57 protein-coding genes and 1 pseudogene (1 of these 58 cut by a window edge) are annotated in these 56,695 nt (G+C 52.0%); 11 read left to right on the top strand and 47 right to left on the bottom strand.

Annotated features, from left to right (window positions below):
• The 24 genes from ACTVJH_RS04825 to ACTVJH_RS04710 all read right to left on the bottom strand — a co-directional run.
• A protein-coding gene (locus ACTVJH_RS04825; RefSeq protein WP_455988024.1) for a nucleotidyltransferase family protein crosses the window boundary here: on the bottom strand, positions 1–581 show its 5' portion. 484 nt of this gene lie to the left of the window's left edge; the window shows 581 of its 1,065 coding nt (coding positions 1–581); the start codon lies at positions 579–581; its stop codon lies beyond the left edge, outside the window.
• Positions 582–584: 3 nt separating this feature from the next.
• Positions 585–1,757, bottom strand: a complete 1,173-nt coding sequence (gene neuC, locus ACTVJH_RS04820) for a UDP-N-acetylglucosamine 2-epimerase (protein WP_455988022.1) — start codon at positions 1,755–1,757, stop codon at positions 585–587.
• 19 nt (positions 1,758–1,776) lie between these two features.
• Positions 1,777–2,799: an N-acetylneuraminate synthase gene (gene neuB / locus ACTVJH_RS04815; protein ID WP_455988020.1), complete on the bottom strand. Its 1,023-nt coding sequence runs from the start codon at positions 2,797–2,799 to the stop codon at positions 1,777–1,779.
• A complete protein-coding gene (locus tag ACTVJH_RS04810) occupies positions 2,778–3,395 on the bottom strand; it encodes a NeuD/PglB/VioB family sugar acetyltransferase (RefSeq protein WP_455988018.1) in 618 nt (205 codons plus the stop codon). Before ACTVJH_RS04810 ends, neuB begins: the two co-directional genes overlap by 22 nt.
• A complete protein-coding gene (locus tag ACTVJH_RS04805; RefSeq protein WP_455988016.1) occupies positions 3,388–4,551 on the bottom strand; it encodes a LegC family aminotransferase in 1,164 nt (387 codons plus the stop codon). Before ACTVJH_RS04805 ends, ACTVJH_RS04810 begins: the two co-directional genes overlap by 8 nt.
• Positions 4,544–5,521, bottom strand: a complete 978-nt coding sequence (locus ACTVJH_RS04800) for an NAD-dependent 4,6-dehydratase LegB (RefSeq protein WP_455988014.1) — start codon at positions 5,519–5,521, stop codon at positions 4,544–4,546. Before ACTVJH_RS04800 ends, ACTVJH_RS04805 begins: the two co-directional genes overlap by 8 nt.
• A gap of 586 nt (positions 5,522–6,107) precedes the next feature.
• On the bottom strand, positions 6,108–6,257 hold the full coding sequence (locus ACTVJH_RS04795; RefSeq protein WP_455988012.1) for an AlbA family DNA-binding domain-containing protein: 150 nt from the start codon (positions 6,255–6,257) through the stop codon (positions 6,108–6,110).
• 489 nt (positions 6,258–6,746) lie between these two features.
• Positions 6,747–7,133 carry a type II toxin-antitoxin system VapC family toxin gene (locus tag ACTVJH_RS04790; RefSeq protein WP_455988010.1) on the bottom strand — a complete coding sequence of 129 codons (387 nt, stop codon included), beginning with the start codon at positions 7,131–7,133 and terminating at the stop codon, positions 6,747–6,749.
• The gene (locus ACTVJH_RS04785; RefSeq protein ID WP_455988008.1) at positions 7,117–7,365 is read right to left on the bottom strand and encodes a hypothetical protein; all 249 of its coding nucleotides are present in this window, start codon (positions 7,363–7,365) and stop codon (positions 7,117–7,119) included. Before ACTVJH_RS04785 ends, ACTVJH_RS04790 begins: the two co-directional genes overlap by 17 nt.
• Positions 7,366–7,725: 360 nt before the next feature.
• Entirely contained in the window at positions 7,726–8,238 is a 513-nt protein-coding gene (locus tag ACTVJH_RS04780) for a GNAT family N-acetyltransferase (protein WP_455988141.1), read from the bottom strand.
• Positions 8,235–8,507 (bottom strand): type II toxin-antitoxin system TacA family antitoxin, encoded by a 273-nt coding sequence (locus ACTVJH_RS04775; RefSeq protein WP_455988006.1) that lies wholly within the window; start codon positions 8,505–8,507, stop codon positions 8,235–8,237. Before ACTVJH_RS04775 ends, ACTVJH_RS04780 begins: the two co-directional genes overlap by 4 nt.
• A 245-nt stretch (positions 8,508–8,752) precedes the next feature.
• The gene (locus tag ACTVJH_RS04770) at positions 8,753–10,048 is read right to left on the bottom strand and encodes an ATP-binding protein (RefSeq protein ID WP_455988004.1); all 1,296 of its coding nucleotides are present in this window, start codon (positions 10,046–10,048) and stop codon (positions 8,753–8,755) included.
• Between the two features lie 327 nt (positions 10,049–10,375).
• Positions 10,376–10,774, bottom strand: a complete 399-nt coding sequence (locus tag ACTVJH_RS04765; RefSeq protein WP_455988002.1) for a HEPN domain-containing protein — start codon at positions 10,772–10,774, stop codon at positions 10,376–10,378.
• Positions 10,771–11,103: a nucleotidyltransferase domain-containing protein gene (locus ACTVJH_RS04760; protein WP_455988000.1), complete on the bottom strand. Its 333-nt coding sequence runs from the start codon at positions 11,101–11,103 to the stop codon at positions 10,771–10,773. Before ACTVJH_RS04760 ends, ACTVJH_RS04765 begins: the two co-directional genes overlap by 4 nt.
• A gap of 448 nt (positions 11,104–11,551) precedes the next feature.
• Complete coding sequence (locus ACTVJH_RS04755) at positions 11,552–11,872, bottom strand: nucleotidyltransferase domain-containing protein (RefSeq protein WP_455987998.1); 321 nt, start codon at positions 11,870–11,872, stop codon at positions 11,552–11,554.
• Positions 11,848–12,243, bottom strand: coding sequence for a HEPN domain-containing protein (locus ACTVJH_RS04750; RefSeq protein WP_455987996.1), 396 nt, complete (start codon positions 12,241–12,243; stop codon positions 11,848–11,850). Before ACTVJH_RS04750 ends, ACTVJH_RS04755 begins: the two co-directional genes overlap by 25 nt.
• Before the next feature lie 676 nt (positions 12,244–12,919).
• Positions 12,920–13,849: a GDP-L-fucose synthase family protein gene (locus ACTVJH_RS04745; protein WP_455988139.1), complete on the bottom strand. Its 930-nt coding sequence runs from the start codon at positions 13,847–13,849 to the stop codon at positions 12,920–12,922.
• Positions 13,850–13,943: 94 nt separating this feature from the next.
• Complete coding sequence (gmd, locus tag ACTVJH_RS04740; RefSeq protein WP_455987994.1) at positions 13,944–15,029, bottom strand: GDP-mannose 4,6-dehydratase; 1,086 nt, start codon at positions 15,027–15,029, stop codon at positions 13,944–13,946.
• A gap of 262 nt (positions 15,030–15,291) precedes the next feature.
• Positions 15,292–16,092 (bottom strand): tetratricopeptide repeat protein, encoded by an 801-nt coding sequence (locus ACTVJH_RS04735; protein WP_455987992.1) that lies wholly within the window; start codon positions 16,090–16,092, stop codon positions 15,292–15,294.
• A gap of 72 nt (positions 16,093–16,164) precedes the next feature.
• Positions 16,165–17,280, bottom strand: coding sequence for a glutamine-hydrolyzing carbamoyl-phosphate synthase small subunit (gene carA, locus ACTVJH_RS04730; protein WP_455987990.1), 1,116 nt, complete (start codon positions 17,278–17,280; stop codon positions 16,165–16,167).
• 156 nt (positions 17,281–17,436) lie between these two features.
• The gene (kdsB, locus tag ACTVJH_RS04725; protein WP_455987988.1) at positions 17,437–18,168 is read right to left on the bottom strand and encodes a 3-deoxy-manno-octulosonate cytidylyltransferase; all 732 of its coding nucleotides are present in this window, start codon (positions 18,166–18,168) and stop codon (positions 17,437–17,439) included.
• Positions 18,169–18,184: 16 nt separating this feature from the next.
• Positions 18,185–19,474: a 3-deoxy-D-manno-octulosonic acid transferase gene (locus ACTVJH_RS04720; RefSeq protein WP_455987986.1), complete on the bottom strand. Its 1,290-nt coding sequence runs from the start codon at positions 19,472–19,474 to the stop codon at positions 18,185–18,187.
• Positions 19,471–20,382, bottom strand: a complete 912-nt coding sequence (locus ACTVJH_RS04715; RefSeq protein ID WP_455987984.1) for a D-alanine--D-alanine ligase family protein — start codon at positions 20,380–20,382, stop codon at positions 19,471–19,473. Before ACTVJH_RS04715 ends, ACTVJH_RS04720 begins: the two co-directional genes overlap by 4 nt.
• Positions 20,348–21,007, bottom strand: coding sequence for a phosphohydrolase (locus tag ACTVJH_RS04710; protein ID WP_455987982.1), 660 nt, complete (start codon positions 21,005–21,007; stop codon positions 20,348–20,350). Before ACTVJH_RS04710 ends, ACTVJH_RS04715 begins: the two co-directional genes overlap by 35 nt.
• Positions 21,008–21,421: 414 nt before the next feature.
• Between ACTVJH_RS04710 and ACTVJH_RS04705 the strand changes: the two genes are divergently transcribed.
• The 3 genes from ACTVJH_RS04705 (at position 21,422) to hypE (ending at position 23,866) form a co-directional block, all read left to right on the top strand.
• On the top strand, positions 21,422–21,649 hold the full coding sequence (locus ACTVJH_RS04705; RefSeq protein WP_455987980.1) for a HypC/HybG/HupF family hydrogenase formation chaperone: 228 nt from the start codon (positions 21,422–21,424) through the stop codon (positions 21,647–21,649).
• On the top strand, positions 21,636–22,724 hold the full coding sequence (gene hypD, locus ACTVJH_RS04700) for a hydrogenase formation protein HypD (protein ID WP_455987978.1): 1,089 nt from the start codon (positions 21,636–21,638) through the stop codon (positions 22,722–22,724). The genes ACTVJH_RS04705 and hypD overlap by 14 nt, the downstream gene beginning before the upstream one ends.
• A gap of 137 nt (positions 22,725–22,861) precedes the next feature.
• Complete coding sequence (gene hypE / locus ACTVJH_RS04695; RefSeq protein WP_455987976.1) at positions 22,862–23,866, top strand: hydrogenase expression/formation protein HypE; 1,005 nt, start codon at positions 22,862–22,864, stop codon at positions 23,864–23,866.
• 94 nt (positions 23,867–23,960) lie between these two features.
• Here the strand turns inward: hypE and ispH are convergent, their stop codons facing one another.
• The 15 genes from ispH to ACTVJH_RS04620 all read right to left on the bottom strand — a co-directional run bounded on the left by ispH (position 23,961) and on the right by ACTVJH_RS04620 (position 37,103).
• Positions 23,961–24,818 carry a 4-hydroxy-3-methylbut-2-enyl diphosphate reductase gene (gene ispH, locus ACTVJH_RS04690; protein ID WP_455987974.1) on the bottom strand — a complete coding sequence of 286 codons (858 nt, stop codon included), beginning with the start codon at positions 24,816–24,818 and terminating at the stop codon, positions 23,961–23,963.
• A gap of 218 nt (positions 24,819–25,036) precedes the next feature.
• Entirely contained in the window at positions 25,037–25,990 is a 954-nt protein-coding gene (locus ACTVJH_RS04685) for a tRNA dihydrouridine synthase (protein WP_455987972.1), read from the bottom strand.
• Between the two features lie 14 nt (positions 25,991–26,004).
• Positions 26,005–26,313, bottom strand: coding sequence for a hypothetical protein (locus ACTVJH_RS04680; protein WP_455987971.1), 309 nt, complete (start codon positions 26,311–26,313; stop codon positions 26,005–26,007).
• A 2-nt stretch (positions 26,314–26,315) separates the two neighbouring features.
• On the bottom strand, positions 26,316–26,732 hold the full coding sequence (locus tag ACTVJH_RS04675) for a hypothetical protein (RefSeq protein WP_455987969.1): 417 nt from the start codon (positions 26,730–26,732) through the stop codon (positions 26,316–26,318).
• Positions 26,733–26,972: 240 nt separating this feature from the next.
• Positions 26,973–27,287 (bottom strand): hypothetical protein, encoded by a 315-nt coding sequence (locus ACTVJH_RS04670; protein WP_455987967.1) that lies wholly within the window; start codon positions 27,285–27,287, stop codon positions 26,973–26,975.
• Position 27,288: 1 nt separating this feature from the next.
• Positions 27,289–28,002 (bottom strand): flagellar basal body-associated FliL family protein, encoded by a 714-nt coding sequence (locus tag ACTVJH_RS04665; RefSeq protein WP_455987965.1) that lies wholly within the window; start codon positions 28,000–28,002, stop codon positions 27,289–27,291.
• A 98-nt stretch (positions 28,003–28,100) separates the two neighbouring features.
• Complete coding sequence (locus ACTVJH_RS04660) at positions 28,101–28,481, bottom strand: chemotaxis response regulator CheY (RefSeq protein WP_455987963.1); 381 nt, start codon at positions 28,479–28,481, stop codon at positions 28,101–28,103.
• A gap of 52 nt (positions 28,482–28,533) precedes the next feature.
• Positions 28,534–29,289 (bottom strand): FliA/WhiG family RNA polymerase sigma factor, encoded by a 756-nt coding sequence (locus tag ACTVJH_RS04655; RefSeq protein WP_455987961.1) that lies wholly within the window; start codon positions 29,287–29,289, stop codon positions 28,534–28,536.
• Positions 29,282–30,097: a MinD/ParA family protein gene (locus ACTVJH_RS04650; protein WP_455987959.1), complete on the bottom strand. Its 816-nt coding sequence runs from the start codon at positions 30,095–30,097 to the stop codon at positions 29,282–29,284. The genes ACTVJH_RS04655 and ACTVJH_RS04650 overlap by 8 nt, the downstream gene beginning before the upstream one ends.
• A 108-nt stretch (positions 30,098–30,205) precedes the next feature.
• Positions 30,206–31,267 (bottom strand): flagellar biosynthesis protein FlhF, encoded by a 1,062-nt coding sequence (locus ACTVJH_RS04645; RefSeq protein ID WP_455987957.1) that lies wholly within the window; start codon positions 31,265–31,267, stop codon positions 30,206–30,208.
• Entirely contained in the window at positions 31,257–33,359 is a 2,103-nt protein-coding gene (gene flhA / locus ACTVJH_RS04640) for a flagellar biosynthesis protein FlhA (protein ID WP_455987955.1), read from the bottom strand. Before flhA ends, ACTVJH_RS04645 begins: the two co-directional genes overlap by 11 nt.
• 41 nt (positions 33,360–33,400) lie before the next feature.
• A complete protein-coding gene (gene flhB, locus ACTVJH_RS04635) occupies positions 33,401–34,465 on the bottom strand; it encodes a flagellar biosynthesis protein FlhB (RefSeq protein ID WP_455987953.1) in 1,065 nt (354 codons plus the stop codon).
• A gap of 66 nt (positions 34,466–34,531) precedes the next feature.
• On the bottom strand, positions 34,532–35,305 hold the full coding sequence (fliR, locus tag ACTVJH_RS04630) for a flagellar biosynthetic protein FliR (RefSeq protein WP_455987951.1): 774 nt from the start codon (positions 35,303–35,305) through the stop codon (positions 34,532–34,534).
• A 49-nt stretch (positions 35,306–35,354) separates the two neighbouring features.
• Positions 35,355–36,263, bottom strand: a complete 909-nt coding sequence (locus ACTVJH_RS04625) for a M23 family metallopeptidase (RefSeq protein ID WP_455987949.1) — start codon at positions 36,261–36,263, stop codon at positions 35,355–35,357.
• A gap of 90 nt (positions 36,264–36,353) precedes the next feature.
• A complete protein-coding gene (locus tag ACTVJH_RS04620) occupies positions 36,354–37,103 on the bottom strand; it encodes a tRNA lysidine(34) synthetase (protein ID WP_455987947.1) in 750 nt (249 codons plus the stop codon).
• Positions 37,104–37,375: 272 nt separating this feature from the next.
• Here ACTVJH_RS04620 and ACTVJH_RS04615 point away from each other — a divergent pair, with 272 nt between their 5' ends.
• From ACTVJH_RS04615 to coaE, 5 genes are all read left to right on the top strand, one after another.
• On the top strand, positions 37,376–37,690 hold the full coding sequence (locus ACTVJH_RS04615) for a 4Fe-4S binding protein (RefSeq protein WP_455987945.1): 315 nt from the start codon (positions 37,376–37,378) through the stop codon (positions 37,688–37,690).
• A gap of 188 nt (positions 37,691–37,878) precedes the next feature.
• The gene (gene rpoZ, locus ACTVJH_RS04610; RefSeq protein WP_455987943.1) at positions 37,879–38,085 is read left to right on the top strand and encodes a DNA-directed RNA polymerase subunit omega; all 207 of its coding nucleotides are present in this window, start codon (positions 37,879–37,881) and stop codon (positions 38,083–38,085) included.
• Positions 38,086–38,103: 18 nt separating this feature from the next.
• A complete protein-coding gene (gene dnaJ, locus ACTVJH_RS04605) occupies positions 38,104–39,225 on the top strand; it encodes a molecular chaperone DnaJ (protein WP_455987941.1) in 1,122 nt (373 codons plus the stop codon).
• A gap of 2 nt (positions 39,226–39,227) precedes the next feature.
• Complete coding sequence (moaC, locus tag ACTVJH_RS04600; protein WP_455987939.1) at positions 39,228–39,713, top strand: cyclic pyranopterin monophosphate synthase MoaC; 486 nt, start codon at positions 39,228–39,230, stop codon at positions 39,711–39,713.
• 239 nt (positions 39,714–39,952) lie between these two features.
• Complete coding sequence (gene coaE / locus ACTVJH_RS04595) at positions 39,953–41,566, top strand: dephospho-CoA kinase (protein ID WP_455987937.1); 1,614 nt, start codon at positions 39,953–39,955, stop codon at positions 41,564–41,566.
• Positions 41,567–41,813: 247 nt separating this feature from the next.
• Here the strand turns inward: coaE and ACTVJH_RS04590 are convergent, their stop codons facing one another.
• The 3 genes from ACTVJH_RS04590 to ACTVJH_RS04580 form a co-directional block, all read right to left on the bottom strand.
• Entirely contained in the window at positions 41,814–42,410 is a 597-nt protein-coding gene (locus ACTVJH_RS04590; RefSeq protein WP_455987935.1) for a hypothetical protein, read from the bottom strand.
• Between the two features lie 322 nt (positions 42,411–42,732).
• Positions 42,733–43,119: a hypothetical protein gene (locus ACTVJH_RS04585; RefSeq protein ID WP_455987933.1), complete on the bottom strand. Its 387-nt coding sequence runs from the start codon at positions 43,117–43,119 to the stop codon at positions 42,733–42,735.
• Between the two features lie 138 nt (positions 43,120–43,257).
• Positions 43,258–45,273, bottom strand: coding sequence for a cation:proton antiporter domain-containing protein (locus tag ACTVJH_RS04580; protein ID WP_455987931.1), 2,016 nt, complete (start codon positions 45,271–45,273; stop codon positions 43,258–43,260).
• A gap of 243 nt (positions 45,274–45,516) precedes the next feature.
• Here ACTVJH_RS04580 and ACTVJH_RS04575 point away from each other — a divergent pair, with 243 nt between their 5' ends.
• Positions 45,517–46,944 (top strand): MFS transporter, encoded by a 1,428-nt coding sequence (locus tag ACTVJH_RS04575; RefSeq protein ID WP_455987929.1) that lies wholly within the window; start codon positions 45,517–45,519, stop codon positions 46,942–46,944.
• Positions 46,945–47,035: 91 nt separating this feature from the next.
• On the opposite strand, the gene ACTVJH_RS04570 is transcribed toward ACTVJH_RS04575, so the two are convergent.
• The 5 genes from ACTVJH_RS04570 to ACTVJH_RS04550 form a co-directional block, all read right to left on the bottom strand.
• Complete coding sequence (locus tag ACTVJH_RS04570; RefSeq protein ID WP_455987927.1) at positions 47,036–49,072, bottom strand: methyl-accepting chemotaxis protein; 2,037 nt, start codon at positions 49,070–49,072, stop codon at positions 47,036–47,038.
• 208 nt (positions 49,073–49,280) lie between these two features.
• Entirely contained in the window at positions 49,281–51,539 is a 2,259-nt protein-coding gene (locus tag ACTVJH_RS04565; protein ID WP_455987925.1) for a glycosyltransferase, read from the bottom strand.
• Position 51,540: 1 nt separating this feature from the next.
• Positions 51,541–52,599, bottom strand: coding sequence for a lysylphosphatidylglycerol synthase transmembrane domain-containing protein (locus ACTVJH_RS04560; protein WP_455987923.1), 1,059 nt, complete (start codon positions 52,597–52,599; stop codon positions 51,541–51,543).
• A 10-nt stretch (positions 52,600–52,609) separates the two neighbouring features.
• Positions 52,610–53,578, bottom strand: a complete 969-nt coding sequence (locus ACTVJH_RS04555) for a calcium/sodium antiporter (RefSeq protein WP_455987921.1) — start codon at positions 53,576–53,578, stop codon at positions 52,610–52,612.
• A gap of 193 nt (positions 53,579–53,771) precedes the next feature.
• Entirely contained in the window at positions 53,772–54,833 is a 1,062-nt protein-coding gene (locus ACTVJH_RS04550; RefSeq protein WP_455987919.1) for a TOBE domain-containing protein, read from the bottom strand.
• 284 nt (positions 54,834–55,117) lie between these two features.
• Between ACTVJH_RS04550 and ACTVJH_RS04545 the strand changes: the two genes are divergently transcribed.
• Together ACTVJH_RS04545 and ACTVJH_RS04540 are read left to right on the top strand one after the other, a co-directional pair.
• A complete protein-coding gene (locus tag ACTVJH_RS04545) occupies positions 55,118–56,065 on the top strand; it encodes a sulfite exporter TauE/SafE family protein (protein ID WP_455987917.1) in 948 nt (315 codons plus the stop codon).
• A 408-nt stretch (positions 56,066–56,473) separates the two neighbouring features.
• Positions 56,474–56,695, top strand: a pseudogene (locus tag ACTVJH_RS04540) (ISL3 family transposase); the annotation flags it as partial.

Raw genomic sequence — 56,695 nt, 5'->3', positions numbered from 1 at the left:
TGGATACTGACATCCCACTTATCGCCATTCCCAAAGTACTCCTTGATCATTTCTGAGCAGTAATTGACTGAAAAATAAAATTTGTGAAACCCTTGAACGGTAAAGCTCTGCAAAATGGTTTCCAGGATAGGGCGATCCCCGACCTTGAGCAGGGGCTTGGGACATCTTTCAGTCAACGGCCGCAGCCGGGTTCCCATACCTCCGGCCATCAGAACCACAATATTATCTTTACGCTCAGCATTTAGCAGGTCAATGAGCACCCTGAGTCCGTGGATTACGCCATTTTCATCAAGAAGTGGAATATGCCGGATTTCTTCTTTCTGCATGGTGGCCAGAATCTGTTCCCGGGTATCCGTCACAGATGCTGACAAAAATGAGCTGAACATGACCTGCTGAATATTCTCATCCATGGATACGCCATGCAGGATGGCTCTTCGGATGGTTCCATCCGTGACCATCCCCAGAAGCCGCCTGTTCTCATCGACGACAAGACCGACTTGGAGGGCAGAATTGTCAATAACCTCTATGGCCTGACGAAAGGTGGCAGAAGAAGGAATAAGCGCTGATTGCCAGTTTTTCATGGGTCACCCGATATCGTAAAATTCTTTTTTAATAATACTGGAAAGATCAGTAGTCTTAAGAACATGCATTATTTGCTTTACCGTTCCCTTTTTTTCATACGGATTGTTCATATCACTGAGCGACTCCCGAAAAGTATCAGAACAGGCTTTTTGTATGGCCTCATAAACAGATAACCGGTTGGGTTCGCAATCGATCACGCTCCCAGCCCTGACCCTTCCTTTTTGGCGGTCACCAATATTGACGGTGGGCACTTTGAAGCTGGGGGCCTCGACAATTCCGCTTGAAGAATTACCCACAACAGCTGTCGCATACTGCATTGCGCTCAAATATCTCAATTGCCCCATGGAAGTGAACGCAATCGTCGGGGAAGAATGAGCAGCCACATATTTGTCAATATGCAGATTGATTATCCTTCCATCCGTATCCGCATTGGCCTTTGTGAAGATAATTCTGACCTCAGGGGCATCGCAAAGAACCTGATCCAGGGCACTCAGAAGATTTTTGAACTGTTCCTCGGCTGTGGAAGTTTCAAGAGTGACCGGATGGAAAGTAACCAAAAAATATTTTTCTCCCAGATCGAAATCAATGGACTTGTCGAGTTCTGTTTTGGGCAATAGAGGCAAGTTTTTGATGTTTTCAATCCCGATGGCCCCGACATTAAAAACACGATCCGGGTGTTCTCCAAGCTGAATGACCCGCTTGCGATACTCCTGCGTGCTGGTGAAATGCAGGTGGCTCATTTTGGTGATGGAGTGACGAAACGCTTCATCCACAGCACCCTGCGTGGTTTCACCGCCATGCAAATGAGCAACAGGTATCCGATGATTCATGCAGGCACAGGCCATGGTTATAGATTCGAAACGGTCTCCCAGAATGACCACGATATCAGGATGTAACCGCTGCAACGCCTCGCTGTATCCGATAAGTCCCAAGCCCATGGATTTACTGGTACCAACCGGGGAATCAGAACTGAGCAGCATTTCCACCTGCTCATCAATCACAAAACCATCCTGCTCGATCAAGGTCCTGGTCGTACCGAACTCAGGCGAGAGATGCATCCCTGTAGCCAGAATCTGAAGCTGCAGATCACTGTCCTGACGAATGCTGTCCATCAAAGGCTTCAAGAGCCCGTATTCGGCCCGTGTGCCGGTAAAAATGCAAATTTTTCGTTTCACTTTGCAGGCTCAGTTGGATTCAGGTCTCAATGAGTTCGTCTTGCTGATATTCACGAACAGCGGGTCTGCCGACTACCTCATCCCACCGCATGGGAGATATCCCTGTACCCGGGCGTTTGGCTGCCAGATTGTCCTCACAGAGAATCTCATCTTTCAGGATATTCCGCCCAGCCACAATGCTTTTCCTGGCAATGGGTTTGTTTTTTCGCTCCGAAGGCGAAGGGGCCTTGATTCCACTGCCCAAGGCCAATTCGATATTTCTGATTGACCGTACCATATCTTCAAGCTCCTGCGGCTCAAGGCTTGCCCGGTGATCCGGTCCAGGGAGATTGCGATCCAGAGTAAAGTGTTTCTCGATGACCGTAGCACCCAATGCTACAGCTGCGATAGGCACTTCAATCCCCAGAGTATGATCGGAATACCCGACCCGAATGCCAGGAAAAGCGGCCTCGATGGTTTCCATAGCTCGAAGGTTAACATCACGCATAGGGGTTGGGTATTCCGTATTGCAGTGCAGTACGGTGATCTTGTCTCGAGAAGTTCCTGCACCTTCCAAAACGGCAAGAGCATCTTCTATCTCCCCAAGGTCGGCCATTCCTGTGGACATGATTACCTTTTGACCCAGGGAGCCAATTTTTCGTAAGTAGGGCAGGTTCGTGATCTCGCCGGAAGCGATTTTCCATACAGTTTGGCCCAGCCCTTTTAAAAAATCTATAGCCTGCACATCAAAAGCAGTGGATAAAAATTGCACATCACATTTTTTGCAATATGCAACTAACTCCTTATGGTCAGCAGAAGAGAGCTCCAAGCGCTTGAGCATTTCGAATTGGGATTCTTCGCTATTTGTGGATTGCTTTTGGTAGTCAGCTTTTGGAGCCTTTTTGGCAACGATGTTTTTGGCTTTAAATGTCTGAAATTTGACCATGTCAGCCCCGGCATGAGCCGCAACTTCCACAAGCTTTTTAGCCTGTTCAAGTGAGCCGTTATGGTTCACTCCTGCTTCCGCGATGATCACAACACTCATTTCTTTTTCTCTGGGCATGAAAAATTTTCGGTAATCAGAGACAATGCCTTGGCAAAGCAATTCTCATCCACAACTGCTGATTGAACGACACAGGACTGAGATCCTATAAACGATCCCTTGCCAATAGAAGCTCCGCCATTGACAATTGCTCCCGTTGATACATGGCAATGATCGTCTATAAATGCATTGTGTTCAATCAGTGCCTTGGTGTTGAGTATCCCATTGCAACCGATGCGGGCACCGGCATTGACTATCGCCTGATGCATGACAATCGTTCCCTTTCCGACATGTGCATGCTTCGAGACATATGCAAGAGGAGATTGAATGACTGGAAGTTGAAATCCAAAGGAGATGAGCATGTCGTAAAGTTTTATCCTAACTGCAGCGGTTCGGATCTGGCCAACCGTCACCAATGCATGTTCAAACTGGTCGCGTAATTTGGTCAAATCATCATCTGTTCCTAAAACTGGATACCCCAAAATTTTATCATCGGTAACAACACCGGGTCGGTCCACTATCCCGGCTATGGAAAATTTTCCTTCCAATTCGATCACATCGATACAGGATCGACAGTGTCCACCTGCCCCGACGAGGATAATTTCAGGTTTATTCACTGCTTCGAACCCCACTCGGCAAATTCACTACCCTTTCTCGCAGCCACTTGGCATTCCCAATCGGTCCAGTCTGACAATGCTTATATATGGTTAACTCCGTCATCAGCTTCCAGACGGGCCTGACCATCACTCCTGCAGCATTCACTGTTTCAAGAAATGTATCTCTGAACGACTCATCGTTTAAAGCAATGGAGCACAGCCAGTAATTGCTGCGCGTACCTTCAGGTTCTTTCAAAAATTCTGCCCAATCCTTGTCTTTGAAAAACTCACTGTAGGCAAGAGCGAGTGAACGTTTTTCCGTGAGTATTTCAGGCAGTCGTTCCATTTGGGCGCAGGCCAAGGCTGCATTTAGATTGGGCATGCGGAAATTGTATCCGATTTCGTCGTGTTCGAACTCCCAAGGGTGCGGCACCTTGGCTGTTGTGGTCAGATGTTTGGCCCTGGCCCCGAGGGATGCATCATTGGTCAAAATGGCGCCACCACCACCGCATGTGATGGTCTTATTGCCATTGAAGCTCAAAATTCCGACATCACCGAACAGACCGCAATACGTGTTGCCAACATAGGAACCAATGGCTTCTGCTGCATCCTCGACAACCGGAATCGACCACTTGCGGGCAATCTGAACAATTCGTTCGATTCTGCAAGGGTGGCCAAAGGTGTGCATGGGAAGGATGGCACCAATGCGTCGAAAGTTGGAACGGTTAAATGCATGGGTATTGCCTTCCTCGCCTTCACGGATTTGGACGTTGGATTCGAGCCAGGCTTCCAGGGCTTCAGGGCTGAGTCCCATGGTGTCCCGATCCACATCAACAAACACGGGATGTGCGTTCAGGTGTGCCACGGCATTGGCCGTAGCCACAAAGGTCAACGGCTGGGTGATGACTTCATCCCCACAGCCTACACCCACAAGTTGAAGGGCAGTTTGCAGGGCAGTAGTGCCATTGACCGTGGCTATGGCACGAGCAGCACCCGTAAAAGCGGCCAGATCGCGTTCGAACCGGTTCACGTATTCGCCAATGCTTGAAACAAAGGTGGAATCAATCGCGTCGAGGACGTAGCTGCGATCTTTTTCCTTGAACGTGGGCGCATGCAGCGAGATGAATTCGTCCGTACGGTAATAATCCCGGATGAACTGGATCAGGTCGTCATACATTGTACAAATCGATTTTATAGCGTGAGAGATTTTCAGGCTTGCTCAGCCAATCAATAGTCAGGCGCAAGCCTTCTTGTATCGTATATTTCGGCTCAAACCCGGTGAGCTTGTGAATCTTGGTATTGTCACACCAGAGCCGAAAGACCTCTGAATTTTCCGGGCGAATGCGTGCCTGATCAGTGACAAATTCAACATCTGAATCCATAAGTTCCTTGATCAGATTGAGGGTATCACCGATAGAGATCTCAAAATTAGAACCGATATTTACCACTTCGCCAATAGTCTTGTCGGATTCGGCCAAAGCAATGAAACCACGACAGGTATCAAGTACATAGTTGAAATCCCGGGTCGGGGAGACATCTCCCAGCGTGATTTGCTTTTTCCCGGCAGCAATCTGCATTATAATGGTCGGGATGACAGCCCTGGCGCTCTGCCGGGGACCGTAGGTATTGAAAGGACGGGCGATGGTGACCGGCAGGGCGAAGGCATTGTAAAAACTCAAGGCCATGGAATCAGCCCCGACCTTGGTGGCCGAATATGGGGACTGAGGCTGGAGAGGATGCATCTCATCAATGGGCACGTATTGGGCAGTACCGTAAACTTCAGAAGTCGAAGTATGGATAAGCCTGGAACACCCGTTTTCCTTGGCAGCCTGGCAGATGTTCAGCGTACCTTTGACGTTGGTATCAACGTAACTGTCGGGGGCAATATAGGAATAGGGAATGGCGATAAGAGCGGCCAGGTGGAAAATAGTGTCGATGCCTTTGGTTATTTCCTTGCAGAAGTGCGGATCGCGGATATCGCCACATACAACCTCGAGGTTGTCGTTTTTGGGTACTTCTTCCAGCCAACCCCAGTCGTTGAACGAGTTGTAAAAACTGAGGGCTCGGACTTTGTAACCCTTGGAAAGGAGCGTTTCTGTGAGATGAGAACCTATGAACCCGTCTGCGCCGGTGATAAGCACATTCATTCTATTCTCCTTGGGGCATATGTGCCGTCAAGAAAGTGCCGTTTTGATGAAGATATGCTTAGTTAAGCAAATTAAGCGCCAATGAAAAATGTTGCTGGAATTCCGGAGTGATGGGCGGCCGGTAACGGCGCGAAAACTATTGTCGGCAGTATTCTGCTAGCAGCTATCTGCCAAGGATTCAATGACTTTCAGGGGGGAGGATTGTTTTTCTCGCGTAGGGGCGCGGAGAAATGCAGGTTTGGGAACGCGGTGCGTTCTGAGAGGGCAGGGGGGTGATGCGAGGTGTGCAAGGGGCAAGCATTTATTACGCATTGTGGCTTTGGTTTTATTCTGCGTTCCAGCGTCTTGGGTGCGATACTGGTTTTTCTTTTTCTCGCGCAGAGGCGCGGAGGCGCGGAGAACGGCAGGTTTGGGAACGCGTTGCGTTCTGAAGGATGGTGAGTCTTGGTCTAGATCAGCTCAATAAACCTCATCGTGTTTCCCAATATCAAGCAACACGATGAGATCATTTCCTGAATCAGGATCTTTTTCAAATGCAAAAACAATCCGGCAATCATATTCCCCCTGTGTCAGGAAAGATGTCGCCTCAGTTGATCACCCACAAAAGAACCCAGCCGCCCATGGTGTTGGCCAGAGCGGAAAGAGCGATGATGGCTTCCTTGCCAAAATTCTTTTTGAACTCCAGGATTTCAGATTCGCCGGAAGCGATGAGGGTTTCGATTGTTGTGGCAGTCATAATCCTTGTTCCTCAGGGTGACAGCGTTTCTGCGAGATACTATTTTTTTCTCGCGCAGAGGCGCAGAGGCGCGGAGAACGGCAGTTTGGGGAGCGCGTTGCAGTGAGTCGGGGTCGGGCTGGCAATGGGCACAGGCTTGTATGCTTTTGTTTTCAGCCCCCCCCACACCGTGCATGCCCACGATGTACCACCGGACTACCGAGAAAAGGGGCGATCCGGGTGAGATACAAATTTTTCTTCTGAATGCCGAATTTGTTATTTTCAGACATCTGTTTGATATGGGTGAAACTATTTTGAGAGTCAAGCGTTTCTTCTTATATGTCCAATAGAACTTGATATTTCTCTTTGTGTCACAGCATCTCTGCGCGATACTGGTTTTTCTTTTTTTCTCGCGCAGAGATGCAGAGAAAGGCACTTTGGGGAAACGCGGTGCGTTCTAGCGGATGGAGAGAATGTATTGGTTGAGCATTGGGTCTGAAATCTATATCCTTACCAAATTATTTTTACATTGTATTTACTTATAGTGGCATCTGCTGTGATAAATGGCATGTTTTCACATAATGATTGTGCAATTAAAAGTCTATCAAAAGGATCTTTGTGAATTTGTGGGAGGTTTGGTAAGGTCCAGACATGCTCTTCTTTTGCTGGAAGAAAGAGAATTTGCGATTTTGTTTGCTGATCATGCCACAGGTCTATGAGGTGAGTATCAATATCCAGTTTTCCAAGTTGAATTTTGATCTGCATTTCCCATAGACTGACAATGCTCAAAAACAGTGAGTTTTTAGTATTCAGGATAATCTGCTTCGCCCTGTCAGATAGTTTTTCTGGATAAGCAGCAAACCAGAGGAAGACATGCGTATCAAGCAGAAAGTTCATCGCTTTCTCCCAGCCAGAATTCCTCTCCGAGATCTTTGTCAAAATCCTCGGCAATCCTGATCTTTCCTCTATATGTGCCGAGAATTCTGGATGGTTCAGCAGGGCTTTCCTCCTGTTTCTGAAAAACTAAAACAACATCCATTTTTCCGGTCGAGATGTTATCTGGAATTTTCAAGTCGATGATCAGCCTTCGATCTTCTGAAATGTTTACTTGTGTCTTTAATGTTTCCATGGACGAGATCTCCTACTGGCGTAACATGCCTTTTGTACCAAATGTTGTCTTGATGAAAATAACTGGTTACAATAATTTGAGTATTTCTATTAAAGCTACGTCTTAAATTGCGGATAAATAGTGCGCTGAGAGACGGGTTGAAAGTATTGATGATAATATCCTGCTAGCAGCTATCTGCCAAGGATTCAATGAGCTTCAGGGAAAGATGTTTTTTTCTCGCGCAGAGGCGCAGAGGCGCGGAGAAAGGCATTTTGGGGGAACGCTTTGCTTTTTAAGGAATGATGAGTCTGGTCCTGAGGATGACAACGGGTACAGGCATGGATGCCCTGGTCTTTCAATCTGTTCTCTGTGTCCCGGCATCTACTGGGAGTCAGTTGTTTCATTGTGTCTCGCCGCAAAGTCGAGGCCGAGCATGAGTGTCATGGGATTCAGGGGGGATTCCTGGAAGCCGTGGCAAAGGTAGAAGGCTTTGGCTTGATTGGAAATGGCATGGACCAGCAGGGCTCTGATACCGATCTGCGTGGAGACGTTCAGTGTTCTGCGTACTGCATCCTTGAGCAGCCCGCGTCCGAGGCCTAGGTTCTGCCAGCGGCGATCCACGGCCAGTCTTCCCAGCACCATAACTGGAATGTGGTCCGGCATGTTCCGGCGAATGTGGCCCGGGGCATCCATCCTGAGGACGCCTCCGGCTGCAAGGGCGTAGTATCCCGCAATTTGGTGATGATTGCAGACAACAAAGGTTCGTGATGCCCCTGCAGTTTCATTACGTAGTGCCCTTTTTTGCAACCAATCGTCGAGTATAGGAACACTGGAATCGAATTCCAAACAGCAATGCGTCGGCTGAATGGGCCCGGGGCGGCTTAGAACCGTCATGATTCCCATGGAGCCTTGGTATTGAGAAGTTCTGTCAAAGAATTGCCGGGGGGTGTGTCCAACGCTTTTTCGAAACGCTCGAATTCGTTTTCAGTTACATAAAAAAGACGCTGGTCCAGGAGAACGTTTTCCGCTTCCCTGCACGCCGCCTCGAGCATGAATTCCGAACGACTCTTGTTGACCGCCTTGGCAGCTCTGTCGATGAGAGCTCTTTGCGTCGCCAATGCCCTGATGTTGATGGGGGTTTGGCGATTTTGTGTTTGTGTCATGACACTACCCCTATGTGTGTAGCAAAAATATATACAATTTTGGGTGGCCGTCAACCGTTTTCTTTTTTTCGCGCGGAGGCGCAGAGGCGCGGAGAAAGGCATGTTTGGGAACGCTTTGCGTTCTGGGGGAATGGGTGGTGGGCAATGGTTGGCTCATGCGTATAAGCCTGGAGCTAGGAAGTCCTTGTCTTTCAATCTTTCCTCTGCGTCCCGGCGCCTCTGCGCGAGAAAGGCTTTATCCTTTTTTACGCGGACAATGAGATGAATTTTTGATAAAAAGGAAGTATCTCTATGTGAGCGTTTCCGAGTTCGATTTTTTCTGCAGTCTCGCTGGTTATGATTGTGCCTGTGTCCAGGCCGAATCGGGTGCAGGCTTTGGTCAGGCCTTTGAGTTCTCTCTTTTTGGTCTGCGGATTGCTCAGGTCATAACAGACCTGTATAGCCTCGATGATTTTTCCCCGGTCTGCGATCAGGAAGTCGCACTCGCAGGAATCATCACGATAATAAAAAATGTCATGGCCTCTTTTTTTCAGCTCTAAAAAGACAGCGTTTTCCAAGGCCTTGCCAAGATTCTCGGAAAATTTATACTCCACGGCATTACAGAGCCCGATATCGATTGCATAAACCTTTTTTTCCCCAAGTTCCCTGGAAACCAAAGCCTGATCATATCGTGGCAGGATAAGGCCGAGATAGCTGTTTTGGGCATATTCCAGAAAGTCGTAAAGGGTATTTTTTCCTATTTTTATATTTCCCGACTTGAGATCATTGTAGATTTTATGCACTGATACTTGCTTGGTTGACGAAGCAAGCAGTTTTTTCATGAAATATTTCAATGCCGGTAAATTGCTGACATGATATCTCTCGGCGATATCCCGATAGAGCAGCACATTGAAATATTCCTGCAACATCCTGGGATGCAGCCGTTCATCCACAAACAGGGTTTCAGGAAACCCTCCCTGGTTGAGAAATGTTGCCTGGGCATTTCGTATAAAGGCAAGCTGTCGCGAGGAGTGGAGATCGGTTGTGATCCCTTTGAAATGCACATACTCGTGAAAAGAGAGAGGAAAGACCTCAAAGCAGAGAGTTCGTCCGCGCAGACTGGTGGCTATCTCCGAGCCGAGCAGTTTGGAATTGGAACCGGTGAGGAAGATATTACGGGTTACTGTGTCGTACACTCGGCGGACGAATTTTTCCCATCCGGTTATGTTCTGGATTTCATCAAAAAAGAAAGAGCATGTTTCCAGGCGTTGATCCGGATACAGCTCGCGGTAGGCCTGGAGGATCACATCCAGCTCTTCAAGCCCCAGATCCAGACGCTCGTCTTCGAAATTGATGAACAGGGTTTGGGTTTTGTTTGTCTCCTGGGTGATCCTGTTTATGGTATCATAGAGAATACACGTCTTGCCGCTGCGACGTGCGCCCACCAGCGAGATTATCTTCCCGCTGTTCACGGGAACTTCAATATCTCGGGGGAAGACAGTGAACCCGTCCTGGAGGTGGAAATCCCGGATGATCTGTTTGAGGTAATCTTTCTTTTCCATGAAGAAAATATCGCCATATATTTTCTTTCAGTCAAGACATTTTTCCCGGGGTCCTGGAGTGCGCGATACTGCTTTTTCTTTTTTTTCTCGCGCAGAGGCGCAGAGACGCGGAGAAAGGCAGGTTGGGGAACGCGGGGCGTTCTGAGAGGGAAAGGGGGGGGGTATTGGTAAGGACCGCTGCCTTAAACGCTCTTGTCTCTCAATTTTTTTTCTGCGTCCCTGCGCCTCTGCGCGATATTGTTTTTCTTTTTTTCTCGCGCAGAGGCGCAGAGGCGCGGAGAACGGCATTTAGGGAACGCGTTGCGTTATGGAGGATGAAAGTATAACTCAACTCGCCTTAATGTTTAACTGGTTGCATACCTTTTCAAACACAAATTCGGCAAGAATCTGAAATTTCTTGGTATCTGCAATGGTCGGATTACCTTCCGGAAGAAGGCCTAGTTCGCCCGGATAACGCGCATCAATGTACAAGTCATCGAGAATGATCAACAAATCATGATCGAATTCGAAATCAACATCGGCCAGCGCGAATAATGTTTGGAGTTTATGCGTTTTCGGTACCTTGATGTTTGTGGATTCGAGTAATCCCTTGATCGTCTTTTCTATGGCCTGCTGAGCATGGAATGCAACGATAGGAGTGAGGTGCTCCTTGTCGATAAGGTAATGGATACTGGCCAGGTCGAGTTGAGCCGATCTGAGCCATTCTGTGACGATCTCTTTGTTCATATCAGCCTAATACCTTTTTCGGTTATTTCCCTGGCGAACGAGCTGTTCAGGTTGATGAACTTGGTATGCATTTTTTGGGTGTGTGTAATGATATCGATCGGGATCGTTTTTTGAAGATCACTGAGCACTCGTGACACTTTCAGGCGAACCTGGGTTTTTTCTTGGAAGTTTTTTGGGATGAAATCATCTTTAGTGACCACATAAAGATCCAGGTCACTTTCGTCATTTGCGGTACCATCGGCATAACTTCCAAAAAGGATGACCTTTTCCGGATTGAGGCCTTGGAGACGTTCGATAATCTGTCGTTTCAGCAGTTCTATGTCTTTCATGATATTTTTCCTCGCGCAGAGGCGCTGAGGAAAGCATTTTTAGGAACGCGATGCGTTCTGAGTCATATGGCTAATATTGGTTAATCCATGCAGATAGGATATAAATGGTTTTGTTCTACAATCTTTTCTCTGCGTCCCTGCGTCTCTGCGCGATACTGTTTTGTTTTTTCCTCGCGCAGAGGCGCGGAGGCGCGGAGAACGGCAGGTTTGGGGAACGCGGTGTGTTCTGTAGGACGATTGGGGTAGAACTATCTGGAAGTATTTGTGGGCCGGGTCTCTGAGATAAGCAACAAGCTGTTTTTATTTATATTGATTTTTAAAAACAGTCGATTTGATCCCTTACAGCCAATTTTTGTCGCTTAAATTACTATATGGTTATCTAACTATTCAATATGATTCGATAAAACTTAATAGTTGCCAAAGTTAAGCTCACAGCTCGTAGCGGGTGTTACTCAGAGCAGATTTCAATGCCAGAAGCATCAATCTCGTTGACCAGGGGGTTGTCAAGATTAAAGTCTTCAGGTCGGAATGGACTTGGTTCGATCCGATCATCAAAGTTTAGAGCCAACTTCATCAAAAAAACCCTTTCCTCAAAAAGATCCTGAGAAAAGTCAGGACTGACAATCGCTATATCAATGTCACTCCATTTATTGGCTCTGCCTTTGGCGTAAGAGCCATATAAATAAGCTCTGTCAACCTGTTTGACCTGATTGACTTGAGCAATATATCTCCGCATAAGTTCTTTTAACTCAGTTGGGATTTCAGCCATTTGAAATACCTTTTTATTGTTTCCATCTGTTGTGTGGTAAATTGCAGTGTGCATTTTTTACGAAAAGAATTTTTAAAATCTGGATATCTGGATTCAATATTAAAGGCGGTTATAGTCACAAAATCATTCTCAGCTTGTTTGTCAAGTTTAATCCCAGCAATTTTAGCAAGTCTGATAAGATTGTGAATTGGAGGGGCATGTCCCCGTTGCTCCTTCACGCATAATGCTTTTAGCATTTTTTCCAAAGCCAGATGGCCAAAAAACAAAGCATAGGAGAAATCTCCTTTCTCCACAAGGTGATCGGCAACCTTTAAGGCTTCGACTGCTTCAGATATCCAGAAGCGTATCAATTTATCAATATTCGGTTCCATGGTTTTTTACAAAAACCTCTTCCTCTGCGTCCCCGCTTCTCTGCGCGATACTGTTTTTCTTTTTTTCTCGCGCAGAGGCGCAGAGGCGCGGAGAACGGCAGGTTTGGGGAACGCGTTGCGTTCTGGGGGATAGTGAGTCTGGATCGAGTGATGCTAAGGTAATGGTCACAGGCCTGTTGTATGTCTTGGTCTTTCAATCCTTTCTCTGCGTCCCTGCGCCTCTGCGCGATACTGTTTTTCTTTTTTTTCTCGCGCAGAGGCGCGGAGGCGCGGAGAAAGGCATTTTTGGGGAACGCGTTGCGTTCTGGGGGATAGTGAGTCTGGATCGAGTGATGCTAAGGTAATGGTCACAGGCCTGTTGTATGTCTTGGTCTTTCAATCCTTTCTCTGCGTCCCTGCGCCTCTGCGCGATACTGTTTTTCTTTTTTTTCTCGCGCAGAGGCGCGGAGGCGCGGAGAAAGGCATTTTTGGGGAACGCGTTGCGTTCTGGGGGATAGTGAGTCTGGATCGAGTGATGCTAAGGTAATGGTCACAGGCCTGTTGTATGTCTTGGTCTTTCAATCCTTTCTCTGCGTCCCTGCGCCTCTGCGGGATACTGTTTTTCTTTTTTTCTCGCGCAGAGGCGCAGAGGCGCGGAGAACGGCATTTTTTGGGAACGCGTTGCGTTTGGTCATTGTCATTTTTTTGCGGCATACTCCGCGTAGACCCTGGCGATGCCGTCTTGAAGGCTGATGGCTGGTTGCCAGCCGAGGGTGGTGATTCTGGAGATGTCCAGGAGTTTTTGGGGGGTGCCGTCGGGTTTGTCCGTGTCCCAGACGATTTCGCCTGTGTGGCCCACGCATTCCTGGACCATAAGGGCGAGTTCCTTGATGGTCAGATCCTGGCCGCAGCCGATGTTCACCAGTTGGGGCGGGGTGTTTTCCAGTTCCATGAGGTGGACGCATCCCCGGGCCAGATCGTCCACATGGAGAAATTCCCTTTTGGGTGAACCCGTGCCCCAGAGGGTCACCGGTTTGTTGCCGGCCAGTTTGGCCTCGTGGAATTTGCGGATCATGGCCGGGAGGACGTGGCTGGTCGCCAGATCGTAGTTGTCGCCCGGGCCGTAGAGATTGGTGGGCATGGCCGACCAGAAGGTGGTGCCGTATTCCTGATTGTAGAATTCGCACATCTTGAGCCCGGCGATCTTGGCGATGGCATAGGCCTCGTTGGTCGGCTCGAGGGCGGAGGTGAGCAGGTAGTCTTCCCTTATGGGCTGGGGGGCCAGTTTGGGGTAGATGCACGACGAGCCGAGAAAAAGCAGTTTTTTGACCCCGTTGCGATAGGCCGCGTCAATGACGTTGGTGGCGATGACCAGATTCTGAAAGATGAACCGGGCCGGGTAGGTGGCATTGGCATGAATCCCTCCGACCTTGGCCGCGGCCAGAAAGACGTGATCCGGGTGATGCTCGGCAAAGAACTCGTTGACCGCCTGCTGATTGCACAGATCGAGTTCCTTGTGTGTCCGGGTGAGGATATTCCTATACCCTTTACGGGCAAGCTCCCGGCACAATCCGGAGCCCACCAGGCCCCGGTGGCCGGCTACATAAATGGAATCGGTTGGTTGCATGGTCATGTGCCTGCTGAAAGGGTGAATTGGACGAAAAACGATATGAAGCACATGGTTGTACAGTGCTCATTCTTTTGTTGAGAACGACGAGTCCCTATTCATTGTGACTGGGCACGGCAAATCCGGCCTTCTGGCAGAGATTGTCCCGGTCGGCCTCTTTGAGGTCGGTCTGGATCATCTCCCGCACAAGGGTGTCGAAATCCGATTCCAGTTTCCAGCCGAGCTGTTCCCTGGCCTTGGTGGGATCGCCCAGAAGAAATTCCACCTCCGTGGGCCTGAAATACCGCGCATCGATACGCACCCGGACCGTGCCGGTCCTCTCGTCCTTGCCCACCTCGTCGAGTCCCTTGCCCTCCCAGATGATGGGCATGGCCAGTTCGGCAAAGCTTTTTTCCACGAATTCCCGCACCGAATGGGTTTCGCCCGTGGCAATGACAAAATCGTCGGGCTGATCCTGCTGGAGCATGAGCCACATGGCCCGGACATAATCTTTGGCATGCCCCCAGTCCCGTTTGGCATCGAGATTGCCGAGATAGAGACACTCCTGCAGGCCGAGTTTGATCCTGGCGGCTGCCCGGGTGATCTTGCGGGTCACAAAGGTCTCGCCGCGCAACGGAGATTCGTGATTGAAGAGAATGCCGTTGCAGGCGAACATGTTGTAGGCCTCCCGGTAATTGACCGTTATCCAATAGGCATAGACCTTGGCCGCGGCATAGGGGCTCCGGGGATAAAAGGGCGTTGTCTCCCGTTGCGGGGTCTCCTGGACCTTGCCGAACATCTCGCTGGTCGAGGCCTGGTAGAAGCGGGTGGTTTTTTCGAGTCCGAGGACCCGGATGGCCTCCAGAAGGCGCAGGGTGCCCAGGGCGTCGGAGTTGGCCGTGTATTCCGGGGTGTCAAAGGAGACCTGGACATGACTCTGGGCGCCCAGATTGTAGATCTCGTCGGGATGAACCTGCTGGATGATCCGGATCAGATTGGTGGAATCGGTCAGGTCGCCGTAATGCATGAAAAAACGGACGTTTTCCTCATGCGGGTCCCGGTAGAGATGATCCACCCGGGCCGTGTTGAACGAAGAGGATCTGCGTTTGATCCCGTGGACTTCATAGCCTTCTTGAAGAAGAAATTCTGCCAGGTAGGAGCCGTCCTGGCCTGTCAGACCGGTAATGAGCGCTTTTTTCATGTATGGTTCCGTAGGAGAAAAGGGAAGAGGGTTGATCTGTCAGGACGATACGAACATTCGGCTTACCTTTGGAAAGGTTTATTGTATGGGAATGCTTTTCAGCGATTGTCGCCATCCTCATGCCGGGATCCCAGGATGCATGACTCCGGTGATTGGCATTGATCCGGGCCCGGTGAAGATCCCGCAGATCATATCCGGGAAGTCGTGTCGTCCGGTTTCCTGTCTCCGGCCTCCTGTCTCCGAGAAATACACCGAGGGGATCTTACATATGTTTTCTGGCAAACCTCAGCATTTTTTGTGCCTCTACAAAATCGGGATTGATCTCAAGCGCCTTGAGAGCCGTTTTTTCAACATTTTTCCATTGTCGCCAATCGATATACACGCGGCCCAGATTGAACAGGATATATTCGTTATCCGGAGAAGTGACCAACGCTTCATGGTAAAACCGTTCGGCCTCTTCAAATTTCTTGCTCTGGCGCAGGGCTATACCCAGTTTGTTGAATATGTTCGTTGACTTGGGATTGCCTTCATATGCGGCCTTGAGATACTCAATGGCCTCATCATAGATTTCCACATTCAGAAACCGCTCACCCACATCCGCCTTTAATTCCAGATCATCACTAAAGTCCTGACAGAGTTTGGCAAAAAGATACCTGGCCTTGTCGTATTCTTTGTTGTCGAGTGCTGCCTGGGCTTTTTCAAGATCGCGCTGTTTCTTGTTCTTCCATTCCTCGAGTTGTTCCAGGGCCTGCTTGCTTTTTTCATCCTGAAGAGCGGACAGGAGTTCGTTGATGGTTGTATTCAGTTCTTTTTCTTTTCCCGGTGTGTAGGTGAGAAGCAACGGAAAGACCTTTTTGAGCTCTTGATCATGACTGAGCTGATAAACGGCCCATTCAATCTGCTGTTCGAATTCCTTTTTTTCATGCTTCAACAAATTGGTGCGCAGGAAAAAGGCCAGGGCTTCGTGCAGGGAATTGACTGCGGCAAAGAGTTTGCCCTGTTTGAGCCGCGTGTTGACTCCTGCAAGTTGTTGCTTGATCTTGATGAACGCAGTGTTGCTCATGATGTTCTCCCTGGTATGAGCGGGTTGAGAAATTGTCTGCCCGTGGCAAGGAACCTGTGACCGCAGGCACGATTACCGGGTGATCAGATCCTTGAACCTGGCAAAAAAATACCTGCTGTCGTGGGGTCCGGGTGCTGATTCCGGGTGATACTGCACGGCCATGATCGGTTTATCCTTGTGCCTGAATCCCTCGAGGGTCTGGTCGTTCAGGTTGACGTGGGTGGTTTCGAGAAAATCAAGTCCCTGGATGTCGACGCAGAACCCGTGGTTCTGGGAGGATATCTCGATTTTTCCCGTGGTCAGATCCTTGACCGGATGGTTGCAGCCGTGATGACCGAATTTGAGTTTGTAACTTGTTCCACCCAGGGCGAGTCCCAGAATCTGATGTCCCAGACAGATGCCGGCAATGGGATACCTGGAGGCGAGATCGGCAACCGTGGCTATGGTCTGGCCCAGGACTGCTGGGTCGCCGGGACCATTGGAAAGAAAGATTCCGTCAGGTGCGAGTTCGTCAACTTCCTGGGGCGTGAAGGTTGGTGGGACCACGATCATATCCAGTCCCTGGGCGGCCAGAAGGCGCAGGATATTCCATTTTATCCCGAAATCATAGACAATCACCCTGGGGCCGGTCTGCGCCCACGTTGTTTGGGCTGCAGGTGAATCCAGGGGGGCCGGTCGGTCGTTGATCCATTGATAGGGGGTTTGGGGGGCAACAACCTCGACCAGGTTTTGTCCTTCCATGCACGGGATCTTTTTGGCCCTGGCCACCAATTCCTCGGGATCGTTCACCCCTGTGGCAATGACCGCACGCATGGCTCCGTGAATGCGAATGTGTTTGGTCAACGCCCTGGTATCCAGATCATGGATACCCATGACCCCGTGTTCCTTGAGATAATCGGGCAGACTCTGCGTCGAACGCCAGTTGGAGGGCCTGGTACAGCATTCCTTGCAGATGAGCGCGGCTGCCTGAATTCTGTCGGATTCCACATCGTCGAGATTGACTCCGTAATTGCCGATGAGCGGATAGGTCATGCAGACTATCTGTCCACGGTAGGAGGGGTCGGTCAATATCTCCTGATATCCGGTCATCCCGGTATTGAAGATGACTTCACCCTGGGTTTCACCAGGGCCGGTAAAGGAGGAACACTCAAAGAACGTGCCGTCTTCAAGGGCGAGAATAGCTTGCATACATGTAACTCCGACATGGCCGGTGCCATTGTTGTGTGTGGATGAGAAAAATTTCGAGATTAAAGGCGGCATATCTTGCCGCCTGATACGTGCTGAAATCTTTTATAAACAGCGAGCAACCAAACAGACCTGAAGAGTTATAATCTTTGTAACCGATCAGGACGACGCAAGAAGTGCGCGTACTTTTTCAAGATCTTCACGGGTGTCCACCCCAATGGATGGATACTCGGTAAGAGCCACATGGATGGGGATGTTTGCTTCGAGAAGACGCAATTGTTCCAGTTTTTCCATGCGTTCAAGTGGGCTTTCGCCCAAACTCTGAAATTTTTCAAGCACGGGAAACCTGAACCCGTAGAGCCCTATGTGTCCGAGAAAGGAGAATGCCCCATCTCGGGAAAAGGGAACCAGGGCTCTGGAAAAATAAAGCCCCCGGCCATCTTCTGCCCGGACCACCTTGACCACATTGGGGTCACGTGCCTGTTCGGGGGTGATGGATTTGGCCAGGGTGGTCACCTTGACCCGAGGATCGTCAAAAGGTGCTGTGAGCTGATCGAGCATGGCCGGTTCAAGAACCGGTTCATCGCCCTGGATGTTGACGATGGTCGACTGGTGATCGGCTCCCAGCTTGATGGCTGCCTCGAGAACCCTGTCCGTGCCGCTGGTGTGATCCTCTCTGGTCATGATCACGGGAATATCGAGTTCTCTGGCCTTGTCGGCAATGATGGAACTGTCCGTTGCCAGAACAACGCTGGTCAAGGATCTCGAGCGCATGGCACGTTCATAAACATGCCAGAACATGGGTTTTCCCAGGATTTCAGCCATGGGCTTGCCGGGAAAACGGGACGATCCGTAGCGGGCGGGGATGATACCATAAATGGGTTGGGACATAGGAAGGTTTTTGGTTTTACGTTGTAGGTGGTAGGTGTGAGGACACACCCTTTGAAACCGATTCGATGATCCTTTGGGCAACCATGGCCGTGCCTCCTTGTTTGGAGGCTATATACTCGTCTGTTGCGGCCCGGACGTTTTCCCGGGACATGGGGGTTGAGGAGCCGAGCTCATTGGCCAGTTTGTCGGCTGTGGCAACTATGGTCACAAACCCCTGGGTGATGAGATCCTCTCCGACCCAATTAAAATTGCTCCAGAACGGGCCGATGACCGGGCGAACGCCCTGAGCCAGAGGCTCGAGAAAGTTCTGACCCCCCAGGGGCGCGAGACTGCCGCCCACAAAGGCGGTCTTGGCCAGGGCATACACGGCCGGAAGTTCTCCAAAAAGGTCCCAGAGAACAATGGTCCCGGGTTTGACCGGTTCTTCAGCAAGGCGTGAGCGAAGGATCCAGGGTATGGAACCGGATGCGAGAAATTCCTTCCAGGCCGAAATACGGTGAAGGTGGCGGGGGACCAGGGCAGCGATGGTTGTTGGATGATCGGTTATCAGGCGGGTCAGGGCGTTCTGGATGGCTGGTTCCTCTTCTTCCCTGATGGAACCAAACACCACGAATTTGCTGGAAGGTCTGAAAAATCGGGATAATGGATTGGCCACATAGGAAATGGCCGGGGTATCACCTATGCGATCGAATTTGATGTTCGGCATGGTCGTTACGCAGGCATTTTCAAAGATTGTGGCGAATCGGGATGCATCAGACGATGATATGGCCATGATCTGTTGTGGTCCAATGTCCTTGAGTACACGCTGAAAACGCAGATATCCGGCAAGGCTTTTGGGGCGCATGCGGCCGTTGGCAACGAGCACAGGACAGTTTCTTTTTTTGCATTGCACAAGGATACCCGGCCAGAGTTCGGTCTCGAGAAGGACCACGATCTTTGGAGATATCCGGCGCATGAACCAGCCGACAACAAGGGGATGGTCCACGGGGCAGATACGGATGTCGGGCCGGTTGGATTCGCTGTATTTTTGAAAGTGATCCGTGAGGATATCAAGACCTTGAGATGTATTGGTGGTTATGAGTATTGAAAGCTCAGGGTGGTTCTTTAACAGATAATCGGTCAGGGAAATGGCCAGAAACCCCTCGCCCACCGAGGCCGCCTGAATCCAGAGATCATGACTTTTTCGACCAATCCCCCATCCCAGCCGACCGGGCCAATGTTCCCGAAGCCGTTTGTTCACGAAGACAACGGGAAGTGCCAGGGTCCAGAAAAGGGTGTAAATTGCCGTAAAAAGCTTTGTTTTCATGTGATTTTCCTCATGCCCAGGGTGATCAGCCGCCCTATGAGATCCTCGAAGGACATGCCTGCGGCATGGGCCTCCTTGGGAAGAAGCGAGGCCCTGGTCATCCCCGGCAGGGTGTTGGTTTCAAGGGCATAAGGATGTCCCGTGTCATCAACAATGAAATCGGTTCGGCTGTAATCAACAATGCCAAGTATCTGGTGGGCTGTCAGAGCCATCTTTTGTATTTCAGCGGTCAGTTTTTCCCCGATGGGCGCGGGACAGAGCTCTTCGGCACCCTGATCTTCGTATTTGCTGGTGTAATCAAAAAAAGTCCCTTTTCGGGGGGTAATGAGAACGGGTGGAAGCGGGGCGTCATCAAGGACGGCACAGGTGATTTCCTGCCCCTTGATCCGCTCTTCAATAATGAGATCCCGGTCGACAAGATCGTTGTGGCCAAGTGCGGTTTCAAATTCTTTGCGGGAATCGGCAAAGAATATTCCCACGCTCGAACCCGCCGTGCATGGTTTGATGACCCGGGGAAAATTCAGGTGGATAGGAGTATCCATGGCTGAGAAATTTTTTGGAAAAAAAGTCCATTTCGGAGTGGTCAGCCCGTGTCGTTCATAGACCATTTTGGTGGCGGCCTTGTTCAGGGCCAATTGGGATGCTGCAGGCCCTGCTCCCTGATAGGCCAGGGGAATGGAATCGAGCAGAGACTGGATCAGCCCGTCTTCACCGGGTGATCCGTGGAGATTGATAAAGGCGAAATCACATGTTCGGGCCGCAGGGATCAGGTTGTGGAGATCATGGGCCGGATCATGCAAAATGACTTCATGGCCGAGCCGTTGAAGAGCCTTTTTGATTTCCTGCGCGCCAAGCAGGGCTACTTCCCGTTCATCAGACCAGCCGCCGGCTATCAAAAGAATGCGCATGGAGTGGGATTCCTGTGAGTTGTTCGAGTTGCTGTTCAATGGTCATCACCTGATCATAGGCCGCGTGGATGCGTTCCTTGCGATATGGGGTGGTTCCGTAGCGGTGCATGAGATCGTTCAGGCGGTCTTCAAGAGAAACTATGGCATCGTGTCTGACCCGTTTGTCACTGTAGGCAACGACCAGAGGGATGAAATGGTTTCGGACATCCACATTTCCCGGCCAGAAGACATGGTGAAGCACCGCATGACCAAGGGCTGGATTGCCGGTCAGACCGATGACCCAGGAGGCCCCAACCTGGGCATGATTGCCCCCGTGACGGATGCAATAGGTTTTTGCCAGGTCGTGCAGGAGTGCTCCGGCCCTGATGGTGGCTGTGGGATCACAGGCAAAGCTCTGGGGTGAATGGTTACGGGCCAGCCGGGTTATGGTCAGGGCCACGTGGGTGACGGCAAGGCTGTGATCGCGGATATTTTCAAGCATTTCGTAATCATCCCACCATGTCAGACACTCGTTGTGTGTGGGAATGGTCCAGGACGGATCAAGACGCAGCGGTGGCGGGGCGTCGGATTCATACAAAGAGCGCATGTCGTGTGTGGGCGGGCAAGAAGGCGATGTTTCATTCATAAGGATACTTCGGACACATAGAGATGGTATCGTTCTGCCGGGTGGCAACCGTGGCGGCATACAATTTCATGCCGGCATCGTGTCGGTCAGGGGCGATGGGCTTTCATGGCTGACTCGGTATTGGTCGGCTTGAAACCTCTCTGCCGGTCTCGTACCATCAAGGCGTTGTTCTGTACAAGCTGAAACTTTCGGCAAGAAGCCAGGCAATAATAATCTGATAAACGGTGCCTGGTTCGCTCTGACCGTCAGACAGTCATACGGTCAGGGCATTCAAAACGGGGCAAGCCAGCCATCATATTTCGGGTACCTGCATAAGAACAAATGTGTCCTGTCGCGTCGGCGCCCCTTGGTTGACACACAATATCGGTAGGCTTATCAACACCTATTCCAAAAAGCAAAGGAGGAAAACAGCCTATGTGCCTGGCAGTTCCCATGGAAATCAAGAGTATCAGCGACAATGTTGCCCAGGTTGAAGTTGGCGGAGTTGCCAACGAGGTCCGTCTTGAACTTATTGATGAACACCCTGCTGTCGGTGATTTTGTTATTGTCCACGCGGGGTTTGCCCTTCGTCGGCTCGATAGGGAGGAAGGCCTGGAAACGATAAAATTGTTCGAAGAGGGGTTGAATCTTGAACTCTCTTGAACAAAAACTCAAAGACCCGGATCTCTGCCGGTCCATTGTCAAGACGATCAGGCAGGAATTGAGGGAGGAACTTCGTTTTATGGAGGTTTGCGGGACCCATACCGTGTCCATTTTTCAAAGCGGCATTCGTTCCCTGCTCCCTGACGAGATAGTCCATCTTTCCGGGCCCGGCTGCCCTGTTTGTGTGACCCATGAACGGGAAGTGGCTGCTTTTTTGGAACTGGCCGAACGCAAGGATGTCATCGTGGCCACCTTCGGGGATCTCATGCGCGTCCCCGGTCCCAACAAACGTAACCTCAAGGCCGCCCAGGCCGAAGGGGCCAGGATCAAGGTCGTGTATTCCCCGTTTGACGCGGTCAAGCTGGCCCGGGAGAATCCTGACGACAAGGTTGTTTTTCTGGGTGTCGGATTCGAGACAACCGCTCCGACCATTGCCGCGACTATACAAATCGCCAAGGAACAGGGCGTACATAATTTTCTGGTCCTCTCCTTTCATAAACTGGTGCCTCCGGTGATGAAGGTTTTGGTGGAGGATCCGGAACTTACCGTCAATGCGTTCATGCTCCCCGGTCATGTGTGCATAGTCACCGGGATGGAACCGTATAGATTTCTGGCCGAGAAACATGGCATTCCTTCTGTTGTCACCGGGTTTGAGCCCGTGGACATCCTTCGGTCCATCCTGACCTTTGTCCGTCTGCGCAATGCGGGTGAGGCGGTTTTAAAGAACGGATACGGACGGGCCGTGGCCGACCTGGGCAATCCAAAGGCCCAGGAGATCATGAACGAGGTCTTTGAGCCCCAGGACGCATTGTTCCGGGGGATCGGCTCGATCCCGGCTGCGGGATTGGGTATCAGAGAGGGGTATGGGGAATTTGATGCCATGCGCGTACTCGGTCTGAGTCTGCCCGATGTCCCTCCGCTGGCCGGATGCAGGTGCGGAGATGTGCTCAGGGGCAAGATCCGTCCCGATGAATGCCCGCTCTTTAAAAAGGTCTGTACACCGGCCAATCCGGTCGGACCCTGCATGGTTTCCACCGAAGGGTCCTGCGCGGCCTATTACAAGTATCAGATCTGATTTTCCCCATTACCACAACCGGTATGGTGCATCACCAGTCATGGTTGCAAACATGATTTCTGTCCGGGGTTTGTCATGGTCTTTTCACACATTGCTCCGCACATGCACCACCTGATTGTTAAGGATACACACAACTCATGAGTCAGAAACTTCTTTTGGATTACGGGAGTGGCGGCAAGGCCTCCCAGCGTCTCATCTCTGAAATGTTCCTCAAACATCTTGGCAATGATCGCCTCAACCGACTCGACGATGCTGCATTGCTCGATCTTTCCGGGCCTGTATCCATGAGTACGGATACCTTTACGGTTGACCCCTTGTTTTTTCCTGGCGGGGATATCGGTTCCCTGGCCGTTCACGGAACGGTCAACGATGTGGCCATGATCGGTGCGCGGCCGCGATTCATCACCTGCGGACTCATCCTGGAAGAAGGGCTGGACATGGATATGCTCGAGAAGATCGTTGCATCGGTGGGACTGTCGGCTAAAAATGCGGGCGTGGAAGTGGTCACCGGCGATACCAAGGTGGTTCCCAGGGGCGCGGCTGACAAGATTTTTATCAATACCACGGGCATAGGAGAGGTTTTTGTCTCTCCCGGTCCGAGCGGACATAGTGCGCGACCGGGAGATGCCATCCTGATCAGCGGGACCATGGGCGATCATGGACTGACCATCATGTCCAAGCGGGAAGGGCTGTCTTTTGATGCTCCGGTACAAAGCGATTCCGCAGCCCTCAACCATCTCATTGTCCGGCTTCTCGAGGAGATTCCGGAAATTCATGTCCTCAGGGATCCGACGCGGGGAGGGCTGGCAACGACCTTAAGCGAGATCGCGCTCCAGTCGAACGTGGAATGTTATGTCCGTGAGAAAAATATTCCGGTGCGGGAGGCCGTGGCCGGGGGGTGTTCCTTTCTCGGTCTCGATCCCCTGTATCTGGCCAATGAAGGCAAGTTTATCTGCATTCTGCCGGGCAAGTACGCCGACAAGGCCCTTTCAATCATGCGAAGCGATCCCCTTGCCATTGACAGCCAGCAGATCGGTGAAGTCACAACCGATCATCCCGGCAAGGTCGTCCTCGAGACCCCTATCGGCGGCCACAGACTGCTGGATATGCTCGAGGGGGCTCAGCTGCCAAGGATTTGTTAGAAGAACAAGAACCTACGTATTCGACAAAAAAACGGCGGACCAGTTGGTCCGCCGTTTTTTTGTCTGCGTAGATGTCTTACCGCTTGATGCAGGATCATCCATCGAGTTCAAGCAGGTAAAGGAAGACATCGTTGATCACGTCTTCGGGCGTCGATGCCCCGGCGGTCAGGCCGATGGTTGTGCAGGCGGTGAGATCCTCAAGGGGGAGTTCCTCCTTGCGTTCCACATGGCAGCAGGGGGTTGTGGTTGCCGAAGCGACCTGGGCGAGTCGTCGGGTGTTGCCGCTGTTTTTTCCGCCGACCACGACCATAAGATCCACCTCTTTGGCTATAGCAATGGCTTCCTGCTGTCTTTCCTTGGTCGCGGTGCAGATGGTGTCCATGACCGGGATCTCACCTAATGTATTGACCAGACGGGCATGGATGTCCTGGAATTCCTCCCGGTCCTGGGTGGTCTGTGCGGCCAGAAAGCAGGGTGTGGTCAGGGTTGAAAGAAGGGTTTCCAGTTCCTGGATGCTTTCAAAAACCGTAAAGCCTGCCTGCGCGTAGCTGACCAGTCCCTTGACTTCAGGATGGTCCTTTTCTCCGAAAAGAAGCAGGTGGCGTCCCTGGACTGAATTTTTGGCTATGAGTGTCTGGGCCTTTTTGACCTTGGGGCAGGTGGCGTCGACAATGGTTGCCCCTGACTTTTCAATGGCCTGCTGCATGTCAAGGGGAATCCCATGGGCCCTGATGACCACAATGCAGTGGGGTCCGAGTTGTTTTGTTGACTGACACTCAAAAACGCCCTGACTCTGGTAATATTCAAGAACCTGGGGATTGTGGATGATCGGACCCTGGGTAAAGATCTCCTGACCATCCTTTTTATCGGCAATGGCCTGATCGAGTTTTTTAAGGGCAAGGGCCACGCCCATGCAGAATCCAGCGGTTTTGGCGAGATGGATCGTTTTCATAGGGGACGTTTTGGGTTGAGGTGGTATGAGAAAGGAGACGGGAGAAGGGAGACGGGAGGAGGGAGAAGGGAGACGGGAGACAGGAGTACACAGTGCACAGTGCGCAGTGCGCAGGAAAGACCAAAACAGTAACATTTTTTTCTCACAGAACCTGACGGAATGAATCAAACGTCGTTTCTCTGTCCTTCTCCCGTCTCCCGTCTCCTGTCTCCTTTGTTTTATCCCAATTCTTCGATTCCCTTGGCAAAATCCTCCCAGGTGCGGCAGCCGGCCAGGTAGCCTCTGGCGGATTTCGATCCTGGTAAATCGCGGACAAACCGGGGGGCCAGGGTGCGCATGCGCAAAAGAGCCCTGGCCTCGTTGCCGTAGGTGGTGCTGAGCTCCATGAACCGTTTGATGGTGGTCACGAGCTGTGTTGCGCTCTTCGGTTCCGGAAGGTGACCCGAAAAAAGGGCGTGAAAGCGGTTGAAGATGGCCGGATCGTTGAGGGCACCTCGGGCAAACATGATCGTATCCACCCCGGTTGATTCAATGCAGGCAAGGCCATCCTCGGCATGGAGCAGGTCTCCACTGGCAATGATTGGAACGGATACCCGCTGTTTGAGTCTGGCAAGACAGTTCCAATCGGCCCGACCTGAAAAGCCTTGTTTGGCAAAGCGAGGATGCAGGGTGATCCATGCGGCCCCGGCCTGTTCCAGTTTGGGTGCAACATCCAGGTAGACAGGCGTGTCTGCCTGCCATCCCAGACGGATCTTGACCCCGACCCGGTTTGTACCGGCCTTTTCAGCCATGATCCGGACAATTTCCGTGAGCAGATCAGGGGTCTTGAGCAAAGCGGCCCCGCTTCCTGTCTTGACCACTTTTTTGACCGAACATCCGCTGTTCAAGTCAAAATATCGAAATCCCTGTGCCAGAAGGATGTCCATGGCCTTGGCAATGTATTCCGGTTCCGAGCCAAAGAGCTGGACTACCAGTGGCGAATCCTGGGGACAGGTGGCCAGAAGATCCCTGGTTCCCTTGCTGTCAAATACCAACCCTTTGGCACTGATCATTTCCGTACAGGCAACCTGTGCCCCTTGCTCCCGGCACAAGAGCCGGAAGGGGAGATCGGAAAATCCGGCCAGGGGGGCAAGCCACGGGTTCTGAGGAGTAATGGGAAAAAGTGATGCCATGATGGGAAACGTGATCAGACGATGATGTGAAGCCCTGTGGCCCGGTTTTTGGCATCCTGATCAGCTTCCTGGAGAATGATCTCTGGATACATGGAGGTGACAATGAGGTAGATTTCAGAACCCAGGGGATATTTTTTGGTCAGCTCGGCAAGCACGCGAAGTTCGCCGATGGTCACCCAGGCCATGGTTTGGGTCAGGTATTCGACAACGGTTCCCAGGAGCAGATCGCCTATTTTATAGGCGGCTCGAAAGGCCTGTTGTCTGTTTGATCCAGGGTTGTTCTCTCCAGGAGTGAATGATCGTCCCTGATCGTGGATGCGCATGGTTAGCCTTCCTGGTCAACAATGACCTCCACTTCGTCGATGCTCAGCCCGGTGGATCTGGCCAAGGCCTCAATGGATTGTCCGCGTCTGTACCCTGCAAGGATGGTCTGTTTGAGAAAGACAGGGGAGTTGGCAAAGGCATCGGCCTGTTCGAGAAGACCCTGCAGGGTGTTGGCCCTGCGTTCCAGCCTGGCATCGAGCCGGCTCAAATGGTTCTGGCGTTCTTCAAAGTTTGAGACCAATTCCTGCTCGAGCTTGGCGTTGAAATCAATCCGGGAGAGAAATTCTTCCTGTTTGTTCTGCAGTTTCAGAATAAGGGATTGGGACCTGCGGAGCTTGAAGAAGATAAAGACAGTGATCGAAATGAGAATGATCTCGAAAATGCCCGAAAGAATGATGAGCCATTGAAAGGATGACATGTCCTATGCCTTGAGATGCTTGTTGATGAGATCGTGATACAAAATGATTGGAATCCTTGAGGGTCCGGACACGTGGGGTAGATGAGTCGTATGAAAGCGGAAGAACCTTGAGGGTATCCGGTTGACGAGATGGGCTGTTGGTACCTTACTCGTGAAAGTCTGCCATAAAAAACAAGAAAATTGTATAACCGCTTGAACTTAAAACTTAAAACCTAAAAGCTCAAATTGCGGCTTGGCGCATCAGACGGTCAGATTGATGATCCTGCCGCTGCCGGATGCATGTTCTGTATCATCCTCTTTGCTGTTTTGTTTTTCACGATCGCCATGTTCTGAAAAAGACTGCTTGTTATTTCCGTCTTTTTCTTTTTTGACGCTCAGGCCCCCTTCACTTTCAGCTGTTTTGGGAACCTGGTTCTGTTCGCGTTTGCTCTTTTCCACAGCCTCTTGCCCGGCAAATACCTGCTGGGTCGCGGGATGTGACTGCTCCGCATGCTGGAGTTTCTGGACGTGCGGTGCCTGATTGAGCATGACCGGCAAGTTGATGGAGGCTCCCATATCACTCTACCCTGTATTCCTGGATCAGAATTTCTTCAAGCTGTCCGTTGCCAAGATATTGATTGATGATTTCAAGGAGGTCGGTTTTCAGTCTGTCGCCATTGTCAGTGTTGCCCAGAAAGACAATGTCCTTGTTCTTGAAATAATAGTACACAGCATCGCGGATAATGATTCGTTTGGTATCCACTTCGGTTCTAAGAAGGTCACCTTCTACCGGAAAGGTAAACCGGCACGTCAGAAATCGATACGTTCCGTTGACCTCGAATTCCAGCCAGAAGGGTTCAAATGCCATGACATGTTCAGTGAGCTCGGGAGATTCTTTTTCGGGTGGCTCTGAAACAGCCTCGTTTTCCTGAGCAGGCTCGGGAGGGGTGACCAGCGGCTTGGGCTTGACAAAGAGCCACCAGAAGAGAGCGCTCCCGACAAGTAAGAGAACAATGGCTGCAAGGAAAAATTTTTTGTACTTCCAGAAAAAAGAAGGCTGGTTATCCTCTTCGACCGGCTCTTTTTTTTCTGGCTCGGCAGGGGGCTCCTCAATTTCGTCCTCATCGTCAAGGAACACGGCATCATCGAGATCAAGCTCGACTTTTTGCAGGGATCGGTTGGAGGGTGCCGTAACCGTTCCCGTGTCAATGGATGCCTTTTCCTGCGCATCGGATGCTGTTGGGGGCTGGTTTTCAGCTTCCGGCCCAATGCCTTCCTTGTCGTCTGCCATGATTTTTTACCATGTCTCTTTCATGGCCGAGAGGGAGACGAAAAAGACATGGTCAGCTGGTTCCTTTGCAAAAAGGATGGGTTACGTGTGTTATAGGCTCAGGCAAAGATCTTGTCGATTTTTTGGCCCAGGGTTTCCGCCGTGAAGGGTTTGACGATATAGTTGGATACCTTGGCCTGCACGGCCTCGATAATGTTTTCCTGCTGAGCCTCTGCCGTGACCATGAGAAAGGGGAGATCGCTGAATTCCTCGCTGGCTCTGACCTTTTTGAGAAATTCGATGCCGGTCATGATCGGCATGTTCCAGTCGCTGATGACAAAATCGATCTTGTCTTTGTTCAATACATCCCATGCAGTGGAACCATCGTCGGCTTCGACAATATTGTTGAAGCCGAGTTGGCGGAGAATATTCTTGATGATCCGGCGCATGGTGGAAAAATCATCGACAACAAGAACGCGCATGTTGGTGTCTGTAGCCATGTAGAACTCCCTTGATACGAAGCGTGAAATAGGTTGATGGGCTGCATGGCGGCTAGGTGATGGGCTGGCCATGTTGTGCAGTGAATTTTTGTCTGAGCTTTTTGATCGCCTGGGAATGAAGCTGGGAAATCCTGCCTTCAGTGACACCAAGTACTTTTGCGGCCTCGCGCATGTTCAACTCTTCGGCATAGTACAGTGAGAGAACAAGGACTTCCCTTTCGGGTAATTGTTCAATGAGTAGGGCCAATTTGTCAATGATCTCGTTTTCAGCGGTCTGATCAAAGGGCTGGGCAAAAGGATCGTTCAGGATGTCGAAGTGGGTCTTTTCTTCGAGGGCATCGATATTCAGACAAAATTGATTTTCAAGGGCTTCCATGCACTGATCGACCTCTTTTTGGGAAAATCCGGTCAGGGAAGCGAGTTTCTTATGGGAAGGAATGGTTCCATTTGTTTGTTCAAAGTTCTGGATGATGGATTCGATTTTTTTGATTTTTTGACGCATCCCCCGTGATAGCCAGTCCATTTTGCGGAGTTCGTCGAGCATGGCCCCCTTGATACGGGTGTCAGCATAGGTTTCAAAGAGGTTTTGTGAGCTTGGATCGTATTTGTAGAGCGCCTCCATGAGTCCGAGGGAACCGGCACTGATGAGCTCATCGAGTTCTATGTGGTTTGGAAGTTTTGCCTTGAGACGAAGGGCCTGCGCCTTGATCTTGACACCATAGGCACGAACGATCTCTTGCTGGATCGCAGAATCGAGGCTGCTGAAAGAGATACCTTTGTCTTCAAGAATGAACCACGGTCTATTCATTGAAAAGAAGTTTTTTCCAGAAGAATTTGATGTTGCCGTCAAGTTGCCGGGGAGGTTTCCATCCAACAATCCGTTCGGCCGCCTGGGCAATGTGAGTCGTTGCCTGGGATTTGGGGGCATAACGGGAAAAGGGGATCTGGTTGGTAACTGCCTTGCGTACCTGGGGGTCGAACGGAATATACCCCACAAAGTCCAGTGAGACCCCGCTTAAAAAATGATCGCAGGCTTCGTATAATTTGGCAAATACGCTTTTGGCCTCTTTCTGGTCTTTGACCATGTTCAAGATGATCCGAAAATGTTCCACGCCGTGGTTTAATTTTAAAACCTTGATAAGGGCATAGGCGTCAGTAAGCGATGTGGGTTCAGGCGTCAGGACGACAAGACGTTCCTGCACGGCCAGGTTGAAGTAGAGTACATTATCATTGATTCCCGCTCCCGTGTCCACAATGAGAAAATCAGTGGTGTCCTCGAGAAAATCCATGGATTCGAGGAGCTCGAGCTTCTGCCCCGTGGAAAGTGAGAGCATGGAGCTGACCCCTGAGGCTGCCGGGAGAATGGAAAAACCGTATGTGGTCGTATACAGAATTTTCTCAAGAGGGAGTTGCTCGTGGAAAAGATGGAAAAGATTGTACTTGGGAGCAAGTCCCAGAAGAACATCCACATTGGCGAGCCCCAGATCCGCATCGAGAAGAATGACCCGTTTGCCGAGCTTGTGGAGCTGATAGGCAAGGTTGACCGAGATATTGGTTTTGCCGACGCCGCCCTTGCCGGAGGTCACTGAAAATACCAGGGGGAGGTTGCCGTTCATGTCAGGAATCCTTGAATGTGTTGTGTGCTAGAGGCTGTCGCTGCAAGGGATTGTGGTGACTTCAACAATGCAAACAAACTTTTGACCAGGATGGTTGCTGCGTCGTGATCACCGGCTTGATGGAAGCTGGTGCTTGAAGAGCAGCTGCCAGACATCAAGGTGTGATGCCTCGGCAAGGGTGTTTCGAAGACCTGGGCCAAAGGACAGGAGTGAGACCGGCAACCCCGTGGTATAACTCTGACTCACGAGATCTCCGTATGTACATGCTTCATCGAGCTTCGTCCAGATGATGCTGCTGGTGTTCGGCATTCGAAATCGTTTGACAAAGATATTTTGCTGGGCTGTTGCATATAATGGGCTGAGAACGAGATGGAAGCGAATGGCGTCTTGCAGACCCGGGCATTCGGCCGCTATCCATTGGGCCATTGTCTGATCATTGTTCAGGCCGGGAAGATCGATCAGGACGGTGTCGTATTCGCTGGTATTTCCAACCAGCTCTTTCCAGTCGGTGTCGGTCTTGAGATCGCGATAAAAGAAGCCGGAAATATCGGCATAATGCTTGAGAAAAAGTCGTCCTTTGCCATGATAGTGATCCCCGTTGGCAATGCAGATGCGTGCCGAGGGATCCTTTTTTTTCAAACGAAGGGCCAACCTGAGAATGGTACTTGTCTTGCCGGATCCATAGGGGCCGGCAAAGGCGTGGACCCGGCTTCGATAGATGGTGTCATGCCAGGGGACGATTTGCAAAATATCGCCAAGAATCTGCAGGGCCGAACAATCGACATTTTCCGTGAGCCGTTTCCAGATGGTAAAAAGACAATGGGACGCAACACCTTCTTTTTCAAGATATTCGATGACCTGACGCTGTTTGGAGGGGAGCTGATCCAGATCCATCTTGGGTCGCAGGACGCTCAAACATTGTTCGCGAAGTTCTGTCCATTCCTTTTGCATGGCCTGCCAGTCAAAGGGAGGCTGATCAGCCTGGGACCTGGAAACACTCCCCGTCTGGGAGTCGGTATCAGGCTCGAGGGCGGCCATGACTTCACAGAGTTTGCAGCCGTTGACGGTTTTGGTCTGCGAACTCAGGATGACAGCATCAGGACCAAGATCCCGCTTGACCCTGGCCAGGACTTCGCTGGTTGTTTTGCCTTGGTAGGTTTTAACGTGCATTCTTCAGACTCACGGTTGCAAGGGATTCCAGCCGGATTTCCGGGGGAATCTCCGCCTGGGAAATGACCGGAAGTGTCGGGATGAATCTGGTTACCAGCTGGGCAAGATGCGGACGTGTCTGGGGGCTTGTAAGCAGGACAGGCTGCCCGTCGACGACCATGGCCTTTTCCGCTGCCTGGTTGATGGCATTGATGATTTTTTGGGCCATGCCTGGATCCATGGCCAAAAAGGTTCCCTGATCGGTTTGACGCAGGCTGGCCTGAAACTCCTGTTCAATGTCCGGACCGAGATTGATGATGGCAAGGGATCCGTTCTGCTGGCCGAGGTACGGGCGGACAATGGTTCTGGACAGGCGTTGACGAACGAACTCGGTAAGCTGATCCGGATCCTTGATGGACTGACCGAAATCGGCCAGGGCCTCGGCAATGGTCAGCATGTCCCTGATGGAGATATTTTCACGGACCAGGTTCTGCAGAACCTTTTGCACGGCCCCGAGACTGAGCGTTCCGGGAACGAGTTCCTCAACCACCTTGGGTGAACGCTGGGAGAGATTGTCGAGAAGATTCTGGACTTCCTGACGACCCAGAAATTCATGGAGGTTGCGTCGGAAAATCTCTGTCAGATGGGTGGCAATGACCGTTGAGGGATCGACCACGGTATATCCGGCGAGCATGGCCTCTTCCTTGCGGGCTTCCGGCACCCAGACGGCTGGCAGATTGAAGGCCGGCTCAAGGGTTTCCACGCCCTTGATCTTGTGCTTGGCATCGCCCGGATCCATGGCCAAAAGATGATCGATGAGGATTTCGGCCTGTCCGACGCGGTTGCCCTTGATGAGCAGGGCATATTCTCCGGGTTTTAATTCCAGATTGTCTCGCAGGTGGAGCGAGGGGATGATCACACCCATGTCCAGGGCAAACTGGCGACGGATGGATCTGATCCGAGAGAGCAGATTGCCGTTTTGTTCCTCGTCCACGAGGGGAATGAGTCCATAGCCCACTTCAAGTTCCATGACATCCAGGGGCAGCAATGCCTTGACTTCCTCGGGACTGTCGAGACTCGGCTTGGCCTTTGCTTTGGCTGTGGCCTCGGCTTCCTCGGCCGCACCGGAATTCGGACCGACTTTGGCCAGTAGAAACAGGATAGAGGAGATAACCAGAAAGGCCAGGGTAGGCATGCCCGGAACAATGGCAAAGAGCAGAAGAACAGCGGCTACCAGACGGAGTGCTCTGGGCTGGAAGGTCAGCTGGGCGAGGAATTCTTCACCCATTTTGGCCTCAGCGGCTGCCCGGCTGACGATGATGCCGGCGGAGGTGGAAATGATGATCGAGGGGATGGTCGAGACCAGACCGTCACCAATGGTCAACAGGGTATATGTCTGGGCCGCATCCATCCAGGAGAGGTCCTGCTGGAGGACACCAATGAACAGTCCGCCAATGATATTGATGGCGGTTATGAGGATACCGGCCATGACATCACCTTCGACAAACTTGCCGGCACCATCCATGGCCCCGTAGAAATCAGCCTCCCTGCGGATGTCGTTACGCTGATTCTTGGCATCCTCTTCGGTGATGAGACCCGAATTGAGATCCGCCTCGATGGACATCTGTTTGCCGGGCATGGCATCCAGGGTGAACCGGGCCGCAACCTCGGCGATGCGGGTCGTTCCCTTGGTGATGACCATCTTGTTCAGGGCAAAAAGAATGAGAAAGATGACCACACCGACCACGTAATTACCACCGACAACGAATTGTCCAAAGGCCTGGATGACCTTTCCGGCCGCGGCTGTTCCCTCGCTTCCGTGGAGCAGGATAACCCTTGTCGTGGCGATATTGAGACCAAGACGAAGCAGGGTGGTCACCAGCAAGAGAGACGGGAAGATGGAAAACTCCAGGGGAGATTTCAAAAACATCGAGGTGACAAGGATAACCAGGGCAAAGGAAATGTTGAAGGCCAGCAGAACGTCGAGAACCACCGTCGGCATGGGGATGAGCATGACGAAAAGGATGACCACAACGCCGCCGGCCAGGAGTACATCACCCTGTTTGGCGAATTTTGCGTAATCGAATTTGAAGGAGGAACTCGATATTGCCATATATTTGACGCTTCGGGAGCTGGGGTTGTGAACCTGGTTGATCAGCTGCGGTTCTTGGTTTTGTACACCTGGGCGAGGATGGCAGCCACTGCCTGGAACATCTCTTCAGGGATCATGTCCCCGACCTCGACACTCTTATACAAGGCACGTGCCAGGGGTTTGTTTTCCCTGATGGGGATGTTGTTCTCCCGGGCGATCTCCTTGATACGCTGGGCCACGCGGTCCGCACCCTTGGCAAGGATCAGGGGGGCCGGGGCCTCGGTCGGCTTGTATCTGATGGCCAGGGCCAGGTGGGTCGGGTTGGTGATGACCACATCGGCCTCAGGTACTTTTTGCATCATCCGCTGCTGGGAAACAGCGAGCATCTTCTGTTTCTGCTGATTCTTGACCTTGGGATCACCTTCCGCCTGTTTCCGTTCATCCTTTACCTCATCCTTGGTCATCTTCAGATTCTGTTCGTAATCCCACCGGGTGTAGATGAGGTCCCCGATACCTATGATGGTCATGGGAATCAGGGCAAAGATGGCCATCTTGGCCCCCACTGTGAGCATATAGATGGCAATGCCCTCGGGGGATTGGTAGAACAGGGGGGCGAGCTTGGTGAATTCGCTTTTGAGCACCAGATAGGGGGCAACAGCAACGGCTGCGGCCATAAGAACGCTTTTGAGCAGTCGGATAATGGTTTGAATGTCGAGAAAGAGGCGTTTGAGCCCTTTGAGCAGGTTGAATTTGTTGAATTTTGGCTTGAGAACCTTGGATGACCAGAGTCGGCCCACCTGAAGTCGCATGATCAGGTAGGAGATCAGGGCCAAAAAGAGCATGGTGGGAACGATCATCAGGGCCAGGGATTTGCTCGTGGAGACGAGCAGTTCGTAGATATTATCCTGCGAGAATGTGGTCTGCATGCCCTGGTCAAAAAACCAATGCATGAGGATCCGCATCTGCTGGTAATAAAACCCGATGGTTATATACAGGGCGAGCAGGCCGCCGATCAAAAGCACGGATTTGGAAAGTTCCTGACTTTTGGGAACGTTTCCTTCATTTCGTGCCTTTTTTCTCCGCTTGGGAGTGGCTTTTTCTGTTTTGCTCGGGTCGCTTTGGGGCATGGCGTTAGCCTGTCAGGGTGCGGCTTTCAGGTTGAAAAACCGCTTTGTCGTGGTGAGCGACTGTGGTCAAGGGGTAAGCAATCTCTGGTAGGTTGGCCCGATAGTGGCCACAAAATCGACAAGAAGCATGGAGACAATGTTGAAAAGAATACCCAAAAATAAAAATCCCACGCTGATTTTGACTGGAAAACCAACAATAAGAACATTCATCTGTGGGGCGGCGCGCGAGATAAGGGCAAGTGACAGGTCCACCAGAAAAATGGCCACCATCACCGGGGCGGCGATCTTGATGGCCAGGACAAAAATTTGACCTGAAAAGGAGAGAATCCCGTTGTACATGTGTGGAGTGATGACCATACCGCCTGGAGGGATGAATTTAAAGCTCAGCGAGAGCGCGTGCAGGAGGTAGAGATGGCCGTTGATGGCCAAGAAGGTCATCAGGCCGACCATGTACAGAAAATGTGATGTGACCGATTCGGAGACGCCACTGTCCGGATCGACCACGTTGACCATGGAAAAGCCCATTTGAAAACCGATGAGCATGCCCCCGGTCTGGATGGCCGCGAACAAGAACCGTATCACCAGACCAATGGTCAGTCCGAGAAGAATCTCGGAAAAGATCATCAATGCGATGGAAAAGGGGTGGCCGGGAAAGGTGATTCCGGAAAAGGACAGGGCCGGCCACAAGGCGAAACTCAGAAGCAGACACAGGGCTCCCTTGGCCTGCATGGGTACACCATCGCCCCCGAAAAACGGCAGGAGAAAGACGAGCAGACTGATGCGGAAGAAGGTGAGCAAAAAGCTCAGCACAAGGGCGGGATCGACATGAAAAAGGTCCATGAATAGCCTCTAGCAATTCATGGACCAGAAAAAGAGATGTGTAGGACAATCAATCAAGGATGTAACGGAGGGGATTCACCGGAACGCCGTTGAGACGGACTTCGTAGTGCAGGTGAGGGCCCGTGCTTCGTCCGGTATTGCCCACATAGCCTATCAGCTGACCGCGATTGACCTGCTCACCATTTTTGACGGCATAGTTGTTCAAATGAGCATATCGGGTGACAATTCCGCTTCCGTGATCGACCATGATATTTTTTCCGTATCCATGATCTCTTTCCACCTTGACGACCTTGCCGCTGGCACTGGCGTAGATGGGTGTTCCCATGGGTGCGGAGATATCCAGACCCTTGTGCAGTTCACGTTGGCCGGTAAAGGGAGATCTGCGGTAACCGAAGTTGGATGTGACCCAGCCAGTGGTAGGCCAGATGGAGGGGGTTCGTGCGAGAATGTCCTTTTTTTCTTTTATGAAAGAGAGGATCTCCTGCTGGCGAAGCTCTTCGAGTTTGGCGTCTGTGGAGAGCTGTTCGACAAATGCATGCATTCGCCTGGCCAGACGTTCCGTGCGGTAGAGGGGGAGAAAATCGTCGTCAATGTCTTTGGTTCTGGGACCACCTACGCTGTTGACGTCGTTGCCAAATGAGGTCTGGTCGAGATCGACCATGACCCTGATCTTGGTGTTGAATTCCTGCAGTCGGGCGAATTCCCCGGACATTTCGTTGAACTTGGCATTAAAGCTGGCCAGCTGAATTTTTTGTTCCTGATTTTCTTTGAGCACGTGTGACAACTCGCGTTTGCAATGTCGGCTCTCGGACCAGTTTTTGTAAAAATACGCATTGCTTCCGACAAGACCGGCAATGAGAACGAGTCCAAGCATGAGAAACCACTTGTTACAGGAGAGTTGACAGCATGTGCCGCGTGCCCCGTTGAAGATAACGATTTTGTAGTTGTTCCCGAGCATGGTATCGCCTTTGGCTTTCCTTGATGATGTGCAGGATGACCGATGATAGAACGTTGTGACGCGTTGGTAACGACCAATGAATTTGAATAGCTAGGTAATCTTTAAGGTTTCGTCAAGCTGCCACCGCCTCAGCCCGTTGTATATGTTTTTTTTGAGTACCGGGTCCTTGGCGGTCAGATCCCGTAGCCAGGAATTTGTCTGACTGCGCTGGTTCGTGTGCGAGGAGGGACATGACGTGGAGGTCACGGGGAATTTCCATTGGCGGGCGGCCGTGGCAATGGTTTTTTCCTCTATCAGAAGAAGGGGACGTATGAGCATGAGTCGGCCGTCAAAATATTGTTCCCTGGGGGAGAGCCCTGAGACCTTGCCGGTCTTGAACAGATTCATGAAAAAGGTTTGGGTCAGGTCATCGCTGGTATGGCCCAGAGCGAGGTGGGTGAGCCTGTAGCGGCGACATAGTTCAAAGAGGTGTTTTCGTCTGAACCAGGAGCAAAAGAAACAGGGCGATTTCTTGCGGTTTTCCGGCGAATGTGCGCGGGGACCGTAATCGGTGAGCTCAATATGAGAAGGGATGTTGTGATCAGCCAGCCAGGCGGCCAGAGGGGCATGGTCGCTGGGATCAAATCCCGGATTCAGGTGCAGTCCCATGATCTCGAATGGATAGGGGAGAATCCTTTGGCGCATGCGCAGGGCCTCGAGCATGACCCAGCTGTCTTTGCCGCCGGAAACGGCCACGCCGACACGCGCTCCCTTGTAAAGCATGTTGGTTTGCTGAATGAGCTTGCCGCTTTTGCCGATACAGGTTCGCTGGGCAAATGTGAGATTTCTGCGTTTAATCATTGCAATGTCTGGGCATGGTCATTGACATTTGGCCATGTCTCGTTATTTTTTTACGCGGTTGAGTTGTTTTTTTCTGTGAGCCTGCCTGCAGGCAGGTACGCCGGATCCAACCTGTGCAATTCAGATTCTGCCGGCTGTGCCTTTCACGGACCCCGGACACGAAGCGGTTGGCAGAGCGTTTTTCATCCTTTACTGATCCAGGCTTCAACTAGTTGGTAGTGTTTCAGGAAGTCACCGGGGTGAAAATCATCCTTTTACACATGGAGAATGTCATGAAATTTTTTGTCAATGATGAGATGTTTGCTGCTGCATCGCATGACCAGGTTATCCATGTGGACCGTGATCGCTGTGATGGCTGTGCCATGTGCATCGACACCTGTCCTACAAATGCCCTTGAGATCGTGCCCAACAGGAATCGGCCGGGCAAAAAGGTTGTTTTCGTTCATCCCAAGCTGTGTAAGGGATGCGGTGTATGTCAGGCGACATGCCCCAAGGAGGCACTTTTTTTGCCGGGACTGAGCCCTGAAAACATCCGTGCCTTCATATCACAGGCTGTGGATGCGGCATCGGCAGCGGTCGAGAGGTAAAAACGACACGACCCTGCCTTGTCCTGAATGTTCATTTTTGATTGACAATCGGAACGTTGCCCCCTATTTTTTTTCGTTTCCCACGTCAATATATAACGTTAGCGTATCGGAACCGCATGGCCTCTTTGATGGCACCCGTCAACGGGTGGACCCGAAGAGGCTGTCTGTTGTTTCGAGATGGAGGTCGCATGGCGAGAATTACCGTAGAAGATTGCCTTGCCAAGGTGAATAATCGGTTCATGGTCTGCCAGTTGGCCATTGAACGGGTCAAGCAATATCGTGAAGGATACAAACCATTGGTCGAATGTAACAATAAAGAAGTGGTCACGGCCCTGCGAGAGATAGCCGCAGGCAAGGTTCGTCCTGCCACGATTGCTGAATCTGAAAAGGAATAAGGACCAGGAAGGGAATCCATGTCCAAGAGGGATTATTATGAGGTCCTCGGAGTCGGTAGAGATGCAGCCGGGGACGAGATAAAAAGAGCGTACCGCAAGCTGGCCATGAAGTATCATCCCGACCGCAATCCTGATGACCCCGAAGCCGAGGTCATGTTCAAGGAAGCGGCCGAGGCCTACGAAGTTTTGCGCGACGAAGGCAAGCGGCAGCGGTATGATCAATTCGGTCATGCCGGACTTGGCGGCAATGGCTTTGAGGGCTTTCACTCCACAGAAGATGTTTTCAGTGCCTTTGGCGATATTTTCGGCGATATTTTCGGGTTTGGTGGTGGAGGCAGAGGCCCTCGTCCCCAGGCAGGTGCGGACCTGCGCTACAATCTGACTATTTCTTTCAGGGATGCCGCCAAGGGAATGGAGGCCAAACTCAGGATTCCAAAAAAGGAAACCTGCGAGCAGTGTTCTGGAACCGGTGCGGAACCCGGAACCTCGCCTGAAACCTGTAAGCATTGTAACGGCCAGGGGCAGGTGTATCAAAGTCAGGGTTTTTTCAGGATCGCAGTGGCCTGTCCTGTATGTCACGGTCGCGGGGAGACCATCACCCATCCCTGTTCCAAATGCCGGGGGCTGGGACAGATACGTGTGAACAAGGAGCTGAGTGTTCGCATCCCTGCCGGCGTGGACAACGGCAGCCGTCTGCGTCTGCGTGGCGAGGGCGAGCCGGGAGCCAACGGCGGTCCCCATGGAGACCTCTACGTGGTCATCTATGTAGAGGAGGACAAGGTTTTCCAGCGTCAGGGTCAGGATCTGATTACCTCGGCGGAAATTTCCTTTGTTCAGGCTGCCCTGGGGGTTCGCATCGAGGTCCCCACGCTGGATGATCCGGTTCCCATGGAGATTCCCAAGGGAACCCAGAGCGGGACTGTGCTCCGTCTCAAATCCATGGGTATTCCCTATCTGAACACCGGGCAGAAAGGTGATCTTTTGGTCGAGGTCAAGGTGCTCACTCCCACCCGGATTTCCAGGCGGCAGGAAGAATTGCTCAGGGAATTCGAGAAACTCGAGCAGGAAAAACCCTTGGAAAAGGTCAAGGGCTTTTTCCGCAAGTCTTCAAAAAAAGCCAAAAAAGCGATGGGTGATTAGATATGGACCAGGAGCTGACACATATCGATCCCAGCGGGAACGTGACCATGGTGGATGTGGGGGATAAACCAGACACCGTGCGCAAGGCTGTTTTTTCTACCAGTGTGGTGCTCAACACGCGGACCATGGAGCTTTTGTCCTCCATGGCCCTGCCCAAGGGAGATGTTTTGACCACCGCCAAAATAGCCGGGATCCAGGCAGCCAAGAAAACCTGGGAACTCATCCCCATGTGTCATCCGCTCTTACTCAGCTATCTCGATGTTCGTTTCACGGTCGATCAGGCCGTCAACACCATATATATCGAGGCTGAAGCCAGGACCACCGCCGGTACGGGGGTGGAAATGGAGGCCCTGGTCGCCGCTCAATGCGCGGCCATGACCATTTATGATATGTGCAAGGCAGTCCAGCGAGATATCGTGATAACCGATTGCAGGCTGATCCATAAAAGTGGAGGCCGCAGCGGAACGTATGAATACCCCGGGAATTAGGGCGTTTTTTGCATTGTCTCGCTTACGTCTTTCTTACGGATTTTTAAAGACCGGACCATGATTGTATGGTCCGGTCTTTTACATTCAAGAGGGCAGTTTTTTGGACACCCGGGCCTGGTTGGGATACGGCAAAAGAGAAAAAAAATCAGACGGGATTTTCAGGCGAGCCTTTGCAGACCACATCTATCTGCTGGTCCGGTCTTTTTGTTCGCGAGCGGGTATTTCACATAGGATAATGAATGCAGGAAAATAACAAAATTATCAGTACGGTTATCGACGCTGCGCATGCAGGTAGCAGGCTGGATGTTTTCTGGTCCTCGATGCTCGAGGATCAGGGAATTTCCCGATCCAAGGTCCAGAAATGGATCAAGCAGGGACTGGCTTGTGTCGAGCACGTGCCATGCACAAAACCCAATACTCGTCTTGAAATCAGCCAGCATGTCAGCCTTGAGCCTGTCCGGGTGCAAAAAAGCGTTCCCCCCTGTGCTGGAGAGCTCTTTATCGTGTACCAGGATGAGGATATTCTGGTTATTGACAAGCCCGCGAGGCTTACGGTTCATCCGGCGCCCAGCGTGGAAGGTTCTACCCTGGTCAATATCCTTGTTCACCATTTTCCAGAGATAGGGCAGATGGATCCGGAACGTCCCGGCATTGTCCATCGCCTGGACAAGGATACATCCGGACTGATGCTGGTTGCCTTGAATGAACCAGCCAGGATCGGGCTGGTAAACGGTTTTGCAACCCGCGAGATTGACAAGGAATATCTGGCTGTTGTCCATGGGGTCCCTGATCCCGACGAGGGTGAAATCAATTGTCCCATCGGTCGGCATCCAACCATCAAAACGCGGATGGCTGTCGTCGACAAGGGGGGACTTCCGGCCCGATCCTCCTACAAGGTTGTCTGGTCAAGTCCTGATCATCGGTACAGTCTGGTTCGGGTTCGTATTTATACCGGGCGTACCCATCAGGTCCGGGTCCACATGACCAGAATAGGCCACCCCCTGGTGGGCGATTCGGTCTATCGGTCGGGCCAAAAAAATCTCTCTGCCAATGCGCAACGCATGGATAGGTGTATCTCCCGGCAGATGCTGCATGCCTGGCGACTTGGGTTTGATCATCCGATCACGCACAAGCATTGTTCGTTTATCAAATCTCCGCCCAGGGAGATGCTGCGCGCCCTTGTCATCGCGGGTAGAAAACCTATGCATGTAGGACTCACCGGAATGAGCGGTTCGGGCAAGAGTACGGTTCTGGAGGTATTCAAGGATCTGGGTGTCCCGGTCTGGTCCGCGGACAGCTGCGTGTCACGACTTTATGCGCAAGGCGCAGATGGCTGGCAACTTTTGCGCGGTCGATTTGGTGATCGTTTTGTGAGTGAAGATAACGGGCCTGTAGATACAAAAAAACTTTTTCAGGCCATGTGCAGTGATGCTTCCCTGCGGCGGGAAATCGAGGAAATGATCCATCCCATGGTCAGGTGGGATCTCAGGCGTTTTCTTGCAGAACATGACACTGCCAGACTGACGGTGAGTGAAGTCCCCTTGCTCATGGAATCAGGCGGGCAGTTCAAGGAGATGTTCGATCACATACTGGGTGTATTCTGTCCAAAAGAACTGAGAAGCTCCCTGCTTGCGGCCCGGGGGTGGAGTGAGGAGATCAGGGCCATCATGGACTCCTGGCAGTGGTCACAAAGCGACAAGCTTCGCGGGTGTGATCTGGTCATCTCAAACGATGGGGATAAAAAGACCCTTGAAAAGAAAGTGGAGCAGACGGCGCATGTGCTGCGTTCGCTTCGGCGCAAGGGGATACGAAAACTGTGGGACAGGATGAAGGCATATTTTCTGAACGGATAGTGTCAGGGAAATAAGGGGGGTATTCCCCAAAAACCATACTGATTGATCCAGAACGACACCGCCCCGCCAGAAAATTCCTGGCGGGGCGGTGTCGTTCTGGATGGAAGGGTCCGATTTGAGACCGGATATCTCTTCGTAACTGTATTGAACCGCACGCAATGTCGTAATAAATTCAAGAAGGCCGGGGCGTCGAAATCGGGTTTGAACAGGTATGCTGACGTCTTGATCTTTTTGTCGGTATATCCGGCTAGATCAGATGATAAATTGGCGCATTGCTGTCGTGCTGGGCAAAGAACCAGACGTCGTCCTCGGTAATCAGGAGCACGTATTCCAGCATGTCAAAGGCGGAGCTGGGGGTTGTCTTGCAGGCAAAGTTGAATACGCCGAGTTGTCTCTCGTGAATTTTGGTCAGGATCTCGTTGACGATAGCTTCCTTTTTCACACCCGTTTCCTGATCGAAATTCCATTTAAAGAGCTTGAGGATATTCTTTTTGGTGGTTTTTTGATCGTCGAGACGCTTTTTGTTTTTTTCGATGAACTGGATGATCTTTTTCTGATTATCCCGAATGTCGGCTTTACTGCTTCCTGTTTCAGCTTGCAGGGCCTCTTCTTCAAGGTCGGGCCCCCATTTGGCCTTGTGATAGGCAATGCCTGGGCATTGGTTGATCTTCTTGGTCCTGAAAAGCAGGGTGCGAAGCACAGACTCTTCAATAAAGATGTGTCCGCATTCCGGACACCTTTTGGCAGGCACGCCTTCAAAATTGAACAGTCTGTTCTGACATTCCATCTTATACTGGGTAAAGATGTCTTCGTATTCGGCCTGTTGGCATTTAAAGCAATTCATGGAAACCTCGTAGCGGGAAAAAGGCGACCGGAAGGACTCTTTTAGGTCGTAATTTTTATAATTAAAGTCAAATAGATACGATTGGTAAAAAAATTCAAATGGAAAATTCCGAATGTGTGGAAAGATTATCTCATGCGGCCAAGCCGCAGTTTTAGGTTTTAAGTTCAAACGGTTATAAATTTTTCTTGTTTTTTATGGCAGACTTTTACGAGTAAGCTACTCATAGAGTTGGATGGTATCTTTATTTACAGGCGGCTTTTTCGATTTAATGGGGCCTCTAATGAGTACAAACCAGAGGTTGTCAACCCCTGTCTGTCGGCAATCAGGAGCATGGGGAAAGACAGCGCATGATCTCGTGATGGTAGAGGGTATTGTTGTAGGCTTCCCAGAGAGCCTTGATTTTGAAGGGCAGACTGGCCTGCTTGCGGACAGGCAGATGAATCGTTGCCGTCCGCATGGCTTCGACAAGAAGACGTTTGCCCGTGATCCTGGGATCGCACAACTCACGGCCATGCAGGATCTTGTTCCGGCATGTTCTGCAGGTACTGACAAACCACATGGTCCGACCTTCCGGGATACAAAGATCCGGGGTGTCGAAATTGATATCCACCAGTTCAGTGGTATTCCAATCAATGACAAAGGCATGCTCGTCGCACGTGCAAGTGTGGAATTGCTTGGAGAGTCGGATCTGCTTCTTGATTTTGGCCATGAATTTCACCGAGGGCTTGTGGTAAGTGGTTCGGTGACTGGCTAAATCTTCCCTGTCCAATGGTCAAGAGAGAGGATTTTTCTTCTATTGGGTTTGGGGGGTTCGTGTACGTTGGGTCCAAAGATCCGATCCGGTCCTCTATACCCCGTATTTTTCTTCAAGTGGACCAGGGTCCTGCATGCTGATGGGTGACCAGGATCCCGGGCTGAAGGTGGCAAAAAATTTCTCTCTGGCCGTATCCGTACCGATAATGGCGATGGTGTCGCCGCTTTCGATAATGAACCTGGCTCCGGGATTTAAGATGACTTCCTCATTGCGGACCAGCCCGATGATGGAGACCCCGGTGGTCTTTCGGATGGCGTTTTCCTCGAGACTGCGTCCGGCCAGGGGACTTTTTTCTTCGATTGTGACCCATTGAAGATCAAAGAGATCACCTGCCGTCTGGATGCGCTCGAGAAGGATGGATTCGTCCGACTGATCCGTATCCGTAACCCACCGTTCACGCAGCGCTGTGATATATTCATGGATGCGGGCCGCAGGAACATGCAGGTGAGCCAGGGTTTTGTGAGTCATTTCAAGACTCGCTTCCACCTCGGGCAGGACGATTTCTCCAACACCCAGGTATTCCAATTCCTTGAAGGATTCCCGGGTGGAGGTGCGGGCAATGATCGGCAGATTTCTACTGTGCTCTCTGACCTTGAGGGCGAGAGCCCTGGTGCGCAGCGTATCCGGCAGGGTGATGACCACCAATTCCGCGGTGTCCAATGAGGCGGCCTCGAGCACGACTTCCTGGCTGGCATCCCCGTAAATGATCGGCACGTTGGCTCTCTTGGCCTGCTCGACCCGGTTCTGGCTGAGTTCGATGACCACAAAGGGCAGTTTGAGCGAGCCGAGCACCTTGGCGATCTGGGAACCGACCCGTCCGTACCCGGCAATGATCACATGGTGATGCAGCCCTGTTTCCGGAACATTGATGGTTTCAAGGGGTTCGTGCTTGAAGAACCGTTTTTTGGTGGCATAGAGCCTGGCGGTCATGGAGGAGACAAGCGGGGTCAGGATCATGGTCACCACGGTGATGGTCAAAACCAGAGAAAAGAGATTCCGGTCAATCGACCCCTGGCTCACTCCGATCCGGGCGAGAACAAAGGAGAATTCGCCGACCTGGAACATGCTCAGGCCTACGGCCAGGGGAATGACATTGCCATATTTGAAGATTCTGGCCAGGGCGGCAAAGATGACCCCCTTGCCCAGGCCGATGACCAGAACGAGGATCAGGATTTCGGAGAGGTGGTTGAACAGGAAACGGGGGTCCAGGAGCATGCCTACTGAGGCGAAGAAGAGCAGCCCAAAGACATCGCGCAGGGGAATGATGTCGCTTAGCGCCTGATGGCCGTATTCGGATTCGCTCAGGACCATCCCGGCCACAAAGGCGCCGAAGGCAAAGGACAATCCAACCAGGTGGGTGATATAGCCGATACCCAGACCAATGGCGGTGATGGCGATGAGAAAGAGTTCCCGCGAACCCAGTCGGGCGATATGGGCCATCAATCGCGGAAGCAGCCGGGTTCCCAGGATGATCATGGCGGCGATGAAGATGGCTGCCTTGACCGCGGCATAGCTCAACTCCGAAAGACCCATATCCGGATTATCCAGTTTGGGCAGGATGATCATAAGCGGGATCACGGCCAGATCCTGGACGATGAGCATGCCGATCATGACCTTGCTCGAAAGGGTCCCGAGCCACCCCTGATTCATGAGGGTCTTTAAGATGACCATGGTGCTGGACAGGGAAATAAGCCCACCCAGCCACAGGGATGGGCGCCATTCAAGGCCCATATACTGGCCCACGGTGAATCCGAGCACTATGCACAAGAGAATCTGGATTGGTGTGCCGATCAGGGCGATTTTTCTGACCGGTTTGAGATCCTTGAGGGAGAATTCGAGCCCCAGGGCGAATAAAAGCAAGGCCACACCTATTTCAGCCAAAAGTTCGATCTCATGGGTGCTGGATATGGTCAGGCCCCCGGTGTGCGGACCCATGAGCACACCGGCGATGATATAGCCGAGAATGACCGGCTGACCCAGACGGTGCATGAGCATGCCGGTAAAAAACGAGGTGACCACGAGAAGGATGATATCTGTTGTTATGCCCATGATGAATTCGGAAGTGTTGTAGGTTGTGGGTATGGTATTTATTAAGTAATTATAGTATGTTAAAAGTGTATTTCAAAAAGGAAAGCAGCCCTGGAGACAAGAGGCGGGAACAGCCGGTTGTGTTCTGGAAACGTCGTGTTGATCGATTGACTTTCAGACGGGTGGATTGATACGGCTTGTGACCCCAATCTATCCATATCTTTTTAAATCCGCAAGCAGGATACACAGACGAGCATCATGCCTATGCCTACAGTTTCAGAAGAACCCGTTTCATCAGCCCTTGGCTGTCATGAAGATCCGGACCTTGAGCGTTCCGTGCTCATAGTGGTCTGTATGACAGCCTTTATCACCCCGTTCATGCTCTCCGGGATCAATATCGCCATGCCGCAGATTCAATCTGCTTTTTCAGCCAGCGCGGTAGGTCTTTCCTGGGTGACAACCTCCTATCTTCTTTCCACGGCCGTATTCCTGGTCCCTTTCGGCAAACTCGCCGATCTGTATGGCAGAAAAAAATTCTTTCTTGGTGGACTGGCACTCTTTATCCTTTCCTCGCTTGGTTCGGGTCTTTCTGTTTCCATGGCCATGCTCATCTCCATGCGCGTTCTGCAGGGGCTTGGCGGAGCCATGATCATGTGCACCGGGGTGGCTATTTTGATGTGTGTGTTTCCACCTTCTCACCGAGGAAGGGCCATGGGGCTGCAGGTCGCATCCGTCTATCTGGGTCTTTCTCTGGGTCCCTTTGTGGGGGGATGGCTGATCAATACCCTTGGCTGGAGATCCATCTTTCTGATCGGATCAGCCGCTGGTTGTTTTGCCCTGATACTTGCCTGGATCCGGCTTTCCCGGGAGTGGAAGGGAGTTGAAGAAGATGAACGATTCGATCTGGCCGGTTCCATTGTTTACGGTCTCTCCCTCGCCTGTCTGGTTATCGGAGGACCGAGAGTGCCTCTTGTGTCTGGCTGGCTTCTGGTCTGCACCGGACTGGCTGGACTCATTCTTTTTGTACGCATGCAACGACAGGTCCGCTTTCCGGTTCTGGACATGAGGATTTTTACGGGAAATCGGGTTTTTGCCTTCTCCAACCTGGCAGCCATGATCCATTATTCCGGTTCCTATGGGGTCATGTTTCTACTCAGTCTCTATCTGCAGTACATACACGGGATGCAGCCCCATACCGCAGGATTGGTGCTCATCTGTCAGCCGGTGTTCCAGGCCGTGCTTTCACCGCTGGCTGGAAGACTCTCTGATCGGATTGAACCGGGAATCATCGCCTCGGTGGGCATGACCATGTCTGCCCTGGGGCTTGGGGTGTTCGCCTTTTTGGGAGAAAATTTTCCCGTCCCGATCATTGCGGCGGTCCTCTGCTTCATGGGGATTGGGTTTGCCCTGTTCTCATCGCCGAACATGAACGCGATCATGGGATCCGTGTCCAGAAAGGATTACGGGTTGGCTGCAGGAATCTCCTCGACCATGCGTACCCTGGGAATGCTCGTGAGCATGGGCACGTCCACGGTGCTTTTCGCCCTCATGCTTGGCATACGGCCTATCGAACCGGCCACCTATCCCGTTTTTTTGCAAACGGTCCGGCTGTGCTTTGCCATTTTTGCAAGCATGTGCGTGGTCGCCATTGTCTTTTCCCTGGCCAGGGGAAGAATCCATGCGGTGCGGTAATGAACTGCGCGGTGGTAGATGAGTCAGTGCCAATAAAGAACCCCTGTCATCCGGTCAAAGAGATCGGGGTCGAGCAAAAGAGTTCCAGGGGCTACCCTTGCTTGAGGCTCTGCACGAGTTCCTGCAGGTCTGCAGCCTGGCGGGCCAGTTCGGAGATGGCCTGGGCCGACTGAACCATGACCTCGCTGGTTTCCGTGGCGATGCGGTTGATGTCGTCCACACTGGTGTTGATCTCTTCGCTGGCAGAGGACTGTTCCTCGGCTGCAGTGGCAATGGATCGGACCTGATCGGCGGCAGATTCGACCAGGCCGACAATTTCCTGCAGGGTCTCGCCTGATTCGTGGACCAGTCGGGTGGCCTCGTCTACGGCTTGACCTGCCTGTTCCATACCCTCGATATTCTCTCTGGTTCCCTGCTGAATAGCGGAAATGGCAGCGCCGACTTCTTTGGTGGCACTCATGGTTTTTTCCGCCAGCTTGCGAACCTCGTCAGCCACCACTGCAAAGCCACGGCCTGCATCTCCTGCACGTGCAGCCTCGATGGCAGCGTTGAGGGCCAGCAGGTTGGTCTGATCGGCGATATCGTCAATCATATTCATGATCCGGCCGATTTCTTCGGCCTTTTGGCCGAGATTGCCCAGATTTCCGGTCAATTCCTGGGCCTGCCGCTGCACCTGATTGATGGCAGTGACGGCCTCGGTAACAACGCCCATGCCGTCATTGGCCTTGACCCGTGCCTTGTCCGATCCTTCAGCTGCCTGGGAGGCGTTATGGGCAACTTCCAGGACCGTGGCGTTCATTTCTTCCATAGCTGTGGCAGTCTGGGTCGTGCGGCTCTTTTGTTCTTCAGCACCGCGACTGGCTTCTTCGACCTGGGCGGCAAGCTCTTCTGAGGCCGAGGTCATGCGTTCGACGACCTCTTCCAGGCTGGCTGCGGCCTGCATCATGCCTTCACTCTTGGCACGTTCGGCTTCTTCCTTGGCCTCTTCGGCCTCTTCAGTGGCCAGCTGGGCCCTGTGCGTCTCTTCCCGGGCAAGTTCCGACTTGGTTTGGGCCTCGTCCATTTTTTCAATCAACTTGCCGACCATGATCTGGATGTTTTGATTGAGTTTGCCGATCTCGTCCTTTTGGTCGATGGTCGATTGAGCCTGCAGATCCCCTCCTGCAACCCCCTCGGCATATTTGCTCAAACGCCGGACCGGGGAGGTTATGGATCGGCTGATGAAAAGCGCCAACCCCATGCCCAAGACAAGAAATACTCCCGAAGCAATGACAATGATCCATTGGAGACGGTGAATCGGTGCAAAAACGTCATCCTTCATGGCTCCCACGGCAATGGACCAGTCTGTTCCTTCAATGGGGGCAAATCCGAAAAATCGATCGCTGCCCATAAAGGGATAGGCGTCGAATCCATGTTCGCCCGTGATCATTCGCTGCATCATATCCGCCAGACGTGCGTATTGGGAATCCTCCTGTGCCTCTTCGATGAAATTGCGTTGATTCATGACAAAATCTCTGTTGGCATGTGCGATCAAGGTGCCCTTGCCGTTGATGATATAGGAGTATCCATTTTCACCATAGTGAAGCTGATCGCCCAAGCGGCTTAACAATCCGGCATCCTGTCTGGCTATCAATACACCAAGTATTTGCCCTTCATCATTTTTTATCGGCGTTGCCAGCATCATGACCGGACTGTTGGTCACCCGGGAGATAATGACGTCCGAGAAAACCGTTTCACCGGCCATGGCCTTTTTCACATATTCCCTGTCACCCAGAGAGGCCGTCTTGCCGTCCGGGTAACGTGCCTCGCCGTCTGGGCCGACGATCCCCATGCCCATGAAATCAAACTTCTTGGTCGCATCGAGCATGACCTGCCGCTTTACGTCCCAATCAGTCGATCGGAAAGCGTCCCGGTTGGCTATTCCTTCAAGGGCGACCAGATAATAGTTGAGCTCGCTGCGTACTATCTTTGCCCCGTCTTCAGCCATGAGAACGATATTTTCCTCGACCTGTTCCAAAACGGCCTTGGATGCCTGGCTGTAGGCAATATAGCCCAGTCCGATGCAGACGATGAGCAGGAGGCTTAAAAAACTACCGATGAGCTTGAATCCAATGGGAAGGTTCTTCATGCTGAGCTCCTTAAGAATTGAGCGTTGGGTGATCCTGATAACTGCTGATGATACTGATTCTCTTTAATAAGCATATCTGTGTAAGATTATCAAGATAGCAAACCGGGTCTTGAAAACATCCAAACTATCCAGGTGCATTTTTCAAAATTGGTCATGCTGAATCGCCCAGGTGAGCAAGAAAACTGTGTGCTACCAATGAAGAGCGTGTTTAGCTGTCAGCGTTTTCGTTGTTTGTGTCGCGTTTACGTGATTTATTTCCCGCGGACAGGACGTGGGCATAGACCTGCTCCATGCGTGCGCCAAAGGTGTCCATCCCGTATTTTTTCGCCAAAGATATCGCCTGGACCGACATCTGGTGCCGCAGGCGGTCGTCTTCAAGGAGCAACCTGATCTTTTCCGCCCACACATCCCTGTGTTCGGTGGTTTTAAATCCCGTGACGCCGTTTATGACAAAATCATCGATGCCGCTGGCCCGCACGGCCACGACGGGCATGCCGCTGGCCATGGCCTCGAGGATGACCATGCCCTGGGTTTCCGAGGTCGAGGCAAAGACAAAGATATCCCCGAGATTATAGTACAAAGGCATCTGTTCAGGACTCACCGATCCGGCAAAGATGACCGTATCCTGCAGCCCGGATTGTGCGGCAACCTGTGTGAGTCTTTTCATTTCCGGGCCTTCACCGATCAGAACGAGCTTGAATGTTCTCGGGCAGTTTTGGGCGAGTTGGCCGATGGCCTGGAGGAGAAAATCAATGTTTTTCTCCACACTGATCCTCGAGGCACTCACCAGGACCAGATCATCACCTCCTATTTTCAACCGGGTACGCACATCTGAGAGATCGGTTTCGGCGCAGGAACTGAAACGATCCGTCTCGATGCCCGTGGGGACCACGAAAATGGAGGTCTTGACCCCGATCATGCGCAGGTAGTGCTCGGAGGCCTCGGTAGGAACGACAACAGCGTCACACCGGTTGCCGATCCGTCGTACAAGGGCGTGGGCGAGAAAATTGCGAAACAGGGTCTTGGGCAGGGGCACTGCATAGGAATAGTACTCGAGTCGGGTATGATAGGTGTATACGGCGGGTACCCTCAAACATCGGGCGAGCCAGAGTCCCAGGGTTCCCATCCAGAAGGGATGGTGGATATGGATGATCTCCGGTGAGAAGATTCGTATTCTTTTTGCCGCAGCGAGGGAAAAGATGTTCGGTACGACAACGCCCTTGTCGGCTGTGGGATGAGTGAAGCAGGGGATTCGGAAGACATCCTTGTCGTCCGTGATCGAGCCCTTGTGTTCGTAGCGGGGTGCAACGATCAGAACCGTGTGCCCCAGTTTTTTGAGGACTGTTGCCAACCGGTGTATGGCAATGGGTACCCCTCCGATAAAGGGGAGATAATTGTTGGTGAACATGGCCACTCTGATGGGCCGGTCGAGATGGGGGTCTGCGGGCTGACTGTAGTCCGGGTAGTAGTCGCGCTCCTTGAGGAAGAGGGAATACAGCCAGTAGGCGCTCACGATCAGGCAGCAGACCACGAGCAGATAATTGAGATACCCGACGTAAAAGAGCGAATGGATGAAGAACCAGAGGCTTTCAACGGTCCGAAAGAACCGGTGTTGGCCGATGGACAGCCTGACAGGCTCGATTCGGACCTGGTCCCCGTGCACATGCACCTTCACGTAGTGATAGAAACTCCGGTCAGTGTTCACGACCAGACCGCCGCCACCGCCGGTGACCACAAATCGGGTTTTTTTTGATTCCTGGACGGAAAAAAGGGGCAGATTGGATGAAAAAACCGCCTTCACCCTGGGATCTTCGAGCAGGGGAACCAGTAAATCGCGGAATTTCTCGTCCGCCAGATAATCCATATCCAGATCAAAGATCCCCGTGGTATCCACCGGCAAGAGGGGATGGCCCGTAAAGGCGATGACATTGTCGTTGGGTGCGACCTCGATCTCTTCCTCCAACCAGCGGGCCTGCCATTGAAAGGAGGTCTTGCCGGAGCTGTCCAGAAACACGAATCGGGTGTTTGCCGCGGAAAAGGCAAAGATGTATGGCCCGTAATGGTCGTAATATCTGAATCCGCCAAAGGTGTCGTATTCGTTGTCCCCAAAGGTGAGCAGATAGGGTTTTTCAAGACGCTCCAGGGTTCGGTGCAGGGCGCGGTATTTGTCTTCACCCCCTCCGCTGACCGCGTTTCCCGCGGAAACCACAAAGTCGACGTCGCTGGTGTTCAGTTCGGGAATGATTTTGCGTTCAAAGATTCCCACGGAATTGTTGATGTTCCCGACAACGGCGAAACTGAACGCATCGCGACCCTCAAGGAGTGACTCGATCGTTTCGATCTGATCGGCGTGAACCGCCTCGTAGTTCTGCTCGAAAAAATTGAGGTAGATCTTGTAGAAGATCACCAGCATGAGGATCATCACGTTCAGGTAGAAAAGCAGTCGCCACCACGAGGATCGTTTCATGTCATCCCCTCCTTGGGACAAGCTCGTGCAGTGTCACGGGAATGCCTATGAGCATGCCCAGATAGATGGTCAGAAAGCGCCACATGATCATGATGCCCACGAGATCGGAGGGATCGACCATGGAGGCGAAGAAGAGACCGAAAACGCCCTCGGCAAAACCGGCCCCGCCCGGAGAGGGTGCGAAATACATGATGCAGGTGGAGACGGTCAGCAGACCCGCTGTCGTGAGATAATCCGGGTGATAGCCCGCACCCACAAACAGGAGATAGGGAAAGGAGAAGAGGGAGAGGAGAAATATTGCGGTAAAGAAAATGGACAGAAAAACGGCCCGGCGTTCACCCTGAAAATAGATCGTCAGGCAGCGGGAGAACCTGACCGACTCCCTGAGCCATCTGAACTTGACGCCCTGCATCCGCTGTGCACTCACAAGGCGGGAACGGACCACCCCCTTGGCCATCAGATCCAGGATCGCCAAGAGCCATTTGATGCGAAAGAGCATGACCAGGAAAAAAAGCAGATATCCCATGGCCACGCAGGCAAGTATCCATCCGGCCCCGCCCATTATTCCGCCCTCTCGGAAATTGGGCAGAAAGGCCACGAGCAGGGGGATGGGTAGAAAAATGAGCAGCATGGCGATGAAGGTCCGGATGGTCGTGGCGGCCGTTGCCGTGCCGATGGGAACCCCTTTGTTGCTCAGATACCAGACCTGGACGAATCCGCCTCCCGTGGCCATGGGCGTGACGTTGGAGAACAGGATGTTCATGAAGGTGAGTTTGGCCAGGCTCCCGGCATCCAGTCGGTGACCAGCGACTTTGAACACATAGTACAGGCGCAGGGCGTCGCTTGTAAAATAGATGACCAGAAGGACTGCTATTCCCGTAAAGGCGAGGGGATGGATCACACGGGGAAGCAGGGACAGGGACTCGGCACCGATCCGTTCATAGATGAGATAGGGAACCCCGCAGCTGAGTCCAAGAAAGAGGAGGGCGGACAAAAGCCATTTGAAACCAGTGGCCACACTGGTAATCCCTTGTGGAGTAGTCGGTTGCTGCGTGTCCATTGGTCTGCCTCTACCCACCAATGGTGGTCAGCAAGAGGATGGTGTATCCGGCAAAGGCAGCGGCGAGCAGGCCGCCTTCGATCCGGTTGATGCGTCCCGGCCCCCTGAATCCGTATCCAAAGAGAAACAGCGACAGGGTCAGCACACCCATGACCAGCATGTCCCGGCTGAAAACCTCCGGGGCCACCCGCATTGGATGGATCGCTCCGGCTATGCCGATCACGGCCAGGGTGTTGAAGAGATTGGATCCGAGCACGTTACCCAGGGCGATATCATGCTCCCCTTTTCTGGTGGCGATGAGCGAGGATGCCAGCTCCGGCAGGGAGGTGCCTATGGCCACGATGGTCAGGCCGATGATCAGGTCGCTGACCCCGAAAAAGTGGGCAATGGTCACCGCGGCCCAGACCAGGATGCGCGAACTGACAATGAGCACTATCAGTCCGGCAATAAGCCAGAAAACAGCGCGGCCCAGGGGCATGGTTTTGGATTCGAGCTCCTGGTTCATTTCGCTTCCCAGGGCATCTGTCTTTTTCTGCATGCCCTGCCGGATGGTCCAGCCCATGAGGCCGGCGAAGACGAGCAGCAGGATCACGGCGTCAGACCGGGTTATTTCGCCGTCCCAGATCAGCACCGCTGCCAGCCCGGTCACGGCCGTGAGAAGGGGCAGCTCCTTCTTCAGAACCTGGGAGTGGACGGCAATGGGGCTTATGAGTGCGGTAAGCCCCAGAATCAGGGCGATATTGGTGATGTTCGATCCAAAGGCATTGCCCAGGGCGATCCCGGGATTTCCGGCCAGAGAGGACATGGCGGAGACAACCATCTCCGGAGCAGAGGTGCCGAATCCGACAACGACCATACCGATAAGCAGGGGAGGCATGCCGAAATGCCGGGCCGTAGAGGCCGAACCTTCCACGAACCGGTCGGCACTCCATACCAGAAGTGCCAGACCGGCGAGCAGGGCCAGAATAGGGATTGTCATGATTTCTTCCTGATTGATGACGACCATACTTCATGTTCGCGTGAGGTTTTTTCAGGCGGCATGACGGGAGACGGTCGGTACCGGGTGGGGTTGCAAAGAAATCGAGGCTCGGATGACTGCTGGAGCCCCCTGATATATTTGTCAGGATAGCGGGTTCACTCCAGGTGCACAAGTTTGAAGCGGAAGAAAGATGCTAATCGACATGGAGGACCACGGCCGAAGAGTTAAACACGGCCCACATGTGGTCACCGACCTTCAATGCAAGGTAGGATACGCTTTTTGACGATGTAATGGCGCAGACTTCTGTTGTGGCGGAAATTTTGAGGATGCATTCCGTATTGATCCTGCCTTTGGTTATTCTGGTCACCACCCCTTTGAGCCTGTTTTCCGCGCTGCATTGGAGAGTATCATCTCCGCCATGCAAGATGACCGACGGAGCCTTTACCTCGGCCGTGATCATTCTGCCCGGACGCAAGCCGAGCCGCTTTAGGCTGTCATTGGTGATCACCGTGGTGATACGGGCTCCTTCCAGGGTTTCCATGACAACGCGTGCCTGGATGTCACCCTTCACAATTTCCGTTATCTTACCAAAAAAGCTGTTCCGCGCGCTTGTTGTGCGGCCGGATTCCTTTTCCAGGAAACGTTTGGCCACCGCTTGAATTTCATCCTTTGAAAAGGCGACATACGACGAGGTCAGGTTGGGCGTCGAGTGGCCCAGCATCATCTGAACCGCAGGCAGGGGGATGTTGCTCTGCATCAATTCCACACCCCGGGCCTTGCGGATCGCCTCCGGACCGCCGAGTCGCTTGGGAAAACCGCATGCCAGAGCCTGTTCATACATTTTGCGGCGAACAAAACCTGGGTCCAGGTCAAGCGGTCGTGGTGAATCCCTGTGTGATTGCAACGTATGAATGGTCTTCCTGATTTCCTCGGCAAGCGATCGGGCGATGTGGACCTCCCGAGGCGCTGAGGTTGTGGCACCATCTACGCGGTACCTCACCAGACAGCGGGTCCAGTCGATGTCTTTCTCCACGTTGATCGAAAGCACCTCACTGAGTTTGGCCCCTGTATATCTGATCAACAGAAAGATGAGCAGAACGCTCAGCCTGGACAAACGGACATCCTGACGTTTCGAATTTTTTGCCCATTCCCGGAAGGATCGTTCCAGCTGGTTGAGCTGGGAAGAGTCCAGACAGTCGCCTTGGTCGGCAGGAGATACAATTCGCCCATCGTCACTTCGATTCAAGCCGGTCATTCCCCATTCCTTGGTTTGCAGGGTTTATTGATGCGTCTCCCGCGCTTGTTGCATGGGCGGGAAGAAGGATTTTCTAATGCGGCCAAGCCGCAGTTTTAGGTTTTAGGTTTTAAGTTCAAAAGGTTATAAAATTTTCTTGTTTTTTATGGCAGACTTTCACGAGTACGATACTAAACATTTTTTGGCCATTTTGAAACCAGACTTGACATGCGCATGTTTTATTGTCACCAATATAAAAATTTTCGTGACAGTTGGCAATACGTTTCCTTCAAGAAGGGGGCTTTATGGTTTTTCAGACTGCCGGTATCGAGGTCGCGTTGTGGATTCCGCCCTTGGTGGCCTTTGTCATCTCTTTTTTCACGTCCATGGGCGGTGTTTCAGGGGCTTTTCTGCTTTTGCCGTTCCAGATGTCCTTTCTGGGATATACCAATCCCTCGGTCAGTGCCACTAACCAGGTGTTCAATGTTATTGCCATACCAAGCGGGGTGTATCGTTACTGGCGGGAAGGACGGATGGTCTGGCCGCTGACGTGGATTGTCGTCTTCGGCACCCTGCCCGGTGTCTTTATCGGTGCCATGGCCAGGGTGCTCTATCTGCCGGACCCCAGACATTTCAAATTGTTTGCCGCCTTTGTCCTTCTTTATATCGGGTGGAAGATGGTGGCGGATGTTCTGAAAAGCGCGCCCAAAGAAAACAGGAAGGTTAGTGAAACACGTTTTCAGAAAATGATCGAATCCGGCAACGCCGCTGCCGGGGAATCCCAAACCGCCGCTCTGCCCACCACAACGGTTACGCACTGGAATCTGAAGCGGTTGGGATTCACCTTTTACGATGAAACATATGACGTCTCATTCTGGGGTATTTTTCTGCTCAGTTTCGTTGTCGGCATTGTCGGGGGAATCTACGGAATAGGCGGAGGCTCCATAATCGCCCCGTTTTTCATCACCTTTTTTGGACTGCCTGTCTATATCGTCGCCGGGGCCGCCCTCATGGGAACGTTTGTCACCTCGGTGGCGGGTGTCGCCTTTTATCAGGTCATCGCCCCGTTCTATCCTGACCTTTCGGTGGCGCCGGACTGGATGTTGGGACTTCTTTTCGGCCTGGGAGGCATGGCAGGGATGTATCTTGGGGCGAGGTGCCAGAAGTTCGTACCGGCCAGGGACATCAAATGGATGCTGGCCGGTGTCATGGTCTTTACTGCGGTCAAATATGTTTTTGATTTTTTCGGATAGGATAGAGGGGGACCTGAAGGCGGTGACAGTATGCCCAGGAGAGATATCAAGGGCACTCGTCATTTTCTGTTCCAGTTGTATCAAGCATCCGAGAATGTCTGACCCAAAGCTTAACCGGTTTCGAGGGGCGCAAGGTAGGACAGACAACCTTGGTGTTTTGGACGGGATCCTTGTTCAACTTCTATGGGGTGATTGAGAGCCTGTCTGTTGAGGTAGGATTCTTTACTGCTTCTAATTAATGGACAATAGTACATCTTGTAACTAGTATGTTTTGTGTATGGTTGAAGGTAATTTCTCTCAAAGGAGAGCGCTATGTTTGAGGAAAAACTACAAAAAATTGAGGCTCCTCGCTGTTTCGTGTGGGTAGGGGGTTGAGATCTGGGGGGCCACCGAGTAGGAAAAGCAGCTATGAAAGACTTAGATCTCTTCCAGAAAGCACTTGGTTTGACTCCGCCTTGGGAGGTACTTTCATCTGAATTCGATGCTCAAGATGAGCGACTCGACATCAGACTTGGATTCCCCCGAGGGAGTACGTTCACATGCCCGATATGTGGTCGAGCTGGGCTCAAAGCTCACGACACGATCGAGAAGACATGGCGGCATCTCAATTTTTTTCAACATCAGACGTAC

The organism is Desulfoplanes sp. PS50, from assembly GCF_053851535.1.
Note: the sequence above shows the minus strand (reverse complement) of the source record. Positions and strands in the feature narration are given on the sequence as shown.

Coding starts and splice junctions, on each gene's coding strand:
- ACTVJH_RS04805 (WP_455988016.1), bottom strand. CDS start 4,551: ATGTATGACGACCTGATCCAGTTCATCCGGGATTATTACCGTACGGAC.
- coaE (WP_455987937.1), top strand. CDS start 39,953: ATGCAGGAAAATAACAAAATTATCAGTACGGTTATCGACGCTGCGCAT.
- ACTVJH_RS04685 (WP_455987972.1), bottom strand. CDS start 25,990: ATGGCATCACTTTTTCCCATTACTCCTCAGAACCCGTGGCTTGCCCCC.
- ACTVJH_RS04620 (WP_455987947.1), bottom strand. CDS start 37,103: ATGATTAAACGCAGAAATCTCACATTTGCCCAGCGAACCTGTATCGGC.
- ACTVJH_RS04720 (WP_455987986.1), bottom strand. CDS start 19,474: ATGAAAACAAAGCTTTTTACGGCAATTTACACCCTTTTCTGGACCCTG.
- ACTVJH_RS04585 (WP_455987933.1), bottom strand. CDS start 43,119: ATGGCCAAAATCAAGAAGCAGATCCGACTCTCCAAGCAATTCCACACT.
- ACTVJH_RS04775 (WP_455988006.1), bottom strand. CDS start 8,507: ATGACACAAACACAAAATCGCCAAACCCCCATCAACATCAGGGCATTG.
- ACTVJH_RS04665 (WP_455987965.1), bottom strand. CDS start 28,002: ATGGCAGACGACAAGGAAGGCATTGGGCCGGAAGCTGAAAACCAGCCC.
- ACTVJH_RS04555 (WP_455987921.1), bottom strand. CDS start 53,578: ATGACAATCCCTATTCTGGCCCTGCTCGCCGGTCTGGCACTTCTGGTA.
- ACTVJH_RS04800 (WP_455988014.1), bottom strand. CDS start 5,521: ATGAATGTGCTTATCACCGGCGCAGACGGGTTCATAGGTTCTCATCTC.
- ACTVJH_RS04565 (WP_455987925.1), bottom strand. CDS start 51,539: ATGAAACGATCCTCGTGGTGGCGACTGCTTTTCTACCTGAACGTGATG.
- ACTVJH_RS04575 (WP_455987929.1), top strand. CDS start 45,517: ATGCCTACAGTTTCAGAAGAACCCGTTTCATCAGCCCTTGGCTGTCAT.
- ACTVJH_RS04645 (WP_455987957.1), bottom strand. CDS start 31,267: ATGCACGTTAAAACCTACCAAGGCAAAACAACCAGCGAAGTCCTGGCC.
- ACTVJH_RS04675 (WP_455987969.1), bottom strand. CDS start 26,732: ATGTCATCCTTTCAATGGCTCATCATTCTTTCGGGCATTTTCGAGATC.
- ACTVJH_RS04550 (WP_455987919.1), bottom strand. CDS start 54,833: ATGACCGGCTTGAATCGAAGTGACGATGGGCGAATTGTATCTCCTGCC.
- ACTVJH_RS04750 (WP_455987996.1), bottom strand. CDS start 12,243: ATGGAACCGAATATTGATAAATTGATACGCTTCTGGATATCTGAAGCA.
- ACTVJH_RS04765 (WP_455988002.1), bottom strand. CDS start 10,774: ATGAACAAAGAGATCGTCACAGAATGGCTCAGATCGGCTCAACTCGAC.
- ACTVJH_RS04760 (WP_455988000.1), bottom strand. CDS start 11,103: ATGAAAGACATAGAACTGCTGAAACGACAGATTATCGAACGTCTCCAA.
- ACTVJH_RS04545 (WP_455987917.1), top strand. CDS start 55,118: ATGGTTTTTCAGACTGCCGGTATCGAGGTCGCGTTGTGGATTCCGCCC.
- neuB (WP_455988020.1), bottom strand. CDS start 2,799: ATGCCCAGAGAAAAAGAAATGAGTGTTGTGATCATCGCGGAAGCAGGA.
- flhB (WP_455987953.1), bottom strand. CDS start 34,465: ATGCCCCAAAGCGACCCGAGCAAAACAGAAAAAGCCACTCCCAAGCGG.
- ACTVJH_RS04655 (WP_455987961.1), bottom strand. CDS start 29,289: ATGAATAGACCGTGGTTCATTCTTGAAGACAAAGGTATCTCTTTCAGC.
- dnaJ (WP_455987941.1), top strand. CDS start 38,104: ATGTCCAAGAGGGATTATTATGAGGTCCTCGGAGTCGGTAGAGATGCA.
- ACTVJH_RS04650 (WP_455987959.1), bottom strand. CDS start 30,097: ATGAACGGCAACCTCCCCCTGGTATTTTCAGTGACCTCCGGCAAGGGC.
- ACTVJH_RS04590 (WP_455987935.1), bottom strand. CDS start 42,410: ATGAATTGCTTTAAATGCCAACAGGCCGAATACGAAGACATCTTTACC.
- ACTVJH_RS04705 (WP_455987980.1), top strand. CDS start 21,422: ATGTGCCTGGCAGTTCCCATGGAAATCAAGAGTATCAGCGACAATGTT.
- hypE (WP_455987976.1), top strand. CDS start 22,862: ATGAGTCAGAAACTTCTTTTGGATTACGGGAGTGGCGGCAAGGCCTCC.
- rpoZ (WP_455987943.1), top strand. CDS start 37,879: ATGGCGAGAATTACCGTAGAAGATTGCCTTGCCAAGGTGAATAATCGG.
- ACTVJH_RS04680 (WP_455987971.1), bottom strand. CDS start 26,313: ATGCGCATCCACGATCAGGGACGATCATTCACTCCTGGAGAGAACAAC.
- ACTVJH_RS04790 (WP_455988010.1), bottom strand. CDS start 7,133: ATGAACTTTCTGCTTGATACGCATGTCTTCCTCTGGTTTGCTGCTTAT.
- kdsB (WP_455987988.1), bottom strand. CDS start 18,168: ATGTCCCAACCCATTTATGGTATCATCCCCGCCCGCTACGGATCGTCC.
- ACTVJH_RS04780 (WP_455988141.1), bottom strand. CDS start 8,238: ATGACGGTTCTAAGCCGCCCCGGGCCCATTCAGCCGACGCATTGCTGT.
- carA (WP_455987990.1), bottom strand. CDS start 17,280: ATGCAAGCTATTCTCGCCCTTGAAGACGGCACGTTCTTTGAGTGTTCC.
- flhA (WP_455987955.1), bottom strand. CDS start 33,359: ATGGCAATATCGAGTTCCTCCTTCAAATTCGATTACGCAAAATTCGCC.
- ACTVJH_RS04570 (WP_455987927.1), bottom strand. CDS start 49,072: ATGAAGAACCTTCCCATTGGATTCAAGCTCATCGGTAGTTTTTTAAGC.
- fliR (WP_455987951.1), bottom strand. CDS start 35,305: ATGGACCTTTTTCATGTCGATCCCGCCCTTGTGCTGAGCTTTTTGCTC.
- ACTVJH_RS04670 (WP_455987967.1), bottom strand. CDS start 27,287: ATGGGAGCCTCCATCAACTTGCCGGTCATGCTCAATCAGGCACCGCAC.
- ACTVJH_RS04615 (WP_455987945.1), top strand. CDS start 37,376: ATGAAATTTTTTGTCAATGATGAGATGTTTGCTGCTGCATCGCATGAC.
- ACTVJH_RS04770 (WP_455988004.1), bottom strand. CDS start 10,048: ATGGAAAAGAAAGATTACCTCAAACAGATCATCCGGGATTTCCACCTC.
- ACTVJH_RS04710 (WP_455987982.1), bottom strand. CDS start 21,007: ATGAATGAAACATCGCCTTCTTGCCCGCCCACACACGACATGCGCTCT.
- ACTVJH_RS04560 (WP_455987923.1), bottom strand. CDS start 52,599: ATGGACACGCAGCAACCGACTACTCCACAAGGGATTACCAGTGTGGCC.
- ACTVJH_RS04580 (WP_455987931.1), bottom strand. CDS start 45,273: ATGGGCATAACAACAGATATCATCCTTCTCGTGGTCACCTCGTTTTTT.
- ACTVJH_RS04625 (WP_455987949.1), bottom strand. CDS start 36,263: ATGCTCGGGAACAACTACAAAATCGTTATCTTCAACGGGGCACGCGGC.
- ACTVJH_RS04735 (WP_455987992.1), bottom strand. CDS start 16,092: ATGAGCAACACTGCGTTCATCAAGATCAAGCAACAACTTGCAGGAGTC.
- gmd (WP_455987994.1), bottom strand. CDS start 15,029: ATGAAAAAAGCGCTCATTACCGGTCTGACAGGCCAGGACGGCTCCTAC.
- ACTVJH_RS04660 (WP_455987963.1), bottom strand. CDS start 28,481: ATGGCTACAGACACCAACATGCGCGTTCTTGTTGTCGATGATTTTTCC.
- moaC (WP_455987939.1), top strand. CDS start 39,228: ATGGACCAGGAGCTGACACATATCGATCCCAGCGGGAACGTGACCATG.
- ACTVJH_RS04795 (WP_455988012.1), bottom strand. CDS start 6,257: ATGACTGCCACAACAATCGAAACCCTCATCGCTTCCGGCGAATCTGAA.
- ACTVJH_RS04715 (WP_455987984.1), bottom strand. CDS start 20,382: ATGCGCATTCTTTTGATAGCCGGCGGCTGGTCTGATGAACGGGAAGTA.
- ACTVJH_RS04785 (WP_455988008.1), bottom strand. CDS start 7,365: ATGGAAACATTAAAGACACAAGTAAACATTTCAGAAGATCGAAGGCTG.
- ACTVJH_RS04745 (WP_455988139.1), bottom strand. CDS start 13,849: ATGCAACCAACCGATTCCATTTATGTAGCCGGCCACCGGGGCCTGGTG.
- ispH (WP_455987974.1), bottom strand. CDS start 24,818: ATGAAAACGATCCATCTCGCCAAAACCGCTGGATTCTGCATGGGCGTG.
- ACTVJH_RS04755 (WP_455987998.1), bottom strand. CDS start 11,872: ATGGCTGAAATCCCAACTGAGTTAAAAGAACTTATGCGGAGATATATT.